Source organism: Labrys sp. 22185 (assembly GCF_052045555.1).
Taxonomy (GTDB): domain Bacteria; phylum Pseudomonadota; class Alphaproteobacteria; order Rhizobiales; family Labraceae; genus Labrys; species Labrys neptuniae.
In genome coordinates this window covers 106,482-162,845 of the sequence record NZ_JBQEPH010000001.1, presented here as the reverse complement: position 1 = coordinate 162,845, position 56,364 = coordinate 106,482, and the positions used below count along the sequence as shown (strand labels likewise).

Here is a 56,364-nt window from a genome sequence, read left to right as displayed (position 1 = left end):
GCGGACAAGGTCGGCATCCACGCACCGGAAGGCCGACGCGATCCGGTGCGGGAGGAATACGAATATTTCCTCGGCCGAGAAATCATCAAGATCGCCACCTGCGCCTCCGAATTGCCCGGCGCCCTGGATTTCTTCGATCATGCCCGCGAACGGGACTGCTTCATCACCTGCGGCCATTCCAACGCCTGCTGGGATGAACTCGAGGCGGCTTTCACGCATGGCATGCGCCATGTCGACCATTTCTGGTGTGCCATGAGCTCGGTCGCCTCCCTGCGCAAGCGCTTCGGCACGCCGATGCAGGCCGGCATGGAGCAGTATGTCCTCGCCAACCCGGCGATGAGCACCGAGGTGATCGCCGACGGCATCCACCTCTCGGACGATCTCCTGCGCTTCGCCTTCCGCCTGATCGGGCCTCGGCGCTGCTGTCTCGTCACCGATGCGAACCGCGCCATGGACATGCCGCCGGGCCAATACCGCTTCGGATCGCAAGCGGACGGCTGCTGGGTCTGGAGCGACGGCCATTCCGTCCGGGGCGATGATGGCAGCCTGGCGAGCTCGATGCATGGCATGGACCGGATGGTGAAGACCATGGCGAAGGCCATCGGCCAGGATCTGCCGGCCATCATCCGCATGGCCTCGCTGACGCCGGCCGAGCTTACCGGCATTGCCGGCGAGGTCGGCAGCCTGACGCCGGGCAAGCGTGCCGACATCGTGGTTCTCGATGAGAATTTCGAGGTCGAGCGCGTCTTCATCGGTGGCGAGCCCCTGCCCGTCGCCGGTGCGAGGCCCGATCAGGCGGCCTGAGCACCAACCGCCCTCGCTCTGCAGCAGGCCGCGGGCGGAGTCACGGCGTTGCCGATGATGGCGGGTTCTGCGCGCTGGTGAAGATGAAATCCTCGGGCGGCAGCGAGCCATAGACGAAGGGCTCCTGCCGGTTTGCGGTGCGTGACATCACATCGCTGGTCACGAAGCGGAACACCTTGTTGATCTCCAGCCCCGGTTCCACCACCCGCCTGGCAAAGGCTTCGGCAAAGGCGCTGTGCTGACTGTCGCAATCCTGGGCCAACGCAGCCTCCTTGGCCGAACAGACCAGCAGCATCGCTCCCGACGTCCCCCATCAACCTCCAGAGCGCACCAGCCGCACCGCGCATGCGATGGCGAGTACGATCAGCACCAGCGTGAAGCCGACCACGGCCGGCCACCCCCCGACGGTCCAGAACCAGCCGCCGCTCGAGCCCACGATGCTGGCGCCGAGATAATAAGCGAGCATGTAGAGCGAGGCGGCATGGCCTTTGCTCGCACCGCCCAGCCGGCCGACCCAGCCGCTCGCCACCGCATGGCAGGCGAACTGGCCCGCCGTCAGCACGGCGATGCCAGCGATGATGCCGGCGAGGCTCGAGGAGAGCGTGAGGCCGATACCGGCAGCCATGGTCAGGAGACCGGCGATCAGCACCGGCGCCCGCCCCAACCGGTCGGCCGCCATGCCGCCGAGCGAGGAAGAGACGGTGCCGAACAGATAGACGGTGAAGATCAGGCCTGTCTGCGTCGGGCTGAGGTCGAAGGGCGGCGCCATCAGTCGGAAGCCGGCATAATTGTAGACGGTCACGAAACTGCCGAAGCCGCAAAAGGCGATGGCGAACAAGAGCGGCTTCGCCAGCACAACGCCGGGCCTCTCCCGGCCGAAATGCGAAGCCCATGCCCTGAGGTGATAGCGAAGATCGAAACCCTTGCGCGGCGTGAAATGCCGCGAGGGCGGCAGGAGCAGGACGAAGCCGAGGGCCAGGACGAGGCCACCGAGACCGACGATCGCCAGGGCAAGGCGCCAGGTCAGGAATTCAGCGAGGATGCCGGTCAGCACCCGGCCCGCCATACCGCCGAGCGCCGTGCCGGCGATATAGAGCCCCATGGCAAAACCCAGGCCATTGGGCTCGATCTCCTCGGCCAGATAGGCGATGGCGATGGCCGGTACACCGCCAATGGCCAACCCTTCGACGGCACGCAAGGCGAGGATGGCATGCCATCCCGGTGTGACAGCCACGGCAAGATTGAGCAGGCTGGCAAGACCGATTGAAGCGAACATCAGTTCGCGCCGACCGAATCGCTCCGAAACAGCGGCGGCCGCAAAGATGGCAAAGGCGAGCGCGCCGGTGGTCAGCGAGAGAGCGAGCGAACTCTGCGCCGCACCGACATGGAATTCCTCGGCCAGCAACGGCAGCAAGGGCTGCACGCAATAGATCAGCGAGAACGTACCGAAACCGGCGAGGAAGAGAGCGAGACTGATCTTACGGTAGGCAGCCGACCCGCGAGCGACATGGGGCACGGGGGGCGCATAGGCGGCGGGAGCGGACATCACCAAGGGGTCGTATCCCAGCGTCAGCTTGTCAAGCACCGATCCCGGGCCATTCCGGGAGGAGCGATCGATACCTGCCGGCACCGGTGCTATCCAGGGTTGCTGCCCGGCGGCGACCGACCGGAGATGGGCCAAACGGCCCGGCAAAATCGGCAGATTAGCGCGGAGGGTGGGTTGTTCCCTCGCCTCAAAGCAGCCATGGTAGCGGCGAATAATTCGCGACTGCGTCGCCTGTGTCGAGGCGGCCGGCTGATTCGGAGTTTTCTTCCCTGTGCCCCTGTCTTCCCGCACGTCTTTTTCCGCCGCCTTGTTGGCGATCGCCCTCTCGACGACCCTGATGGCGCCGGCACTGGCAGCCAAGGCGCTCGAACGTCCATTCAGGCCGACTTCCGCTTCAGGCAGCCTGTTGGCTGGCAGGCTGGCTGCCAATGTGCGTGACGACGACAATGCGGCCTCCTTCTATGCCAAGGCGCTGAGCAGCGGTCTGTTCAAGGACGAACAGGCTCGGCAGGAGCTGACCAACCGCACCTTCATCGCCTTGCTGACCTCGGGCGAAATGGACAAGGCCGTCACCTTCGCCCGGCGCGTGGTGGCGATCGACAAGAAGAACCCGATCGCCCATCTCGTGCTCGGCATCCGGGCGTTGAAGGGGCGGGACTATACCAAGGCCCGTGACGAACTCGCCTTCACGCTCGACAAGCCTATCCTGCAGCTGGCGACGCCCCTGATCTCGACCTGGACCTATGCAGGCGCCGGCCAGACCAAGAAGGGCGTGGTGGCCAGCGACGACATTTCGTCCAATGATGGCTTTTCTACCTTCAAGAATTTCTCCACCGGCATGATGCTCGACATGGCCGGCATGCGCGATGAGGCGATCGCCCGGCTCAAGGACGCCCATGAGCGCGATGCCAATGCCGTCTCCATCGTCGACGCCTATGCCCGCGCACTGGCGCGCGCCGGCAAGAAGGACGACGCGCTCAAGGTGCTGGAAGCCTATTCGGCCAAGGTGCCTCGCCAGCCGATCGTCGCGGCACTGATCGCCGACATCAAGGCGGGCAAGCGCATCGGGCCGGCCGTGACCTCGGCCCAGCAGGGTGCGGCCGATATCCTGGTCTCGGTCGCAGCCGGCATCGCCAAGCAGGGCGGTGCCGACTATGCCGTGGTGTTCTATCGTCTGGCGCTCTATCTGGAGCCCGCCAATGCCACGGCCCTGATCGGCCTCGCCGAACTTTATAGCGACCTCAAGCAGCCCCAGACCGCCGAGACCCTGTTCAAGAGCGTGCCCGCCTCCTCGCCGCTCAAGCGCAACGCCGAAATCGAGCTTGCCACCACGCTGGACGAGCTCGACAAGACCGATGAGGGCGTGGCGCATCTGAAGAAGATCATTTCGGCCAATCCGCAGGATCTGGACGCCATCATCTCGCTCGGCGGCATCTTCAACCAGCGCAAGCGCTGGGAAGAGGCGTCCGTGGCGTTCTCACAGGCGGTCGACGTGATCGGCAAGCCTACCCGCAATGACTGGGCCACCTTCTATTACCGCGGTATCGCCTATGAGCGGATCAAGCAGTGGCCCAAGGCCGAGGCCGACTTCAAGAAGGCGCTGGAACTCTTCCCCGACCAGCCCTCGGTGCTGAACTATCTGGGCTATTCCTGGATCGACCAGGGCATGCATCTCCAGGAAGGCATGGAGATGATCAAGAAGGCCGTCGATCAGCGTCCGGACGACGGCTATATCGTCGACAGCCTGGGCTGGGCCAATTACAAGCTTGGCCAATATGACGAGGCGGTCGAGCAGCTTGAGCGCGCGGTCTCTCTCAAGCCGAGCGACCCCACCATCAACGACCATCTCGGCGATGCCTATTGGAAGATCGGGCGCAAGCTGGAGGCGACCTTCCAGTGGCGCCATGCCCTCGATGCCAAGCCCGAGCCGGACGAGAAGGCCAAAATCGAGCAGAAGCTGAAGGACGGCATGCGGGACACGGCCTCGGCCGACGCCAGCAAGGCCGGTGACGTGGCCAAGTCTCCGGATGCGCCCAAGCCCGCGGACGAGGCAAAGCCCGCCGACGCACCGAAGACGCCGGATGCACAGCCCGAAAAGCCGGCCGATGCCGACAAGCCAACGGAAGCCCCCAAGCCGGCTGACCAAACCAAGCCGGCTGACCAAACCAAGCCTGCTGATGCTCCCCAGCCCGCAGGCGAAACAAAGCCGGCTGATACCTCCAAGCCGACTGATACCTCCAAGCCGGTGGAGGCTCCCAAGCCCGTCGATCCGGCTAAGCCTGCTGATGCGCCCAAACCCGCCGATGCTCCCAAACCTGCCGACGCTCCCAAGCCGGCGGAACCCGTGAAGCCCACCTCGCCGTCCAACAGCAATGGCGGCTGACGTCACGGCGGCCGGCGGGGCGGGAGCCTCGCCTGTGTGGCTGAACGAGAAAGCCCGTGCCAAGGTCAATCTGACCTTGGCCGTGCTGGGGCGACGCACGGACGGCTTTCATCTGCTCGACAGCCTGGTCGCCTTTGCCGATATCGCCGACGAGCTCAGTCTCGAGCCGGGGCCCGGCCTCTCCCTGGAAGTCTATGGTTCTCGCGCGAAGGAGGCCGGCGCGGTCGCCGACAATCTCGTACTCAAGGCAGCCAAGGCGCTCGCCGAGAGGCATGATGGCCTCACACTCGGGCATTTCCGGCTCGACAAGCGCCTGCCGGCGGCAGCCGGCATCGGCGGCGGCTCCTCGGATGCCGCAGCTGCCCTGCGCCTCATCGCCCGCGCCAATGAGCTGCCGTTAACGGACGAAAAAGTCCTGGCCGCTGCCCGCGCCACGGGCTCCGACGTGCCGGTCTGCCTGCAAGTGGTGGGTCGATGGATGCGCGACGCAGGAGAAACGCTGTCAGCTCCGGTTCCCCTGCCCCCTCTGCCCGCCGTCCTGCTCAATCCGGGTGTTGCCACGCCGACAGCGGATGTCTTCCGAGCCCTCGCCCTTCCCGCGGGGACGGCCATTTCCCCCGACCTTTCCCTGGCCGCGGCCATCGAAGGCGAGAAAAGCCCGACGGCACTGATCCGCCATCTCGATCGGGGACGCAACGATCTCGAACCGGCGGCGCTTGTGCTGCGCCCAGCCATCGGCGAGGCGCTCGCCGTCTTGCGCGGCCAGCCCACCTGCCGCCTCGCACGCATGTCGGGCTCGGGCGCCACCGTGTTCGGCCTGTTCGAAACGGCCGAGGCGGCAGTTGCAGCAAGACATGCGATTGCAGAGCGCCGGCCTGGCTGGTGGGTGGTGGACACCGTCATCGGCTGAGGGCGGCGGCGGCCCTTGGAGCGCGGACATCTTGTCCGCATTTTCGCGGCGTTTCCAAGAGCGGACAAGACGTCCGCCCTCCCCGCCACGCGCTTCGACATTGCATCCTGCCCCTTGATCGGGCAAAGGTCCGGCCAACGGAATTTCTGCAGGCGGTGACGATGAACATTCTTCTGATCGGATCGGGCGGGCGCGAACATGCCCTGGCCTGGGCGATATCGGCGAGCCCGCTTTGCGAGAGGCTCTATGCCGCGCCCGGCAATCCCGGCATGGAAGAGTGTGCCATCTGCGCCGCCCTCGACCCGACCAACCATCAGGCGGTGATCGCCTTCTGCCGCGAGAACGAGATCGACTTCGTGGTGGTGGGTCCCGAGGCACCGCTGGTCGCCGGCCTGGTCGACGATCTCGCCGCTGCCGGCATCAAGGCCTTCGGCCCCAGCAAGGCCGCCGCCCAGCTCGAAGGCTCCAAGGGCTACACCAAGGATCTGTGCCAGGAATTTTCCATCCCGACCGCCGCCTATCGGCGCTTTACCGATGCTGTTGCTGCGCGCGCCTATGTCCAGGAACAGGGCGCGCCGATCGTGATCAAGGCCGATGGCCTGGCCGCCGGCAAGGGCGTGGTGGTGGCGATGACGCTGGACGATGCCCTTGCTGCCGTCGACGCCATCTTCGCCGGCAGCGTCGGCGAGGCCGGCCACGAAGTGGTGGTGGAACAGTTCCTGGAGGGCGAAGAGGCGAGCTTCTTCGCCCTGTGCGACGGCACCACTGCCCTTCCCCTCATCTCCGCGCAGGACCACAAGCGCGTCTTCGATGGCGACAAGGGCCCGAATACCGGCGGCATGGGCGCCTATTCGCCGGCCCCCATCATGACGCCGGAGATGGAAGAGCGTGTGATGGAAACCATCATTCGCCCTACCGTGCGGGCCATGGCCGCCCGCGGCACGCCGTTCAAGGGCGTGCTCTTCGCCGGCCTGATGATCACCAAGGATGGCCCTGAGCTGATCGAGTACAATGTCCGCTTCGGCGATCCGGAAACGCAGGTGCTGATGCCGCGGCTGCGCTCGGACCTGTTGCCGGCCCTGATCGCCTCGGCCGACGGCGTGCTCTCCACCATCTCGCTGCGCTGGAAGAACGATGCGGCGCTCTGCGTAGTGATGGCGACCAAGGGCTATCCCGGTAGTTTCCAGCGCGGCTCGGAAATCCGGGATCTCGCCAAGGCGGCTTCGCTCGACGACGTATTGGTCTTTCATGCCGGCACCAAACGCTCGGGCGACCATATCCTCGCCAATGGCGGGCGCGTGCTCGGCATCACCGCCAGCGGCAAGACCGTCGCGGAGGCACAGAAGCGGGCCTATGAGGCCGTCGATCTCGTTGACTGGCCCGAAGGCTTCAGCCGCCGCGACATCGGCTGGCGTGCCATCGGCAAGGCCTGAGCCGTGACGCCGGCGGTCACGCGTTCGAGCAAGACCGTGGCCTTGGCCCTTGGCGGCGGCGGGGCACGCGGCCTCGCCCATATCCCGATGCTGGAAGTCTTCGACGAGCTCGGCATCCGGCCGGTCGCCATGGCCGGCACCTCGATGGGAGCGATCTATGCCGCTGCCTATGCCGCCGGCCTCTCGGCTGCCGAGCTCCATGCCTATACGCTGGCCATGCTCGCCGATCGGCGCGGCATGCGCAACAAGCTGATGGCAGCACGCAGCGGGCGGCTGGCAGACCTGTTTTCCGGCCTCGGCAATCCGGTGATGATCGATGCCGAGGTCTTTTGCGACGCCTTCCTGCCCGAGGCCGTGCCCCAGGCCTTTGCCGACCTTGCCATCCCGCTCACCATCGTGGCCACCGACTATTATGGCCGCCGTGAGCGGGCCTTCACGGCCGGCCCGCTGCGCCAGGCCGTCGCTGCCTCCATGGCGATCCCCGGCGCCTTCAGGCCGGTGCGCATCGACGGCCAAGTGCTGGTCGATGGCGCCACCGTCAACCCGCTGCCGCTCGACCACCTCACCGGCAAGGCCGACATTCTCGTCGGCATCGACGTCTCGGGCGCCGCGACCATCGCCGCCGAAACCGACATGCCCGGCACCTTCGAGGCGATGTTCGGGGCCCTGCAGATCATGCAGGCGGCGATCGTCGATGCCAAGGCGGCCCATTATCGTCCCGACATCCTGATCCGTCCCAATGTCGGCAGCATCCGTGCCCTCGATTTCGCCCGCTCCAGCGTGGTCTTCCGCCTCGCCAGGCCAGCGAAGGAGGAACTGAAACGGAAATTGGGCGAGCTGCTGGAGCGGGGATAAGTCAGGTTCCTTCTCCCCTTGCAGGTGTCGCCAACTCCGAAGGAGTTGGCTAGAGGTCCCGGCAGGGGGATGAGGGGTGCAGCGATTTCCCGACCAGGTTGCGTATCTCCCCTCATCCGTCCCTTCGGGACACCTTCTCCCGCAAGGGGAGAAGGCGGTGGCGCTCTTTCCGGCCCCTTTCGACGCCCCCGCTCCCTTGTCTCTTCCCAGCCCGGCCCTGAGGGCTTATGTGAAGGGCACCACCGTCCCGTACCGCTTACCCCCTTCGACCGGAAAGGCCCCGCCTTGGCTTCCTCGCCCCGTCTCATCCATGGCTTTCGCGAGATTGCCAGCGCCTATGACCTGATCTTCTGCGATATCTGGGGCGTCATCCACAACGGCCACAGGGTGTTCGACGGTGTTGCCGACGCCCTCATCGCCTATCGCAGGCAGGGCGGCGTTGCGGTGCTGGTCTCCAACGCGCCGCGGCCGGCCCAGTCGGTGATGCCGCAGCTCGACCGGCTCGGCCTGCCGCGCGAATGCTGGGACGCCATCGTCACGTCGGGGGACGTGACACGGGCACAGATCGCCGCCGTGGCGGCAAAAAAGGTCTTCCATCTCGGCCCCGATCGCGACCGGCCGCTCTATGACGGCCTCGGCATCCGCTTCGCCGATACGCCCGAGGAGGCCGAAGTGGTCGTCTGCACCGGCCTGTTCGACGACACCACGGAGACGCCGGAGACCTACAGGGACATGCTGGCCGGCTTCAAGGCGCGCGACGTACCGATGATCTGCGCCAATCCCGATCTCATCGTCGATCGCGGCGGCACCATCATCTATTGCGCCGGGGCTCTGGCAGAAGCCTATCGCGCCATCGGCGGCGAGGTGGCCATCTGCGGCAAGCCCTACAAGCCGATCTACGACGCGGCCTTCGAGACAGCCGCCTCGCTCCGCGGCAAGCCGACATCCTCCGAGCGGACCCTGGCCATCGGCGATTCGGTGCGAACCGATCTCGCCGGCGCGGCCGCCATCGGGTGCGGCGCGCTGTTCATCTCCGGCGGTATCCATGCCCTCGAGGCCGGCCATGAGGGCGACGGCGTCGACCCCGAGGCGCTTTCTGCCTTCCTTGCCGACAAGGGCGTCATTCCCGACGCGGTCATGCCGCGGCTGATCTGGTAGACATCATGGCCTTCGAGCAGTTTCTCGATCCCGTCACCCTGCCCGCCCATCTTGCCGGCGCCGCCATCGCGATCGGCAATTTCGACGGCGTGCATCGCGGTCACCTGGCGGTGATCGATGCGGCCGAGGCTCTCGCCAGGGGCTCGCAGCCGGGACCGCATCATCGGTCGCGCCCGGCCGTCGCCCTCAGCTTCGAGCCGCATCCGCGCAGCCTGTTCCGGCCGGACGAGCCCCTGTTCCGGCTGACGCCGCCTGCCTTGAAGGCCCGCCTCCTGCAAAAGGCCGGCCTCGACGCGCTGGTCACCCTCACCTTCGACCGGGCGCTTGCCGGCATGACGGCGGAGGAATTCCTGGAGGAACTCGTGGTGCGGCGACTCGGCGCTCACGCCGTCGCCGTCGGCTATGATTTTCATTTCGGCAAGGACCGCCGCGGCACACCCGAATTTCTGGTGCAGCATGGCCGTGCGCTTGGCCTCGACATCGCCATCGTGGCACCGACGCGCGAGAGCGGCGAGGCCGTGTCCTCCTCGGCCATTCGCCGCGCCCTGGCGGCGGGCGACATCACGCGCGCCAATCGCCTGCTCGGCCATGAATGGTCAGTGCTGGGCACCGTCGTCCACGGCGAGAAGCGCGGCCGCGAGCTCGGCTTTCCCACGGCGAACATGGCGCTCGATCCGCAATGCGGCCTCGCCCTCGGCATCTACGCCGTGCGTGCGGTGATCGACGGCATCGTGCATGCCGGTGTCGCCAGTTTCGGCCGCCGCCCGACCTTCGACAATGGCCCGCCTTTGCTGGAAACCTTCGTGTTCGACTATGCCGGCGATCTCTATGGCAAGGAAATCGAGGTCGCCTTTGTCGGCTATATCCGCGGCGAGCAGAAATTCGGCTCGATAGAGGCTCTGGTCGCGCGTATGAACGAGGATAGCCGTATCGCCCGGCAGATGACGGCACAGGCCGCGCCATGAAACTCGGCTTCATCGGGACGGGTGCGCTGACATCGGCGATCGTGACCGGCCTCAAATCGGTGGCCGGCAACGACGTGCCGGTTGTGCTGTCGCCGCGCAACGAGGCTATTGCCGCCGACCTCGCATCGCGCTTTGCCGATGTTCGGATCGCGGCCGACAATCAGGCCGTTCTCGATGCCTGCGACACGATCATGCTCGCCGTCCGGCCGCAGATCGCCCATGACGTGCTGCCGGGCCTGCGGTTTCGCCCGGACCATCGCATCATCAGCCTGATCGCCACCCTGTCTCTCGAAGAGATCGTCGCCTTGGTCTCTCCCGCCGAGCGCGTCACCAAGGCACTGCCGATGCCGATGGTCGCCCAAAGGCAGGGGCCGACGATCATCTATCCGCCCGATCCCGACGTCGTGGCCTTCTTCGGCCGGTTCGGCAAGGCCTTTGCGGTGAAGGATGTTACCGAGTTCGATGCGCTGAGCGTCGCCACCGCGACATTCGCCACCTATTTCAAATATCTCGACACCCTCCACGGCTGGCTGCAGGGCCATGGCGTTGTCGATCCGACGGCGCGCGGCTATGTCACTGCTCTGTTCAGGGCCCTGGCGCAGGCGCCGGAGGCGGCGCCCGACGCCGATTTCATGCATCTGGCACAGGAATATGCGACACGTGGCGGCATCAACGAACAGGTCCTGCGCGAGCTGACCGATCGCAAGCTCTTCGAGGCTTTCGCCGAGAGCCTCGACGGCGTGCACCGACGCATTACGGCGTCCTGAGCAGGCGATCGAACGGAGCCCGGCAGACCGCGGGAAGATCGGCAATGCTGAAGAATTTCGGCGACGAGATCTGGATTGCGGATGGCCCGACCACCTCGGTGGCCGGCTTTCACTACCCCACCCGCATGGCCATCATCCGGCTATCCGGCGGCGATCTCCTCGTCTGGTCCCCGATCGCCTTGTCGCAGGATCTGCGGGCGCAGGTCGACGCACTGGGCGCGGTGCGCTGCCTGGTGCCGCCCAATTCGCTTCATCACCTCTTTCTGGGCGATTGGCAGCGCGCCTATCCCGGCGCCAGCGTCTATGCGCCGCCCGGCCTCAGGGCCAAGCGCAAGGAGATCCGCTTTGACCTCGATCTCGGCGAGGCGCCCATCCCGGCCTGGGCCGATGACCTCGACCATGTCCTCGTGCCGGGCAATCTGATCACCACCGAGGCGGTGTTCTTCCATCGCCCGAGCCGGACGACGCTGTTCACCGATCTCATCCAGCATTTCGACGCCGCCTGGTTCGAGGGCTGGCGGGCAGTGGTGGCGAAACTCGACCTCATGGTCGCCCCCGAGCCATCGGTGCCCCGCAAGTTCCGCATGGCCTTCGTGAACCGGCCAGCCGCGCGCGAGGCGATCAGGCACATCCTGGCGTGGCCGACCGAGAAGGTGCTGATGGCGCATGGCGAGCCCGTAACAGGGGACGGCCAGGCTTTCCTCGCCAGGGCCTTCGCCTGGCTGATCAAATGATGCACCGCTCAGGGATTGCGGGTACGGCCCGCTACGACGGCCGGTGACCGCGCGACGATGACGATCCCCGCTAGGGAAACCACCAGGCCCACCGCCATGGCCCAGGACAGCGGCTCACCGAACATCAGCCAGGCCCAGATCATCGTCACTGGGGGGCTGAGATACAGCACCGAGGTGACGCGGGTGGGTGAGGATTTGCGCAGGGCGATATAATAGAGGCTCCAGGCGCCGAAGGTCGCCACGAAGACCAGCCAGAGGATGCCGCCGATAAAACCCCTGTCGAGAACGGGCAGGACGCCGCCCTCATGCCAGGCGAACAGGGCGAAGATCGCCGAAGCGGACAGGCACTGGATGCACAGGCTCTGATGCACGGGCATGGCGCCGGCGGGGCTGCGCTTCTGCAGCAAGGTCGCCAGGGCCAGCGACAGCGTGCCGAGTACGGGCAGGCCATAGGCCCAGAGCGGGACATGACCCATGTCGAGAGACCAGCCCGAGGCGATCAGGACGCCTGCCAGGCCGAGGAATGAACCGAGCCACTGGCGCGCGCTCAAGGCCTGCCCCAGCACCGGCCAGGACAGGATGGCCACGGCCAGGGGCAGCATGTCGGCAATCAAGGCGACGAGGCCGGTCGGCACGCCGAAGACGATCGCCAAAGCGAAGCCGGCAAGGTAGCCGGACATCGCCAGCGCGCCGAACCATATCTGCGGCAGGACATCCTTCCAGCGCAGCGATGGTCCAATGGTGAGCGCGAAGGGCAGCAGGACCAGGCCGGAGACCAGGCTGCGCCACAGCAGGATCAGGAAGATCGGGGCATGATCGATCGCAAACCGGATGCCGACGAACCCGGCGCTCCATGAGATCACCAATGCGGCTTCGAGCATGAGCAGCGCGGCGATCGCCACAATCTTGCTTTCCCGGGGAGAGGGCGTGCTGAGGGTTTCACTCATGGGATTGACAACCGGTCTCAGAACCGCTCCAGGATCGAGGCGGCAATCCTGCGTGCGGTCTTCAGGCGACCGTCATGCCCATCCAGCCCGGCACGCGACATGGCGCCTTCGAGCAAGAAGGAAAGATGTTCGGCGGTTTCGACGATCGCCGTAGCCGCCTCCGGCCGCATCTCGCCGAGATAGGCCCTGAACAGGCGCTCGACTTCCTCCTTTTGCGAGGCGACCGACGCACGGCCCGGATCACCCACCGGAAGTTCCGCCGCTGCGTTAAGCAGCCCACAACCGCGAAAGCCCCAGTCATAGGCGGCCTCGGCATGATCCAGATAGGAATCGAAGATCGCCAGCACCCGCTCCTGCGGCGTTGCCGCGCTCTTGAGCCGCTCCTGATAGATCGCCTGCCATTCGGTGCGCCTGCCCTGGATATAGGCATTCACCAGATCGGCCTTGGACGAGAAATTATTGTAAAGGCTCATCTTGGCCACCCCGGCCCGCGCCGTGATGGCGTCGATACCGGTGGCGCCGACCCCTTCACTGTAGAACAGTTCCGCCGCTGCCTTCAGCAGACGCTCCCTGGCTGGCATGCGGCCCGTCATGATCCTCGCTCCGTGATTAGGTAGACCGATCTACCTAATCACCTCACCTGTCAAGCTCCTTCTCTGCAACGCGGCAGCTGATGAGCCTATCTCTCGGATTTACAGACGGCTTCGATGTGATGGCCATCCAGATCGATTACGAATGCGGCAAAATAGGTCGGGCCATAATGGGCGCGAAGGCCGGGTGCGCCATTGTCGGCACCGCCGCGCGCGAGAGCCGTCTCGTGAAACTGTGAAACCGCCTGCCGGCTGGGTGCGGCAAAGGCCAGATGGAAACCGGCGCCGGGAGACCGCGCCTGTTCGCGCCTCAACTTGATCGTGAACTTGTCGCCGCCGCCGGGCAACCCGTAGCCTACCGCCTGATCCGGGTCGTCAGGCTGCAGATCCTCCCACACGCGCACATAGCCGAGAGTCCCCAGCACTGCGTCGTAGAATGCGGCGGAGCGCCGGATCTCCGCGACGCCGAAGGAAATGTGATGCAACATGCCGAGCCCCTCTTTGGAACAGCCGATCGGTGCCGGCGAGAATCAGCTGGCGATCGTAGTCCATCCCCTCGCCGGACGCTCGCCAGCGACGATCAGACGGCATCCGCCTGCGCCACCGACTGGCCGCTCGCCTCGACCCTCTCCTCGGCGGGGCCGGTCTGCCGCGCCAGATTGAGGGCGGTGTTGATCAGCCCGATATGGCTGAAGGCCTGCGGAAAATTGCCGAGCATGCGTTCCGCGATCGGATCATATTCCTCGGACAGCAGTCCCACATCGTTGCAAAGGCCCACCAGCCGCTCATAGAGACGCCGCGCGTCGTCCTCGCGGCCCTGTAGCACATAGACATCCGCCAGCCAGAAGGTGCAGACCAGGAAGGCTCCCTCGCCCGGCGGCAGGCCGTCATCGACATGGTCCGTGTTGTAGCGCAGCAGAAAGCCGTCGCGCATCAGCATGGTCTCGACCGCCCTGACCGTGCCGATCACCCGGGGATCGTCCGCCGGCAGGAAGCCGACAAGCGGGATCTGCAGCAGGCTGGCGTCGATCGTCTTCGAGCCATAGGACTGCACGAAGCTATCGAGGTCGGGATCGAAGGCCTTGCGGCAGACATCGTCATGGATCTCGTCGGCCACGCGCTGGCAGCGCTCGGCAAAGGCGGGCCTGTCTCCGGACTTGATCGCCATGTTGGCGGCCCGGTGGAAGGCCACCCAAGCCATCACCTTGGAATGGGTGAAATGCTGCGCGCCGCCGCGCACCTCCCAGATCCCCTCGTCGGGACGGCGCCAGGCGGTTTCGAGGAAGTTCATGATGACTTCGCTGAGCGCCCGCGTGCGGGGATGGCGCTGCAGGCCGCCGGCAGCGGCCTGCATCATGGCATCGGCAACCTCGCCATAGACATCGAGCTGGAATTGCTCGGCAGCGGCATTGCCGATCCGCACCGGCCGCGATCCCTCATAGCCGCTGAGCCAATGGGGCTCCCATTCCAGGAGATTGCGCTCACCCGACAGGCCATACATGATCTGCATCTGCTCGGGAGCCCCGGCGATGGCCCGCATCAGCCATTCGCGCCAGGCGGACGCCTCCTCGTAATAGCCGAGCTTCATGAAGGCCTGCAGCGTCATGGTGGCATCACGCAGCCAGCAATAGCGGTAATCCCAGTTGCGCGGACCGCCGATCTGTTCGGGCAGCGAGGTGGTGGCGGCGGCCACGATGCCGCCCGTCGGCATATAGGTGAGCGCCTTCAGGGTGATCAGCGAGCGTTTGACGACATCGGTCCAGGGGCCGACGGATGGACAGCGCGCGGCAAAGTCGCGCCAATAGCTTTCCGTATTCGCCAGCGCGGCCTGGACATCGGGTTGGGTCGGCCGTGGCGTCGTGGAAGGGCCATAGGTCAGCACGAACGGCACCTGCTCGCCGGCGCTGACCTTGAACGAACCTGCGGTGTGCAGGTCCTCGCCCTCCAGAGGTACAGGCGTCGAGAGAATCAGCCGATCCGGTCCTGCCACCGCCGTGATGGTGCCGTCATCGGCCCTCGTGACCCAGGGCACGGTGCGGCCATAGTCGAAGCGCACCACGAAATCGGTGCTGAAGGCGACGGTGCCCTTCCGGCCCACCACCAGCCGGATGAGGTCGTTGGTGCCGTCGCGCAGCGGCATGAAATCGATCAGGGTGGCGACACCCTCATCCGTTTCGTAGGTCGTCTCCAGGATGAGGGTGTCGGGCCGATAGCGACGGCTGATCCGCGCCTTCCTGTCGGTGGCGGCAATGCGCCAGCGCCCGTTCTCCGGCGTGCCGAGCAGGGCCGCGAAACTGGCGGGCGAATCGAAACGGGGAAAGCACAGCCAATCGATGGACCCGTCGCGTGACACCAGGGCCGCCGTTTCACAGTCGCCGATGAGGGCATAATCTTCAATCCGAGACGTCAAGGGATCTCTCCTTTCGACAGCCGGGACGCGGCATGCCCATGACGGAGCACCTGCAGCGCCTTTTCGCGGAATTGGCTCATAGGCGGCATTTCGACCGGAGCCCCGGTGATTCACCCCTATCTTCTCCTCCGGAATGCGGCGATTTAGTGCCGAAACCGGAGGTTGCAGCCCGAGAGCGGCGAAGATCTCTCCCTGGAGGAACGATCGACCTGCCTCTCATCTGGTCCATCGTACTTTCGATTGCTATGGTCCGCACTCAAATCCGGCACCGCAACCGCGCTGCCAACAGCAGAAGGCCTCCAGCACATTGTCGGCGCTCACCCGTCTCCTTCCCACCTGGATGGTCCTGCTCCAGCGCTACTGGCCGCAATTGATGGCAATCTGGCTGATCGGCATGCTGGCCGAGGACGTGCTGACCGAGATCGCCGTGCGCATCGGCTTCCTCAATCGCCTGGCTGGCCTCTCGACGCTCACTCTGGTGGTTCTGGTCAAGCTGGTGGTGATCGTCGCCTTGTTCGAACTCGTCCGGCCTGGATTGCCTTCCCTGCAGGCGGCGGCAAGGGCGGCCGAATCACCAGAGAGCCAACCTCGGGAGAGTGGGCCCACCGGCTTCACCATGGCGCTGTCCCTGGCCCTGGTGCCGTTCTTCGCCTTCTATGCCGCCTGGGGCTTTCTCGGCGATACCGTACGCGAATATTCCAAGCTTGCCCTCGATCTGACTCCCTTTGGCGAGAATGCCCGCATTCTCGAAGTCAGCGGAGGCGGGCTGCTGCTGTTGCTGGTCGCCATTGCCTGGCTGGTGAGGCTGGGTGCCAAATATATGCACAAGCGCTCCAAGCGCGTGCTCTGGCCTTTCCTGATCGTGGTGTGCGAGGCCAATTGGGCCTTTATCGCGCTCTATGTGCTGCAGAACTGGCATGACAAGATCATGGCCTGGATTGCCGGCCTGCCGGAGTTCCTGAACCCCTCGCTGTTGCCGGCCGCTCGCGCGGCAAGCATCGCCCCGCCGGTCGAGGCTGCGTCCGCCTCCTGGTGGGACATGCTGTCGGCCCTGTTCTCCTACGCGCTCTATCCCGCCGTCTGGCTGACCCTGGCGGCGCTGGTCTACGGCTATGACATCGGACGGGCGGGGGCGTCCGTACAGGGCCGCTGGAGCAGGGCGATCGCACGCTGGGACGGATTACCCAAATTCCTGCGCGACTTTCTCGCCCATTTCGTGGCCGGTACGGCCAGGCGTTATCGCGCGCTGGCGGAGGGCCTCGGCCTGACTTTCGGCACGGGTCTCAGCCTGATCGTCGTCGTTCTCGTCGCCTTCCGTCTCCTGGACTGGGGTTCGGCCTGGGCCTGGTACGGCGCCGCCCGCCTGATAGGTCCTCATGAGATCGGCCTGTGGCAGATCATCGCCCACGGCCTCTCCATCCTGCTGGGCAGTCCGAGCGCACCCGGCAGCGGCGCCCTGATCATGCCCCTGAAGATCACGTTGCTCGCCGCTGGACTGGAAACGGGCTTTTCCCAGGGCCGGCAATGGCGCAGCGCGCGCCGGCCGATCAGCGCGGTTCCAGTTGGAAGCTGAGGGCGTCCGGCAGGGCCGAACGGAAGGAAAGCCGCACGGAAAGGTCCGAAGCGGCCTCGGACGGAAGCAGGAACTTCTCCTCGACCAGCGTCGGCTGGCCATCGAGGCCGATGGAACGGGCGGCCTCGAAACATCCCGCCACGGGCGTTGACTTCGGCTCCAGTGCACGGCTGATGTCGCGGGACAACACGAAGGACAACGGGCTCCAGCGCTGCCCCTGCCCATCGAGCAGGGTCAGGCTGCAGCCCAGCCAGATGGCCTGCCGCTGTGCCTCATCGACGACCCTCCCCTCGGGCACCGCCTTGAGGCGGACGATGAGAAGCTTGCGGTCCTTCGACAAGGGCAGGCGCGTACCCTCGCCGCCATCGACGAACTGGGCCGAAACGAGCGACCAGTCGGCACGTGCATAAGGGGCAGCCTCGCCAGGCTTGACCGTGGCGATGCGCAGTTCGTGCGAGGCGACATAGTCCAGGATGTCGACCCGGGCACCGAAGGCAAAGACGGCCAGCAGGAGCACGGGTATCGCGATCAGGCTGCGCCAGTACCAGCGCGTGGCGGGCCGGCTTTCCGGGAGTGCCTGTTCAGAGGGGGTCACGGCCGATCTCCAGGACGGTGCGACGGATGGCAGAACCTTCGTTGAGGGAGATGGCGAGCTGGGCTGTAAGCCGCGGAAAGGCCTCCCGCGAAACCACCAATTCTGCGCCTGCGAGTTCGTCGGCCGGCAGCTCGAATATGAAGAGGCCCTGCTGCTGCAGGCCCGGCTGCAACTCCTTGCCGGACAGCAATTGGGACATGCCGTCCACCCGCGGGCTCTGCATATAGGTCCGTCCGCTGGCCCCACGAAGCGAAACGCCCGCCAGCATGAGTGTGCGATTGGTGGCGGACGCATCCGCCGTTACCACGGCCCAGACGCCGCCGGTGCTGCGTTCGACCTTCTTGCCATAGCGCTGGAAGACCAGCAGTTCCGAGAGGATGAGCTTGTCGACTTTCAGGTTGAACCCGGCGGTTTGAGCAGGTGCTCCCTGTCTGCCCGTCGTCTCGATCGGCCCGGTGAGAACGGCATAGCCAGGTGTCGTCCAACGCAGCAGCGCCAGCAGGACGATGCCCGTCAGCACGATCATCACGGTGATGGCGGCATTCTTCATCCGGGAGCCCCAGCGGCATCGAGAGGCACGCTCACGCGCGCAACATCATGCGGATTGAACCAGCCCGGCGCTCCATAGAGATTGTCCTTGGGCTTGAAGGTCACACCGGCGACGGTGAGCTCCAGCGTCTTGGGCAATGCAGCATCGGCCGGCAGGGTCCAGACGGCCTGCAGACGCTCCGGCAGGCGGGGCTGGAGCGCCATCAGCCGCTCCCTGTCCCGGACGAGGTAGAAATCAGGCCCCTCGGCGCCAGCGACATTGGTGAGCTTCAGGATACCGGTTACGGCATTGGAGGTGCCTTCGGTGCGGTTGGCAAGCGTGAGTTCGAGCACCACCGCGCGGCGGCCGGCCTTGACCGGGCGGCCATCCGGCAGCACCGAGGCCGGGGCGGCCGCGTTCGGCGTGACGAGCCAGCGCCCCGCCTCGATCGTCTGTCCTGCCGCCCTGTTCGGCACTTGGTCGGGATTGCGCAGCTGATAGAGCGAGGCGCCCAGCGAAATCGCGGCGGCTGCAAACCCGCCGATGCCGGTCAGCACCTTCGTCTTGAGGCTCTGGCGCGAAAATCCTGCGCGCAGCTTCGACAATGTCCCATTCGCATCGGCCATGAAACCGACTTAGTCGCTGAACGCCGCCCGGGCAAGATGCCGCAGGCGGGGACGACATCGCACCCACGCGCAACTTCTGCATCATGCCCGTGTCGCGATCGTCACATTCACCGGGTTCTGCCGCTGCGGTATTCATTGCATGATGCCTGACATCGCGAGTCGCGGGAGGGGCCATGGCCGACGCGGATGCCATTGTCGTCGGGGCGGGCCTGGCCGGGCTGGTCGCGGCCACCGAGCTCACTGCCGCCGGCAAGCGGGTCATCCTGCTCGACCAGGAGCCTCGCCAGAATCTGGGCGGCCAGGCCTTCTGGTCGCTCGGCGGGCTCTTTTTGGTCGACAGCCCCGAGCAGCGACGCCTCGGTATCAGGGATAGTTTCGAACTCGCCTTGCAGGATTGGCTCGGCACGGCCGGCTTCGACCGCGAGGAGGATTACTGGCCGCGACGCTGGGCGGAGGCCTATCTCGCCTTCGCCGCCGGCGAGAAACGCGCCTGGCTGCGCGCCATGGGGCATCGGATCTTCCCCGTCGTCGGCTGGGCCGAGCGGGGTGGCGGCAGCGCCGGCGGCCCGGGCAATTCGGTGCCGCGCTTCCACATCACCTGGGGCACCGGCCCGGGCGTGGTCGAGCCATTCGAACGGCTCGCCTTGGCAGCCGAGGCGGAAGGCCGGCTCGCGCTGCGGTTCCGCCACCGCGTCGACGGCCTGATCCACGCCGGCGGGGCGATCACCGGTGTGGAAGGCAGCCTGCTCGCGCCCAGCGATGCGCCGCGCGGGGTCGCCACCTCGCGCGAGGTCGTGGGTCACTTTTCCCTGGCCGCGCCGATGACGATCGTCGCCAGCGGCGGCATCGGCGGCGACCTCGAGCTGGTGCGCCGCCATTGGCCGCAGCGGCTCGGCCAACCGCCGGAGACGATGGTCACCGGCGTCCCCGCCTATGTCGACGGGCGCATGCTGGCCATTGCGGCACAGGCAGGAGCGCGACTGATCAATCGTGACCGCATGTGGCACTATGTCGAAGGCGTCAGGAACTGGGATCCGATCTGGCCCGGGCACGGCATCCGCATCCTGCCCGGCCCCTCCCCGCTCTGGCTCGATGCCCGGGGCAATCGCCTGCCCGGCCCGCTCTATCCGGGCTTCGACACGCTGGGAACGCTGGCCCATCTGCGCGCCACCGGCTTCGACCATAGCTGGTTCATCCTGACCCAGAGCATCATCCGCAAGGAATTTGCACTCTCGGGCTCGGAGCAGAATCCCGACCTCACCGGCCGCGACTGGAAATTGACGCTGCGACGCGCCATCGGCCGGCGGGCGACCGGGCCGGTGGAAGCCTTCAAGCAGCATGGCGCCGACTTCGTGGTGGCAGAGGATCTGGAACGTCTCGTCGCCGGCATGAATGCCCTGACGCAGGGGCCCCTGCTCGACCCTGCCGCGATACGGCACTTGATCGAGGCACGCGACCGCGACCTTGCCAATGGCTTCGGCAAGGACGGCCAGATCATGGCCATCCGCAATGCCCGCCATTATCTCGGCGACCGGCTGATCCGCACGGCGCGGCCCCACGCTTTGCTCGATCCTGCCCATGGACCGCTGATCGCGGTCAAGCTCAACATCCTCACGCGCAAGACGCTGGGCGGCCTGGAAACCGACCTCGAGGGCCGGGTCTTCGGCGGGGACCTTGCTCCCCTGCCCGGCCTCTACGCCATAGGCGAGGCCGCCGGCTTCGGCGGTGGCGGCATGCATGGCTATCGGGCGCTGGAAGGTTCCTTTCTCGGCGGCTGCCTGTTCAGCGGGCGGCAGGCGGGTCGTGCGGTGGCCGCAGCGCTGTAGCCGCGGCCAGGCTTCGCGCGAAGACGATATCGACAAGCGTTCCAGGCGGCGGCAGTATGCCGGCATGAGCGTCCGCCTGCCTCAGAATTTCTCCCCTGCCACCGCCCGCACGGCCCTCGACGTCCTCGGCGCCGAGATCCGCGTGGAGAAGGCCGCTTCGCTGGAACGGGCGGGCGAGGCCGCCGGCCAGGCCATGGCCGCCCTGCATGCGGCGGCGCCAGAGGACCCCGGCCGCTCCCGCCTGCTCGCCGATGCCGTCGACGCGGTCTATGGCTATTTCATCCAGCGGGAGTTGATGGGCATGGCCTCCCATGGCGGTGTCATCCGCGAGCTCAAGATACCGCCCGAAGTGCTGGTCAGGCTGGGCGTCAGGCGCTGACACGGTCCATCGAGGACCGGGCGCCTTACAATTCCCCGATGCTGCCATCCGCCATGCGCCGCGCATAGACGGCGAGGACCAGGCGTTCGGAATGGATGAGATAGTCGCCGAGCATGGCGGCCGCCCTGTCGAACTGCCCCGCTTCGGCCAACTCTAGAATGGCGAGGTTCCTGTCGACGAAGGGAGCGTGCAGGAATTCGGCATCCTGCAACATGCCGAAGGCGAGCCGCAGCTCCGCCAGAACCTGGGCGAAGAGCAGGTTCAGCCTTTCGCTGTCGGCCAGTTCCACCACAGCCATATGAAAGGCCATGTTGGCCGTGCCCACCCCGGGCCAATCCTCCACCGCCCGGCAGCGCAGAGCTTCCTCGAAGGCATCGCGCATGCGCTTCTTGGCAGGGTGGCGCGGATAGGCCTGGGCGAGGGCCTGACATTCGATCAGGCGCCGGACGCGATAGATGTCGATGATGGAGGCGATGCTCGGCACCGCCACGAACACACCGCGATTGGGAACGTGCTTGAGCAGGCCGTCCTTGGTCAGCACCCGGAAGACCTCGCGCAGCGTGTTGCGGGAAATGGCCAGATCGTCGCTGAGCGCCTGCTCCGACAGGCGTTGTCCGGGGCCGAATTCGCCCTGTGTGATCTTGCGTCGCAATTGCTCGGCGACACGCTCGCCGAGCGTCAGGGCGGATGAGGCCGGACGGGGATCAGCCGGTTGCGTCATGGGGCGCTGCCTCGCGCCATTGTCCGATCTTCACTCAACGTTGCCATTCCATCTGTCCATGACGACGAGCCGGATTGTAGGGCAATCCTCGGGATTCACAACGAAGCCCCTGCGATCTCGACAGTGACAAACGGCCTGGGCTGAAAGGAAGGCGTGCTGCCGGGCAAGCCACGTCCGCGCCTGAAGGCCGAAACCCCGCTGCCGCCCCAAGCAGGACACGGCCAAAGGCCATCCCTTGCGGCCCGCTTTCCGATTGTTCGGGAAGCATCACGATATTGTTGAACAATAATTTATATACGTTCAATCAAAACTCTTGATCAAGGCATCAATTTCGATGATATTGCCGGCGGATCGGGAAATATCACCCTACAAGAACCGATCACTTATCCAGACCATCCAATGTCCCCGGGGAGCGAACACCGTGCCTAGTGACATCAGCCTATGGCCCCTCATCGGCGTGGCCATCATCGTCGCGGGCTTCGTCCTGCGCTTCAATCCCATGCTCGTCGTGATCGTTGCCGCCATCGGCACGGCTCTCGCTGCGAGTTTCCCGCCGCAGCAGGTTCTCTCCGCCATCGGCACCGGCTTCCTGAAAACGCGCAATCTGGCGGTGATCCTACTGCTGCCGCTCGCCGTGGTCGGCCTGCTCGAACGCCATGGCCTGCGCCAGCATGCCCAGGCCTGGATCAGCAGGATCCGCTCGGCGACGTCGGGCCGCCTGCTCATCGTCTATCTCGCAGCCCGGCAGCTGACGGCAGCGGTGGGCCTGACCAGCCTCGGCGGGCATCCCCAGATGGTGCGCCCGCTGATCGCACCCATGGCGGAAGGCGCGGCCGAGGTCCGGCATGGCTCGCTCACCGAGCGGGCCCGCCACAAGCTCAGGGCCTTTGCCGCTGCCACCGACAATGTCGGCCTGTTCTTCGGCGAGGACATCTTCGTCGCCTTCGGCGCGATCGTACTGATGACGACATTCCTCAGGGAGGCCGGCGTCGAGGTCGAGCCGCTTCATGTCGCCTTGTGGGGCATCCCGACGGCGCTGACGGCCTTCGCCATCCATGCCTTCCGGCTGTCTCGCCTCGATGCGGCCATTGCGCGCGATCTGGCCGAGGCTCCGTCCGACGCCGGCCTGCGGCCTGAAGCGCAGTCGGAGGGCTGACATGATCCTCTCCCTTTCCCACCTGTTCTATCTCGTCGGAGCGATCCTGGCCGTCACGGCCGTGATGACCCTGGCCGACCGCAACCATCCCAAGCGCTTCAGCAGCGCCCTGTTCTGGGGCCTTTATGCACTGGCCTTTCTGATCGGGGACTTCCTGCCGCCGGCCGTGGTCGGCGTGGGCGTCGTCGTGCTGGCGCTGATTGCCGGGCTCGGTGGGGTCGGTGCCGGCCGTCACCACATTCCCAGCGCCGCCGCAGCGGTGGCCAGTGCAAAGCGGCTCGGCAACAAGCTGTTCGTGCCGGCGCTTGCCATTCCGCTGCTGACCGTGGCCATCACGCTTTCGGGCCATTACGTCATCATCGGCGGCACGCCGCTGTTCGATCCCAAGAATACCACCCTGCTCGCCCTCGGCATCGCCTGCATCGTCGCGCTCGTCCTCGCCTGCTGGCTGACGCGCGAAACACCAGTCCAGGGCCTGCGCGAATCCCGCCGTCTCACCGATGCGCTCGGCTGGGCCCTGGTCCTGCCGCAGATGCTGGGCATGCTCGGCCTGGTCTTTTCCGATGCCGGTGTCGGCAAGGCGGTCGCCCACCTCACCACCAGCTATGTCAACATGGACCTGCGCCTGGTGGCGGTCGCTCTCTATGTCGTCGGCATGGCGCTGTTCACCGTGATCATGGGCAATGGCTTTGCCGCCTTTCCGGTGATGACGGGTGGGGTTGCTGTGCCGGTCCTGATCGGCGTCTATCACGGCAATCCCGCGGTGATCGCGGCCGTTGGCATGCTGTCGGGCTATTGCGGTACGCTGATGACGCCCATGGCGGCCAATTTCAACATCGTGCCGGCCGCATTGCTGGAGATCGACAAGAATGCCGTCATCCGCGCCCAGATTCCGACGGCGCTGGCGCTGCTCGCCGCCAATGTCGTACTGCTCTATGTCCTGATGCCTCTCTAGAGCAAAGCGCGCTCAGGCGTGAACGCTCATTTGCTCCGACTCTTTGGTTCGACGCGTCTTTGCGATTTGAAGTGCTTCATTCAAATCACAAAACGCTCTAGGACATCATTCGCGGAAAGCAGCCATGAGTTCCAAAAAGCCGCCGGACCAGACGCCGCCAAACCTGCTGATCACCGGCTTCGAAGCGTTCGAAGACGATGAGACCAACGCCTCCTGGGAGGTTGCCAGGGCACTGGATGGCTGGATCTGCGAGGGTGCCCTGGTCCGCGCGGTGCAACTGCCCTGCGTGTTCGGGGCCGCCATCGAGCGCTTGGACGAGGCCTTGAGACAATGGCGGCCTCGCCTCGTCATCAGCCTCGGACAGGCGAGCGGGCGCGCCGAGATCACACCCGAGCGCGTGGCGATCAATCTCGATGATGCGCGCATTGCCGACAATGAAGGACGCCAGCCGATCGATATCCCGGTGATATCGGGCGCGCCGGCTGCCTATTTCTCCTCGTTGCCGGTCAAGGCGATCGTGCGCGATCTCAGGTCGGCGGGGCTGCCGGCCTCGCTCTCCAACACCGCCGGCACCTTCGTGTGCAACCATGTCTTCTTCGCCCTGATGCATCGGCTGGCGACGCTGCGCCCGCTTGCCGGCGCAAGGGGCGGCTTCGTGCATATGCCCTGCCTGCCCGAGCATGCCGCCCGCCGACCCGGGCTGCCGAGCCTGGCGCTGGCGACGCAGGTCGAGGCCATCCGGCACCTCACGCACACCGCCCTCACCGTCCAGGAGGACGTGCGAGAGAGCGGCGGGCAAATCCATTGAGCCGCCAGGCAGCCGGGCGGCAAGAGCTTATCGGGAGCTTCGTGCCATGAACGTCGACCTCCACCACATCGATCTCAACAGCGATCTCGGCGAAAGCTTCGGCGCCTGGCGCATGGGCGACGACGAGGCGATGCTCGCCATCGTCTCCAGCGCCAATGTGGCCTGCGGCTTTCACGCCGGCGATCCCACCGGCATCCTCGCCACGCTGCGGGCCGCCACAGCCAAGGGCGTGACGGTCGGTGCGCATATCGCTTATCCCGATCTCGGCGGCTTCGGGCGGCGCAACATGGATGTGGCCAGCGAGGACCTGATCGCCGACACCATCTACCAGATCGGCGCGCTCAAGGGCCTAGCCACCGCCGCCGGTACCCGCGTGTCCTACGTCAAGCCGCATGGCGCCCTCTACAACACCATCGCCAAGGACCGGCGGCAGGCAGAGGCCATCATCGAAGGGATCCGGCAGATCGATCCCGGGCTCACTTTGGTGGCTCTGGCCGGCTCTCCCCTCATCGGCTGGGCGCGCGCGGCCGGCCTTGCCGTGGTCGCCGAGGCCTTTGCGGACAGGGGCTATATGCCCGACGGCTCGCTGGTGTCCCGCCGCGAGCCCGGCGCGGTGCTGCACGATCCGCAGCAGGTGGCGGCCCGCATGCTGCGCCTGGTGACCGACGGCACGGTTCCCGCCATCGACGGCAGTGCGGTCCGCATCGAGGCGGATTCGATCTGCGTCCATGGCGACAGCCCCGGCGCCGTCGCCATGGCCCGCGAAATCCGCGCCTTGCTGGAGCAATCAGGTGTGGCCGTCCGCTCCTTCATGGCTTCGACAGACGGAGAGCCTTGATGCGCTTCCTGCCGGTCAATCTCGACGCCATCATGGTGGAGCTCCCGGACCTGCCGCAGACCCTGGCTTTGCAGGCGTCCCTGCGCGCCGAGCCCATCACCGGCATCGAGGACATCGTGCCCGCGGCGAGGACCCTGCTGGTGCGCTTTCGTCCGGCAGCCATCGCACAACGGGAGCTGATCAGTGCCATCAGCCAGCGTCGCCTCGATGCCAAGGTCGAGCAGAGCGGTACCCTGATCGAGATCCCGGTTCGTTATGATGGGGAGGATCTCGCCGAAGTCGCCGATCTCCTCGAAATTCCGGTCGAGGAAGTGATCCGGCGCCATACCGGCAGCGACTATACCGTGGCCTTTACCGGCTTCGCGCCGGGCTTTGCCTATCTCAGCGGCGGCCATCCGAGCTTCGACCTGCCCCGGCGCGCCACGCCGCGTCCACGCCTGGCCGCAGGTTCCGTGGGTCTTGCCGGGCATTTCAGCGCCGTCTACCCGCAGGCCAGCCCCGGTGGCTGGCAGATCATCGGCGTGACGGACCTGCCGATGTGGGACCTTGCGCGCGAGCGCCCCGCTCTGCTGCAGCCCGGCGACCGCGTACGTTTCGTCGAAGCCAGCGGCAGGAAGGATCAGACGCGGAAACGCGACGCCAACGCTTCCCTCCCCCGGCTGGCACAAGGCCAGGATGAGGGCATCCCTTCTTCCATCCCGCTCCTCGACGTCATCAAGCCAAGTCCGCAGATGCTGTTCCAGGATCTGGGCCGCCCCGGTCAGGCGCGGCAGGGTGTCAGCGTTTCCGGCGCGATGGACCGCGCAGCCCTGCGCAGCGCCAACCGGCTGGTCGGCAACCCCAGCCCATTGCCAGGCATCGAGATCGCCTATGGCGGTTGCGAACTCCTCTGCCTCGGCGAGACTGTGGTCGCTGTCACCGGCGCCGAGGGACCGCTCACCCTGACGACCGCCGGAGGGTCCGTTTACCCCGTGCCGCGCTACGCCGCCATCGCACTCACTGCTGGCGACAGGCTGCATTTCGGGGAGCCCCAGGCTGGCATGCGCTCCTACCTCGCCGTCCGAGGCGGCTTCGCCGTTGCCCCGGTACTGGGCAGCGTCGCCACCGATACGCTCGCCCAGATCGGGCCGCCGGCCATTGCGGTCGGCGATCGCCTGTCCGGGCTGGTGCCATCACCCGGCGCCGTGACGGGGCTGCCGGACATCCCACCTGCGCTGCCCAGGCTGGGTGAACCCGTCATCCTCGACGTCGTCATGGGGCCGCGCAGCGACTGGCTCTCCGAAGCAGCGCTCGAGGACTTTGCCAACCAGTCCTGGTCGGTGACGCCCCAGTCCAATCGCATCGGTATCCGCCTCGCCGGCGAACGGGCGCTGAAGCGCGCACCGGCGAGCGAAGGCAAGGAATTGCCGAGCGAGGGCACCATCCAGGGCTCGATCCAGGTGCCCCCATCAGGCCAGCCGGTGCTGTTCCTCGCCGACCATCCGCTGACCGGCGGCTATCCCGTCATCGCCGCCGTCACCCCGTACCATCTCGATCGCGCCGGCCAGATTCCCATCGGAGCACAGATCCGTTTCCGGCCGATCACCCAGTTCCCAGGGGGACTATAATGCCCATCAAGAAGGTCCTGATCGCCAACCGGGGCGAGATTGCCGTGCGCGTGATACGGGCCTGCGCCGACTATGGCGTCGCCTCCGTCGCCGTCTACGCCGATGCCGACATCGACGCCCTGCATGCCCGCATGGCGGACGAGGCCTATGGCCTGGGTGGCGACAAGCCGGCCGAAACCTATCTCGACATCGACAAGCTCATCGCTATCGCCCGCCGCAGCGGCGCCGATGCCGTGCATCCGGGCTATGGCTTCCTCTCCGAACGCGCCAGTTTTGCGCAGGCCGTCATCGATGCCGGCCTGACCTGGATCGGCCCGCCTCCATCGGCCATCGAGCAATTGGGCGACAAGGTGCAGGCCCGCAAGCTCGCCTTGGCGGTCGGCGCGCCGCTGGTTGCCGGCACCGCCGATCCGGTCGGTGGCCCCGACGAGGTCCTCGCCTTTGCCGAAGAGCATGGCCTGCCGATCGCCATCAAGGCCGCCTTCGGCGGTGGCGGCCGCGGGCTGAAGGTCGCCTGGCACATGGACGAGGTCGCCGAGCTCTTTGACTCGGCCGTGCGCGAAGCGGTGACCGCCTTCGGGCGCGGCGAGTGCTTCGTCGAGCAATATCTCGATCGCCCCCGCCATATCGAGGCGCAGGTGATCGCCGACAGCCATGGTCATGTCGTGGTGGTCGGCACGCGCGACTGCTCGCTGCAGCGCCGCAACCAGAAGCTGGTGGAAGAGGCCCCGGCGCCCTTCCTCAGCGAGGAGCAGAGCGCCCGCATCCACCAGGCGGCGCGCGATATCTGCGCCAAGGCTGGCTATGTCAGCGCCGGCACCGTGGAATTCCTGCTGAGTGCCTCGGGCGCGATCTCCTTCCTGGAGGTCAATACCCGCCTGCAGGTGGAGCACCCGGTAACGGAGGAGACCGCCGGCATCGATCTGGTAGTCGAGCAGTTGCGCGTCGCCGATGGCCATCCCCTCAGCATCACCGAGACACCGGCGCCGCGAGGCCACGCCCTGGAGTTCCGCATCAATGCCGAGGATGTCGGGCGCGGCTTCCTGCCGGCCCCGGGCCTCATCACCGCCTTCGAGCCGCCTTCCGGCCCGGGCATCCGCCTGGATCCCGGCGTCGCCGCCGGCTCGACCATCCCCGGCAGTTTCGATTCGCTGATGGCCAAGCTCATCGTCACCGGTGCGACACGGGGCGAGGCCGTTGCGCGGGCCCGGCGCGCCCTCGCCGAATTCCGCATCGAGGGGGTCGCCTCGGTGCTGCCTTTCCATCGCACGGTGATCGGCCACACCGACTTTACCGGCGAGCAGGATTTCAAGGTCCACACCCGCTGGATCGAGACCGACTTTGCCGCCACCCTCGCCGCCGCCACACGGCCCGAACCGCTGCCGGCAGCGACACTGCTCCGCACCGCCGTGGAGATCGACGGCCGGCGTGTCACCCTCGGCCTGCCCCCCGCCCTGCTGGGCGGCCTCCAGGCCGTGCCATCAGCGGCGCCGGCGACAGCGGCACCAGCCGAGTCCTCGCCCGATGCGGTGATGGCGCCGATGGCCGGGACACTACGCTCCTGGCAGGTGGAAGACGGCGCCGAAGTCGCGGAGGGCGATGTCGTCGCCGTGATGGAGGCGATGAAGATGGAAATGCAAATCAAGGCCCACCGGGCCGGAAGTCTGACGCAGAAGGCTGAGGCGGGTGCCACAGTGACGGCAGGCACGGTGTTGGCACGCATTGGGTAGATCGCGGCACCACGCCCGAAAGAACAAGCGCGATGAGCCTTCTCCCCTTGTGGGAGAAAGTGCCCTCGAAGGGGCGGATGAGGGGGTCTTGCAACAGTGCCCGGAGGGTGGCACGACCCCTCATCCGACCTCGCTACGCGAGGCCACCTTCTCCCACAAGGGGAGAAGGCTGGTTGCGCCGATCTGGAAAGAGCCCGCCGTGATCCCCTGGAAGCATCTCGACACCGCAACGATCCCCCATGGCGGCGGCGAGTTGCGCCTCAAGCAGCGTGGCAGCGAATTCTCGATCATGCTCGGCAGCAACGAGCTGATGAACAGCCGGCTGAGCGGCTCGGAAGAGGCGCTGGCGACGATGGCCGCCGAACGCCTGGCGGCGCGCAGGCATCCTCGCATCCTGATCGGCGGCCTCGGCATGGGCTTCACTCTGCGCGCCGCGCTGGCAAGTTTCCCGGACGATGCCGAGATCGTGGTCGCCGAACTGGTGCCGGCCGTCGTGACCTGGGCCCAGGGACCGATGGCCGAGATCTTCAAGGGTAGCCTCGATGATCGGCGCGTCAGCATCGAACTCGGCGATGTCGACGGCGTGATCCGCGCCGGGCACCGCTTCGATGCGATCCTGCTCGACGTCGACAACGGCCCCGAAGGGCTGACCCATGCCGGCAATGACCGCCTCTACAGCCTGGAAGGCCTTGCGGCGGCCCGGGGAGCGCTGACGGCGGGCGGCCTGCTGGCCGTATGGTCTCAAGGCCCCTCTTCGGCCTTCGACAGGCGGCTGCGCCAGGCAGGCTTTGCGGTGGACGAGGCCCGGGTCCGGGCCAACAAGGGGCGAAGCGGCGCCCGGCATGTGATCTGGTTTGCGAAGAAGAGCTGACCGTGATCCAGCCGACGGCCGGCCTCTCCACGATCGCCGCTCTTGCCTCCTACGCCCTTGCAGCGCGCCGTTCGGCTGCATAACTCTTGAAGATCTTCCTTGCCCGCCCGGCGGGTATTGCGCATCCTGCCTTGCTGCGGGCGCTCTTCACCAAGATGAATGCCATGACACTTCGTTCGATCATGCGCTCGGTCGTGGCCGTGCGTGCCAAGATTCCACAGGACGCCTTCACCGCAACCGCGCTCGGCACCGAGCGGGAGGGCAGCGGCGTGGTCATCCGCGATGACGGGCTGGTGCTCACCATCGGCTATCTCGTCACAGAAGCCGACGAGATCTGGCTGACCACCCAGGATGGGCGCGTGGTTCCCGCCCATGTCATGGCCTATGACCAGGCGACAGGCTTCGGCCTGGTACAGGCGCTCGGCCGGCTCGGCCTACCGGCGCTGGGGCTCGGCAGCTCCGGCAAGGCGGCTGTCGGCGACGAGGCGGTGTTCGTCGACGGTACGGGGCGTCATGTCGACGCCCGTATCGTGGCCAAGCAGGAATTCGCCGGCTATTGGGAATATCTGCTCGACGAGGCGATCTTCATCGCGCCCGCCCATCCGGGCTGGGGTGGCGCGGCCCTGGTCGGCGAAGACGGCAGGCTGCTCGGCATCGGATCCCTGCTCCTGCAGATGGAACGCAGCGGCGAGGATTTCGACATCAACATGGTCGTGCCCATCGACCTCCTGCCGCCCATTCTCGACGATCTCCTGACGCGGGGCCAGGTCGACCAGCCACCGCGCCCCTGGCTCGGTGCCTTCTCGGCCGAAAGCAATGGCAAGGTCGTGGTCGCCAGCGTGGCCAAGGGGTCCCCGGCCGCCAAGGCGGGGCTGAAGGCAGGCGACATCATCTCCGACATCCGCAACGAGGAGGTCCGGGGCCTCGCCGATTTCTATCGCAAGGTGTGGAGCGGCGGCCCGGCCGGCGTCGAGGTGCCGATGCGGGTTCTGCGCGACGGCCGCGAGAGCTGGCTGCGCGTGAAATCGGCCGATCGCAACGCCTTCCTGCGCAAGCCGCCTTTGCAGTGAGACCTTCTCTTCCCGGGATCGCAGGCATCCTTGCCTGCTCTTGGACACGCTGAATTTGATGCAAAAGTGCAGGCAATCGCGACATGCAGGCATGTCGCTGAGATGCCTGCGATCCCAGAGCCGTCACATATCAGCCCGCGGCTTCCAGCTTGTCCTGCGTCCTGGTCTCGAAATCGCCGGCGTCATGGCGCTCGCGCAACTGGCTCGACGGCTCGCCCGAGGTGCGGTTGACCATGCGCCCGCGCTGCACCGCCGGCCGCTGGAAGATCGCCTCGGCCCAGCGCTGCACATTCTTGTAGTCCTCGACCTGCAGGAACTCGGCCGCGCCATACTGCCAGCCCCGGGCCAGACCGCCATACCAGGGCCAGACGGCCATGTCGGCGATGGTGTAGTCGCTGCCGGCCAGATATTCGACCTCGCCCAGGCGGCGGTCGAGCACGTCGAGCTGGCGCTTCACCTCCATGGCGAAACGGTCTATGGCATATTCGATCTTGGTCGGTGCATAGGCGTAGAAATGGCCGAAGCCACCGCCGAGATAGGGCGCGCTGCCCATCTGCCAGAACAGCCAGGACATGCATTCGGCGCGGGTGGCCGGGTCCTTCGGCAGGAACTCGCCGAACTTCTCGGCGAGATAGAACAGGATCGAGCCGGATTCGAACACGCGGATCGGTTCGGGGCCGCTGCGATCGAGCAAGGCCGGGATCTTGGAGTTCGGGTTGACATCGACGAAGCCCGAGCCGAACTGGTCGCCCTTGCCGATCTCGATCAGCCAGGCATCGTATTCGGCGCCCTTGTGGCCGCGGGCCAGCAATTCCTCCAGCAGGATGGTGACCTTGACGCCGTTCGGCGTGCCCAGCGAATAGAGCTGGAGGGGATGGCGGCCGACCGGCAATTCCTTGTCATGGGTGGGGCCGGCGATCGGCCGGTTGATATTGGCGAACGCACCGCCATTCGCCTTGTTCCAGGTCCAGATCTTCGGGGGCGTGTAGTCGGACGAACCGGTCATTCTCGAACTCCAGGTCAGAGCCTATCAGTGAAAGGGCCAGCGAGTGCAGGGGCTGCCTTCATGGCAGATAGGGTGAGGCGGAAGCTCATGCTAGGGCAAGACAGGTGGCTCTGCCCCAGAAAATCCCGGCTTCGCCTCCCCTCACCGCTTTATCCCGCGCGCAGAGCCTGCTATTCACGCCCGCATGACATATATGCTGCGCATAGCCCGAATTATCGTCCCGGCTTCCGCGTGCGGGCTCGGCTGAGCTCCGCGGAAGGTCCGGGTTTGCGCCGCTTTTCCCTTTCCTCCGTATCGACGGATCCCTGTTCATGACCGATGTTGCGTCCCCCTCCAGCGAGACCGCCGAGAGCTCGAAGGCGAGCTCTGGGGCTTTCGACTATTCCAAGACCCTGTTTCTGCCGCAGACGGCCTTCCCCATGCGCGGCGGCCTGCCGCAGAAGGAGCCGGAGATCCTGGCCCGCTGGCAGAGCCAGAATCTGCGCCAGCGCCTGCGCGACACATCGGCCGGCCGGCCGAAATTCGTGCTGCATGACGGCCCGCCCTATGCCAATGGCAACATCCATATCGGCCATGCGCTCAACAAGATCCTCAAGGACCTGGTAGCGCGCTCGCAGCAGATGCTCGGCTTCGATTCCAACTATGTGCCGGGCTGGGACTGCCACGGCCTGCCGATCGAATGGAAGATCGAGGAGCAGTACCGCGCCAAGGGCAAGAACAAGGACGAGGTGCCGCTGGTCGAGTTCCGGCGCGAATGCCGGGCCTTTGCCGAGCATTGGGTCGGCGTGCAGCGCGAGGAGTTCAAGCGCCTGGGGGTCGAGGGCGATTGGGAACACCCCTATCTCACCATGGCCTATGCGGCCGAGGCGCAGATCGCCCGCGAGATCATGAAATTCGCCATGAGCGACCAGCTCTATCGCGGCTCAAAGCCGGTGATGTGGTCGGTGGTGGAGAAGACCTCCCTGGCCGAGGCCGAGATCGAGTATGAGGACCATACCTCCGACATGATCTGGGCGAAGTTCCCGGTGCGCTCGGGTGCCACCCGTGACGAGTTGGCCCAGGCTGCGGTGGTGATCTGGACCACCACGCCCTGGACCATCCCCGGCAACCGCGCCGTCGCCTATTCGAGCCGCGTCGCCTATGGGCTCTACCGCGTCACATCAGCGCCCGAAAACAACTGGGCCAAGGTCGGCGACAGCTTCATCCTGGCGGACAAGCTCGCCGAGGAGGTCTTCAAGTCGGCCAAGGTGGAAGCCTTCGAGCGCCTCGGCGGCGTCGAGGCCGGCGAGCTTGCCGCCCTGACCGTGGCCCATCCGCTAGCGGGCTTCGATCCCTTCTATGGCTTTGCCGTGCCCCTGCTCGAGGGCGAGCACGTCACCGACGAGGCCGGCACCGGCTTCGTGCATACGGCCCCCAGCCACGGCCGCGAGGACTTCGACGTCTGGACGGCACATCAGCGCGAGCTGACTGCCCGCGGCATCAACACGCACATCCCCTATCCCGTCGATGGCGACAGCTTCTACACGGCGGACGCCCCCGGCTTCGCCGGCAAGCGCGTCATCACCGAAAAGGGCGACAAGGGCGACGCCAATGACGCGGTGATCAAGGCACTGGTCGCCGATGGCAAGCTGGTGGCCCGTGGCCGTATCAAGCATCAGTATCCCCATTCCTGGCGCTCGAAGAAGCCGGTGATCTTCCGCAACACGCCGCAATGGTTCATCGCGATGGACAAGCCCATCGACGAGGTGGCTCCGGGCACCGTACCGGCGGCGACGCCGGCCCGCACGGAGGGCGGCGTCCTGCGCAACGATGTCGGGCCGACGCTCGGCGACGGTTCGTCGCTGCGCGAGCTCGCCCTCAACGCCATCCGGCAGACGCAATGGGTGCCGGCGGCCGGCGAGAACCGCATCACCGGCATGATCGCCAACCGCCCGGACTGGGTGGTTTCGCGCCAGCGCGCCTGGGGCGTGCCGATCGCCGTGTTCATGCGCGACAAGCCGGGTGGCGGCGTCGAGATCCTCAAGGACGAGGCCGTCAACCAGGCCATATCAGCGGCCTTCGAAACCGAAGGCGCCGACGCCTGGTACCAGGAGGGCGCCTCCGAGCGCTTCCTCGGCGCTCGCGCCGGTGAAGGTTGGGTCAAGGTCAACGACATCCTCGACGTCTGGTTCGATTCCGGCTCCACCCACGCCTTCACGCTGGAGGACCCACGCCACTTCCCGGGCCTTGCGGGCATCAAGCGCAAGGTCGATGGCGGCGATGATAGCGTGATGTATCTGGAAGGTTCGGACCAGCACCGCGGCTGGTTCCATTCCTCGCTCCTGGAAAGCTGCGGCACGCGCGGGCGGGCACCCTACGACATCGTGGTCACCCACGGCTTCACGCTCGACGAGCAGGGCCGCAAGATGTCGAAGTCCATCGGCAACACCGTAGCTCCGCAGGACGTGATCAAGCGTTCCGGCGCCGATATTCTGCGCCTGTGGGTCGCCACCACCGACTATGCCGACGACCAGCGCATCGGGCCCGAGATCCTGAAGACGGTGGAGGACACCTACCGCAAGCTGCGCAACACCATCCGCTGGATGCTGGGCACGCTCGCCCATTTCGAGGCCGGCGATAGCGTTGCCGCCGCCGAGATGCCGGAACTCGAGCGGCTGATGCTGCACCGGCTGGCCGAGCTCGACGGCGAGGTGCGCGCCGCTTATGAAAGCTATGACTACAAGCGCGTGGTCGCCTTGCTGGCGACCTTCATGACGGCGGACCTCTCCGCCTTCTATTTCGACGTGCGCAAGGACGCGCTCTATTGCGATCCGAAATCGTCCCTGCGCCGCCGGGCCGCGCTGAGCGTGGTCGACACGCTCTTCACCTGCCTGACGACCTGGCTGGCGCCAGTGCTGTGCTTCACCATGGAGGAAGCCTGGACCTCGCGCTTCGGCCAGGAGAACTCGGTGCATCTGCAGCCTTTCGCGGCAGCCGATCCTGCCTGGCTCGACCCGGCGCTCGCCGAGAAATGGGAGCTCGTGCGCGAGGCGCGACGCGTGGTGACCGGCGCGCTGGAGCATGAACGCGCCGCCAAGCGCATCGGCTCCTCGCTGGAAGCCGCGCCGGTCGTCCACGTCGCCGACGAGGCAACGCTGGCGGTTCTGCGCAGCGTCGATTTCGAGGATGTCTGCATCGTCTCGGGGCTGACGCTCGTGGCCGGCGAAGGCCCTGCCGAGGCCTATCGCCTCGACGGCGTTGCCGGCATTGCCGTGGTTCCCGGCCGGGCCGATGGTATCAAATGCGCGCGTTCCTGGCGCTATTTCGATCCGAAGACCGCCGATCCCGCCTTCCCCGACATCACCCCGCGCGACGCGGCGGCGATGCGCGAATGGCAGGCGGCGGAGGCCTGAGCGATGAAGTCGATTTTTTTTGGGCGCTACACCCTCATCGGGGTGATGGTGGCGGTTCTCGCCATCATCATCGATCAGGGCTTCAAATATTGGGCGCTCCACATTTTCCAGATCGGTGAGCTGATCATGTATCAGGAGGCCGTCGACTGGACGCCCTTCCTGAAGTTCACCCTGGTCTGGAATCGTGGCGTATCGTTCGGCCTGTTCCAGCAGGAGAGCGAGATCGGCCTGATCCTGCTCGTCGCCTTTCGCCTCATCGCCACCGTGCTTCTTCTGGCATGGCTTGCCCGTATCCACACGAAATCATCGGCGATCGGCATCGGCCTGATCATAGGCGGCGCCATCGGCAATGCCGTCGACGGATTGCTGGCGATAGAGGGACCGTTGGCCCCCAATTGGCTGCAGCGGGAAGGCGTTGCCGACTTCTTCCTGCTCCATGCCGGCGATTTTTCCTGGTATGTCTTCAACCTGGCCGATGTCGCCATCGTTGCGGGCGTGGCCCTGCTGTTGTATGACATGGTGGTGAACAAAGAGCCGCAGACGCACGGGTCTTCCTGACTTTTTCAGGTACTGGTTGCCCGGAGGAATGGTGGTTTCTTGGTTTTGACGCATTTTCCGGGCAGTAGAGCGAAGGTCTCTCCCGGAATTTGCACCGAAATCTAGCAGTGATTGGGATACAGGATGCGGACAAAGATTTGGCTTGGCCTGGCTGCGGCGACGGCACTGGTTGCCCTGGCGCCGACGGGTGCGGCGAATGCGCAGTCCCTCGGTCAGAACTTCTTCCAGAAGATGCTCGGCACCGGTGACGATGCACCGGCAATCAATTATTCCGACCGTGCGCCGCTGGCAAAGCCGGGCAAGCTCGACCTGCCACCGCCCGGCACGGCTGCGACTTCGGACAATGACCCGAACTGGCCGGTGGATCCCGACTACAAGAAGCGCAAGGCCGCCGGCGTGATGCCGCGCAGCAAGGCCGAGCATGGCGATGGCCGGCTCTCGCCTGACGAGATGGCGGCAGGCCGCGTGCCGGGTGCCGGTCGGGTCGACGCGCCGGAGCCGTTCGATGCGGCCAAGGCCAGTTCGGTTCCGCTCAAGCCCAGTGAGCTGCAGAAGCGCCTCAACCTCGGCGAGGACAACACGCCACTCGCGGCCGGCGTCGAACCGCCACGCCGTTCCTTGACCGAGCCGCCGGTTGGCTATCGCAAGCCACTCGCCTCGGCGCCGCTTGCCGGCAACGAACCCCTGCCTTCCGAAGGCAACAAGAGCGAATCCTGGTTCGACCGGGTCTTCAAGACCCCGCGGGTCAAGTAGGAAGTTCAGGGACGCAGAATACCAATGGGGCCGGTCGCAAGATCGGCCCTTTCGTTTGTGCATTTCCGTTTCGGGCTTACCGTCGCCCGAACAGGGCCTCGATGTCGCCGAGCTTCAGCGTCACATAGGTCGGCCGGCCGTGGTTGCACTGGCCTGAATTGGGGGTGACTTCCATCTCGCGCAGGAGCGCATCCATCTCCGCCGGCAACAGGCGCCGCCCGGCCCGTACGGAGCCGTGGCAGGCCATGGTGGCAGCGACATGGTCGAGGCGCCGCTCCAGCACGATCTCCGAGCCCCATTCGGCAAAGCCATCGGCGAGGTCCCGGATCAGCGCGGCCGGATTGGTGCTGCCAAGCGCAGCCGGCGTGGCGCGCACCAGAAGGGCACCCGGCCCGAACGGCTCCACGACCAGGCCGAGAGCCGCCAGATCGTCGCTCGCCGCAGTCAGGCGCTCGACATCGGCGGGATCGAGATCGACGACTTCCGGGATGAGCAGCAATTGCGACCTGGCACCGGCGGCCGCGCGCTCACGCTTCAGCCGCTCATAGACCAGGCGTTCATGGGCCGCGTGCTGGTCGACGATGACGACGCCTTCCCGGGTCTGGGCCACGATATAGGTCTCGTGCAGCTGCGCGCGGGCCGCGCCGAGCGGCCGGTCGAGACTGTCGGGCGCGGGAGGCACCACCGTGGCACGCGCATCCGCGGAAGGCATCACCAGCGCGTCGAATCCGGCCTGGGCCGGCGCCGCGAAACCGCTTCCTGCAGCCAAGCCGCCATTGCCGATGCCACCGTCTCCCATGCCGGCAGGATGGGGCGCCGCGGGCGAGGCCCGCCAGTCCCAGTCGAGATCGGCCGGGCGGTTGAGGCTGCGGGCAAGCAGGCCGAGGGCGACATCGGCATTGCCGCTTGAGCTGCGGCCGGACTCCCGCTCCAGCGCGGAGCGGATCGCCGAGACGATCAGGCCGCGGACCAGGCCGCCATCGCGGAAGCGGACCTCGGCCTTGGCCGGATGGACATTCACATCGACATTCTGCGAGGCGATGTCGAGGAAGAGGGCCAGAATCGGAAAGCGGTCTTTGGGCAGATGATCGGCATAGGCACCGCGCACGGCACCCAGCAGCAGCTTGTCGCGCACCGGCCGCCCATTGACGAACAGATATTGGTGCTGCCCGGTGCCGCGATTGAAGGTCGGCAGACCGATATGGCCATGCAGGCGGACATCCCCGCGCGTCACGTCGATGGCAATCGCATTGTCGATGAAGTCGGCACCCAGCAAAGTGCCGAGGCGCGTCTCCTCGTCACCGGCCGGCCAGGTCGAGGGAGAATGGTCTTCGCCGGCCAGAGTGAAGGCGATGGCGGGGTTGGCCATGGCAAGGCGCTTGACGACATCGCCGATCGCCGCCGCTTCGGTACGCTGGGTCTTGAGGAATTTCAGGCGGGCCGGGGTGGCATAGAAAAGGTCGCGCACCTCGATGCGCGTGCCCTCCCCGATCGCTGCCGGACGGATTGCCTGGTGCTCGCCGGCTTCAATGGCGATCACGGCCCCGGTGGCCGAGCCACGCTCGCGCGTGGTGATGCTGAGGCGCGACACCGAGGCGATGGATGGCAAGGCTTCGCCGCGAAAGCCCAGCGTGTTGATGGCGAGCAGGTCCTCGGTCGGCAGCTTGGACGTCGCGTGGCGCTGCACGGCCAAAGCGAGGTCCTCGGGTGACATGCCCGAACCGTCGTCGACGATGCGGATCAGGCGCTGCCCGCCGCCCTCGGTGACGATCTCGATGCGGCGAGCGCCGGCATCGATGGCGTTCTCCACCAATTCCTTCACGGCACTCGCCGGCCGCTCCACCACCTCGCCGGCGGCGATGCGGTCGATCAGAATCTGGGGAAGGGCACGGATGGCCATGGGGCGAATCGTCCATCGGCGCCAGCTCTCCACCTGAGAGAAATCGGGCGCAAAATCAAAGGCTTGGCGCATTCGTCCTCACGGGTGGAGAACGAATGCGTCACGTGCCGGGAACAATACACCATGGGGCCGGCCATCGGAACGGCCGGCAGGCAAGCCTCAGGCTCCAAGGCGTTTTGCGACCTGGTGGAAGCACTGCAAATCGCAAAGGCACTTTAGCAGATCCGTTGGAACGGCTGGAAGCGAAGCGCACGAGCGAAAAGCGTTCGGTCATGAACGCCTGTTCGCCCTATTGCACATCGACATTGACGACGACGTCGAGCACCTTGCCGTCGGGAAAAGCCTTACGATAGGCAAATTGATCGGGACCGCGATAACCGGGTGCGGAGGTATAGAGCACCTGCCAGACCGGCACGCGCCGTGAATTGCAGGCGGCGCTGGAATTGCCGGCCTCATAGGGAGAAAAGTCGCGGGCCCTGCGGATGCTCACCTGGCCATAGCCCGCCTGCTTGGTGATACGAGCCGCAACGCCCGGCACTTCCCGGCAGGCCGGCGTGATGTAGGAAAACTGGTCGATCTTGCTGACCCGCCCAGACGGCACCGCAACGGCAGCACCGCTGGCACCGGGCCCGCGCGAGGTTCCAAGACCGGTGCTGACGCAGCCTGCCCCCAGAAGACCAACAAGGACGACAGCCGAAACACTCCAAAGCTTCATGACATCCTCCCGCTTGAGCGACCCCCGCCGCTTCTCGACGAGCGACAGGGTGATGCAGTCGGCCCCTTCGTGCAATAGTCAGTGTGACGTAAGCAGAACGATTTAACCTTGTCCGGCGAGAAGAAAACGCTCGACCAGGCTCGCTCTTCTCGTCGTTTCTTGCCGTTCTTCGCCGTGTTCTTTGTGACGCAGCGCCTTTACCCGGTCATCGCCGATATGATTTGGGCCGGCATCGGGAGTTATCCGGCGATCCTAGGACAGCCCCTCCGGGCGCCCGACAGCTACGACGAAAGGCTTGCCACCCCCGAACATCCGCTCGGCCACGCGCTTGGTATCGTCCAGCGTCACCGCTTCGACCAGGCCGTTGCGGCGATCGATGAAATCGATGCCAAGCCGCTCGATCTGGATCATGGTCAGCTGGTTGGCGATCTTTGTCGATGAGTCGAAGCGCAGTGCATAGGAGCCGGTGAGGTATTTCTTGGCGCTCTCCAATTCTGCGGCGTCAGGCCCGTTGCGGGCGAGTTCGGCCATCTCCGCCTCGATGATGGCGAGACTTTCGGCCGCCCTGTCGTTTCGGGTGGCGACGCCGCCGCCGACGAAGGCGGCTCGGGCCAATGCGCCGAGCTGGGTGGAGACCGAATAGGCCAGGCCCCTCTCCTCGCGCACTTTCTGGAAAAGGCGTGAGGAGAAGCTGCCGCCGCCATAGATATGGTTGAGCAGGAAGGCGGCCATGAAGTCGGGATCGTCGCGCTTCACGCCGGGGGTGGCGAATTGCAGCACGGTCTGCGGCACGTCGAGGTCGATCACCTTGCGGGTGCCCAGGTCCGCGAGCTGGGCCTCCGGCACCGGCTGCAGCAGGGCCGTGGTCGGCAGCGAGCCGAACACCTTGTCCAGCATCTCCTCCGCATCATGGGCATCGATGGCGCCGACGATAGAGACCGTCAGCCCATCCTTGGCGAGCAGGCGGCGGTGCTGGGCCGCGATTTCGTCCCGGTTGACGGCACCGATGCTCTCCAGCGTACCGCGCGTCGGGCGGCCATAGGGGTGGTCGGGGAAAAGCCCGGCGAAAAAAGCCAGCGAAGCCATGGCGTTGGGATCGCTCGCCTCACGACGCAAGCTGGCCAGCAGGCTCTGGCGCACGCGCTCCACCGCGGCTTCCTCGAAACGCGGCTCGCTGACGGCATAGTGCAGAAGATCGAAGGCGAAGGCCTTGCGGTCGGACAGCGTGCGCAGCGAGCCGTTGATCTGGTCGCGCGCGGCATGGAAGGAGAGCTCGACCGCATTCTCCTCCATCAGGCGCTGGAAGGCCTCGTCGTCGTGAGGCCCTGCCCCCTCGTCGAACAGCGCCGACATGATGTGGGCGAGGCCTGGCCGGTCGGCCGGATCCTGCGCGGCACCGCCCTTGAAGGCGAAGTCGACGGCGATGACGGGTACGGCATAGTCCTCGACCAGCCAGGCTTCGATGCCAAGAGGCGAGACGATCTTCTGGATCATAAAAACTCTCGTTCACAAAAAACGATCGTCACAACCGGCAAAGCCGGCGATGACGGCAGGAGACTGATGCGCCGTTGCAAGCCTCCCAGCAGGAAAAGCGCGGCGCAGCAATCCAGACAATCATGGACGGCGCCGCCAGTCTGCCTGGCAGCATCCGTCATGACGTGCGAAACCTATCAAGCCTGCCCTTCGAGCAAGCCGACCACCGACTTGCCCTCCAGCAGGACGGCACGGCCCATCTCCGGCAGTCGTCCGGACGGCACGGCGGCGATGCGCTGCGGCCAGAGCTGCAGGTCCTCCACCTTGCCGCCGACGGACAGGGTGGCGCCGTAATAGCGTGCCAGGGTCGACTGGTTGTCCTGGGCATAGATCGCGTCGGCGACGAGGCGCGTCTTGGCACGCTCCAATTCCGCCTCGCTTACGCCCTCTGCGACGATGCGCCTGATCTCCTCGTCGACGGCCGCTTCCAGCGCCTCGAAACTGACGCCAGGCATCGGGATGGCCCAGACACCGAAACGCGTCTCGTCCACGGCGGAGCCGCCATAAAAGGCGCCGGCGGCCGAAGCCAGTTTCTTGTCGACCACCAGGGCCCGATAAAGCCGCGAGGTCTGCCCGCCACCGAGGATCTGAGAGAGGAGATCGAGCGCCTCGCCCTCGCCTTTGCGGGCCTGGATATAGGAAGGCGCCCGCCAATGGCGCTGATAGATCGGCTGCTCCACCCGCTTGTCGGCCAGCCGAACGCGGCGGTCTGCGCGCTGCCTGGGCTCCTGCGGCCGCAGACGCGGCGGCGGGTCGGCACGCCGGGCCACAGGACCGTAATGGGTTTCGGCCAGCTCGCGCACCTCTTCGGCCGTGACGTCACCAGCCACGATCAAGCTGGCGTTGTTCGGCGTGTAGAAACGGCTGTGGAAATCGATGGCGTCCTGCCGGCTCAGGCCTTCGATCTCGTTCTCCCAGCCGATGATCGGCGTGCCATAGGGATGGTGGGTGAACAGGGTCGAGGCGATCTCCTCGGCAAGCTGCGAATTGGGATCGTTGTCGACCCGCATCTTGCGCTCCTCGAGCACGACGTTGCGCTCGGGATTGACGACCTCGTCGGTAAGAGCCAGCCCGGTCATGCGATCGGCCTCGAAGGCCATCATGGTGCCGAGATGCTCCTTGGCCACTCGCTGGAAATAGGCGGTGTAGTCATAGGAGGTGAAGGCGTTCTCCTGGCCGCCCAGCTCGGCAACCTGCTTGGAAAAGCCCCCCGGATTCTTCTCCGTGCCCTTGAACATGAGATGCTCGAGGAAATGCGCGATGCCCGACTTGCCCTTCGGTTCGTCCGCCCCGCCCACCTTGTACCACACCATGTGGGTGACCACCGGCGCACGGCGGTCGGGAATGACCACTACATGCAAGCCGTTGGGAAGCGTGAAATCCGTGATCGCCGGGCCCTGGGCATGGGAAGCACCGCCGAGACCGGGGATAAGCGCAAGCGTCATGAAAGGTCCGATCGGGAGGGAAAGCGAAAGATCCACCCAATATGGGTAGGAAACGCGGGAAGTGAAGTATCAATTACCCCCTGGAGCATGAGCCTAGCAAGGCATAGGTCCGAAGAAAACAATCCCTACCGGCTCCCTTCCTCCTTCCGGTCGACCAATTCCTTCAAGCCGCGGTCGATCTCGCGCCAGTCCTGATCGCTCAAGGCTCCTTCCATGGCATAGAGGGCATTCAGGCTGACGCCGCGCCCGAACCGGAACTTCAGGCGTCGATAGGCGGCGACGGCTCCCAGTTGCCTGAGATCCTCCGGACTGCAGATGTCGACTTCGGCCAGCATGCGCTCGGTGGCCGGGCCGAGATTGCGCATATCCCGGATGCGCCCGCTCACGCGACCATCTCGATGCCGACCGGCACGCCGCTGCGCAGGGAATTGGCCACCATGCAGATCGTCTTCGCCCGCTCGATCACCGGCTGCGGATCGGATCCGTCCAGCATCCGGCAGCGTACCTCGAGCCTTGCAGCCGTCGCCAGCAGCGGCTTGCCCTCAAGCTCCAGCGCGACGCTGATCGCGATGGTATCGACGGTCACACCCATTTCTTCGGCGGCGTAGCGCAGGTCGTTGCAAAAACAGCCGCCGAGCGACAAAGCGAGGAGCTGGGCGCCGTTGAAGCCGAGCCCCATGCCGCCGGCCTTGCCCTCGGGACGGTCCACCACGATGGTATGTCCGCCGGCCCAGCCCATGGCAGCCTGCGTCTCACCGACATTGCGCAGTTCGACCGTTACCGTCGCCATGGCTGCCCCCTTGGATACTGCCGACTATGACAGCAAGGGGCCGAGGGCGAAAGCGATGCCACGCAGAGCGTGAAGCCGCGGCTCGATCAAAGCGCCCCAGCGCCGGACGTCAGGGCTCGTAGTGGAAGAAGCTGAGCCTGGTACCGGCATAGTCGCGCTGGTCGGCCAGAGCGAAGGCGGTCGGCGCTTCGAGGGGGGCGTCCGTCGCCTCCTCGACCACGCAGAGCGCTCCCTTGGTCAGCCAGCCGCCGCCAGCAAGGCTGACGAGCGCCTGCGATGCCAGGCCCTTGCCGTAGGGAGGGTCGAGGAAAGCCAGCGAGAAGGGCTCGCTTGGCCCGATCATGCCCAGCTTGGTCGCATCCCGGCGGAACAAGCGGGTGCGTCCGCCCAGGGACATCGCCTCGACATTGGAGCGGATCAGCCCACGCGCCTCCGCGCCCTCGTCGACGAAGGTGGCAAAGCGGGCTCCGCGCGACAGGGCCTCGAAACCGAGCGCGCCGGTGCCGGCGAACAGATCGATCACGCGGGCGTCGCGCACGGGATCGTCATAGCCATGCGCGAGGATATTGAACAAGGTCTCACGCAGGCGGTCCGAAGTCGGCCGGATCGCGTCCGACTTCGGTGTGGCCAGTTGCTTGCCGCGAAATTGCCCGCCGATGATGCGCATCGCTCAGCCGTCAACGCCCCCGGCGCGGCGCACCGCCCGGCTTGCCGCCGGGGCGAGGACGCGAGGGCCGTTCACCGCCATCATTGCGATCGCGGAAGGACGGACGCGGCTTGAACGGGCGGTCGCCACCCTCCTCGCCACGCGGGCGGAACGGCTTGCGCGGACGCTCGCCACCCTCGTCGCGGTCACGGAAGGACGGACGCGGCTTGAAAGGACGATCACCACCCTCTTCGTCACGCGGGCGGAACGACTTGCGCGGACGCTCGTCACCTTCGTCGCGATCACGGAACGACGGACGCGGCTTGAACGGACGATCGCCGCCCTCTTCGCTGCGTGCGCGGAACGGCTTGCGCGGACGCTCGCCACCCTCGTCGCGGTCACGGAAGGACGGACGTGGCTTGAAAGGACGGTCGCCGCCCTCTTCGCTGCGTGCGCGGAACGGCTTGCGCGGACGCTCGCCAGCTTCGTCGCGGTCGCGGAAGGACGGACGCGGCTTGAACGGGCGGTCACCGCCCTCCTCGCCACGCGGGCGGAACGGCTTGCGCGGACGATCGCCATCTCCGTCGCGATCGCGGAAGGCAGCCCGCGGCTTGAAGGGGCGGTCACCGCCCTCTTCATCGCGCGGACGGAATGGCTTACGCCGAGCCGGCTTTTCGTCGGCCACGTCAGCGACCCGCTGGACCAGCACACGCCGGCCATGGCGATCCTCGACCAGGCTGCCGCGCATCACGCGTTCCTTGCCATCCTCCTCCGACTTGACCCGCAGCCCGCGCGCCGGACCGCCCTTTGCAGGCTTGGCTGCAGCCTTGGCCGGTTTCTCGCCGGTGGCCTCGTGGATCGGGGCTTCGAACTCGCACCCCGCCTCGGCAACCAGCTCGGGGCCGAGCTGGTCCATCAGAACCCGGGTCTTCACTTCCTCGACGGCGCCTTCGGCCAGGTCGCCGAGCTGGAACGGCCCGTAGGACACGCGGATCAGGCGGTTGACCTCCAGGCCGATGGAACCCAGCACATTCTTGACTTCGCGGTTCTTGCCTTCACGCAGGCCGAGGGTCAGCCAGGAATTGGAGCCCTGCTCCTTGTCGAGGCGGGCTTCGATGCGACCATAGTCGACGCCGTCGACCGTCAGCCCCTCGAACAATTTGTCGAGCTGGACCTGGTCGGTCTCGCCGAAAGCCCGCACGCGATAGCGCCTGAGCCAGCCGGTCTTGGGCAGTTCGAGCTGGCGCGCCAGACCGCCGTCATTGGTGAGCAGCAGCAGGCCTTCGGTGTTGATGTCGAGCCGCCCCACCGACATCACGCGCGGCAAGGACGGGTCGAGGTTCTCGAACACGGTCGGGCGTCCTTCCGGATCCTTTTCCGTGGTCACCAGGCCGCGGGGCTTGTGGTAGAGCCACAGCCGCGTGCGCTCCCGCCGGGGCAGGAGCTTACCATCGACGGTGATCTTGTCGTCGGCCAGCACGTTGAGCGCGGCGCTGGTCAGTACCTCGCCATTGACGGCAACGCGGCCTTCCTCGATCCAGGTCTCGGCATCACGGCGCGATCCCAACCCGGCCCGCGCGATCACCTTGGCCACACGCTCGCCGGCAAAGGCGCCAGACTTGGCTTCGGCCTCGGGCTTGGCGACGGTCTCCGCCCTGGCCTCGGTGCGACGCGGGGCACGCTTGGGCACGCGCTCCTCCTGGCGATCGTCGAAACGCGGCTCGAAGGCCTTGCGGCCGCCCTCGCGCGGCTCGAAGGAGGTGTCGAAACGGCGCGGCGCAAAGGAGCGCCCACCTTCATCGCCCTCGCGGCGAGGTTTGCGGCTGAACGAACGCTCACCGCCCTCCCCGCGCTCCGCATCCCGGCGCGGCCGGAAACCGCCTTCGGCGCCCTCGTCGCGCGACCGGAATGGCCGGCGAGCTTCCCCGCGCTCCTCGAAGCGGCGGGGCTTGAACGGACGTTCCTCGCCGCCTTCACGCTCGCGGAACGGACGGCGGGCGGGACGGGCCTCGGAATCCTCGCCTTCGCGCGGCTTGAAACGCGCCGGACGACGATCGCCGTCCTGGCGCTCGGCGAAGGAACGGGCCGGACGCTTCGGGCGAGCCTCGCCGCCCTCGTCACGATCCCGGAAGGAACGGCGCGGAGGTGCGTCACCATCGACGCCGCGCCGACGAGGTCCAGCGCCAGTGGAGGTCTTCTTGGGGCCAAATGGCTTCTTGCCCCCGCTTGGGGGCTTGCGGCCGCCGCCGCCAGATCGTTTATCGTCGGACATCGATTGTTGCTGGAATGGCCCCCGCTACCCATCGTATCGGAGGATATTCCAAAACTCCTTGAAAAGAGGGGCGTCTTTCCGATCCGCAGGGATCGTGAAACGCTTTAGCAGAAAAGGCGGCATGTCACGAGATGAAGCGCTCGATCATGGAACTGGCGCTGGAGGAAGCCCATGCTGCCGCAGGTCGCGGGGAGGTACCCGTCGGCGCGGTTGTCGTCAAGGACGGAGTGGTGCTTTCGCGCGAAGGAAACCGCACCCTGGCGCTGAAAGACCCCACCGCCCATGCGGAGATGCTCGCCATCCGTGCCGCCGCCCAGGTGCTGGGCAGCGAGCGCCTCGTCGGTGCGGACCTTTACGTCACGCTCGAACCCTGCCCGATGTGCGCCGCAGCGATTTCCTTCGCCCGCATCCGGCGTCTCTATTTCGGCTGCGACGACCCCAAGGGCGGCGCGGTGGAGAATGGCGTGCAGTTCTACGCTTCACCGACCTGCCACCATCGCCCAGAAGTCTATTCAGGCATCCATGCCACCGCGTCGCGTGCCTTGCTGCAGGATTTCTTCCGGCAGCGGCGTTAGCGACAATCTCTTCGAAGTGTCAGCCTCTCGGCTGACACTCCCAATCCCGCTCAAAATGAAGACCTCAGCCAAACCGGAGCGCTTTTGCAATCCAGCGCCGTCGCCTTCAGGACCCCAGATGTCCGGGTTCCTTGGGCACCCCTTTCAGCGAGAGATGTTCCGGCGGCTCGGCCGGCGAGCCGTCGCTGGCATAGTGAAAGATCCGATATTCGTCGTCCGGCAGGCGCTCGACCTTCATATATTTGGCCTGGCCGAAGGGCATGGTGCCGTTCACATAGAAGACCGACGGATCATATTCCCTGGTTGCGACGGTCTTGCCCATCGCCTGCGCCGTCAATTGCATGAGCTGGAACTGGGTGGGACGGTCGAGCTGGCGGAAGGCATTGGCGATCGCTGAATCCGGCCTGTTGGTCATCAGCATCACCGGCACCACCGCCGTGCGCAGATGGCGGATCAGGTGTCCCCACAGCCCATCCTCGCCCATCAGCTCGTTATGGTCGGAGGTGACGAAGATATAGACCGGGTCCTTCTCGGCCAGCATCGTGGCAATGATGTCACTGGTGCTGCGGTCCCAGCACTGCAGGCCGGTATCGTAGCGTGCGCGCCGCGCTTCGTCCGCGCTGCCGTCGGGTGGCGTGAACACCTGGAACTCGCCCGCATACTTCTTGCAATTGTCGAGATAAGGCTCGTGGTCGGCCCGCTGGTGGACATAGATGAAGCGCCGCTCCGCCGGCGGCACATCCTTGACGTCGTCGGCAAGCGACTCCTCGGCCGACTTCTCGGCCGTCTCGTCATAGGTCTCCACCGTCTTGGACTGCCGGGCATACCGGGCTCCGCCGGCGATCTGCATGGTGTGGATGGCCTGCGCCGAATAGTAATAGCTTGCAAAATCGCCATCCTTGGCGATGTCGAAAATGTTCACCGGCTGCCGTTCCGCCAGATTGGGAAAGTAGACGAGCCTGAGGGCCGAGGGAACGCTGGCCAGCGTCGCCACGCCGCCGGAAAAGCCTATCTTGGCGAACATCCGCCAGCCTGCCGGCGGCTCTCTGAACAGGTGATCGAGGCGCGGCGTGGTCTGCCGGGCCGCGCCAAACAGCGACATCCGCACCGGATTGATGGATTCACCCATCACGAACACGACGGTCGCCCGGCCCTCCGGCACCTCGGCCTTGCCGAAGACATGATCGGCCAGGCCATTCAGGGAAGCCGGCGGCGCGGGCGCCCGGCTCGCACGATAGGCCAGGACGCCAGCATTGGCGCTGGAAATGAAGGAGGCGGAATAGGCATTGGCCTGCACCACGCTCGGCAGTTTGTGCAGCTCCCAACGTGCCGCGACGCCACCAAGGGCCGCAACGAGCAAGAGAGAAAAGGCCCAGGATCGACCGCTCCGCAGCGGGCGGATCAGCGTGAACACCGCGAGCAGGACAGCCGTCGCCAGCGCCAGGAGCAAAGGCAGCAGGAATTCACTCTGGACCTGCAAACCGGTCGAAACCGAATCGGCCGTGTCGCTGAAAAACAGCCTTACCTGCTCGGGCGTGAGCGGCGCTCCGAAATATACGAGCGAACTGAGCCAGATGGCCTGGTTCAAGAACACCAGGACGATGATGAGTATTCTGAACCAGGTTCCGGCCGAGAGGGCGAAGAGCACTGAAAATGACAATAATGTTACAAAATATTCCCTCGTCCTGAACGGAGAAATATCCCACCCAAAACAAGAAAATATTACATCAGGAATACTCAAGATCGCCGCAACAATGGCAATCTCTAGTACCTTCTTAGCAAAAATTCGTGAGAATGAAGTCATGTAAACCGCATAAATGGAAATTATGTTCTTAGAATCAAGGCGCCAGCCGAGAGCATCTGTATCGGTCCGATCGAAGATTTAATCCAAATTGCTTAAAAACAGAACAATAATGACAAAAATAGGAACTGTCTCGCGCGATGGCCAGACGGCGGCAGCGGGCCGCCGCCTTGGCGCTACGCCTGCCGGCCTTCAGTTCGTCAAACTCTGGAGGTCATCGCGGGCGGACTTTGAATCACGCATTGGCTCAGACTGATCGCGCTTCTCGTGGTGTTCACCTATGTCGTGCACATCGTCACGCGGCGCCGCTGAGCCACCGCTTCTACTCCGGCGAGGTTCAGGTTTCCGTCGCCAGAATCTCGGCAAGCCATTCGATCAAGGCCTTTCCAGCGACATGTCCGGGATCGCGGCTGGGGTCATAGATCGTCACCTGCAGACCGAGAGCACGGCGTTTCAGGGCGGTGGTGAGCAGCACCGCCGCCTCGTCCCAGTCGAGGCCGTCCGCCTGCGGAGAGTCGACCGCCGGCATCAGCCTGCTGTCGACGGCATCCACATCGAAATGGATCCAGAACCCTTCCCGGTCGGCATCGATGCCGTTCAGGGCTGCGTCGACGCAGACTTCAATCCCCTCGGCGCGAAGCTGTTCCAGGGGCCTGTAGACCATACCGGACTCGGCGATATCGGGAATGGGAGCGGAAGGCGCGCCCTCGTGATGGCGGTTGGCCAGGGCTGCTACCCGGCGTGTCGTCACATAGGGCCAGCGCCCTTCCAGATCCGTCAGAGCTGAAGGCCCCCAGCCGGTGACCAGCGCCAGATCCATGCCGGCACCGCCGCCCGTCGCCGATTGTTCGGGCAGGTGGAAATCCGTATGGCCATCGACATAGAGGAGACCGGCCTCACGCTGCCGCGCCAGGCCGAGCATCGAGCCGATCAGGATGCTGCAATCGCCGCCGAGGACGAGGGGAAAACACCCGGCCTCGACCGCCTCCTCCACGGCGTCGGCCAGCCGGATGGAATAGTCGGCAATGGCATCGATGTTGCGGATGTTGATCCTGCGTTCATCGTCGCGCCGATAGGCCGGCGGCTCTACCGTGACGACGCGCTCCACCGCCAATCGGTCGTGCAGACCGAGCTGGCGCAACGTCGCCGGAGCATGGCGCGTTCCCGGTTCCACATCGTCGCCCAGCGGCATCAGCCCGAGATTGCTGGGAGCCTCGATGATCACTAGGCGCCTCGCCGTCGTCTTCCCCATGCCGGATCCCGCGGTTGTGTGTTTGGCCGTCTTCTCTCCAGACACCCTTCCCTGCTTTTCGAGTCCGGGCAAGAGCCCTCGGCGGCAGCGGATCGGCATGCCGAATGCAGATGCCCGCGTGCCGGTAAAGAGAAGCATTTGCTCTTGCCTCGGCAGACCCCATAGAGTTGCGGCACTTCTTTTCAGCCGTTCGGACCCGGCCCATGCGCATTCTGTTGGCGGAAGACAATCGCGACCTCTCCGAATGGGTCAGCCGGTTGCTGCGCCAGAGCAAATATACGGTGGATTGCGTCTATCGCGGCGACGAGGCCGACGTGGCGTTGCAGTCACAGGAATACGCGCTCGTGATTCTCGACCTCGGCCTGCCCGAGATCGACGGCATCGAGGTCCTCAGGCGCCTCAGGGGGCGGGGAAACCGGACTCCCGTGCTGATCCTCACCGCCAATGATGCACTTTCCAGCCGTGTGCGCGGCCTCGACAGCGGGGCAGACGACTATCTCGTCAAGCCCTTCGAAGTCGAGGAACTCGAGGCCAGGATACGCGCGCAATTGCGGCGGGGCCGCAGCACGCTGGAGCAGGTCGTCAGCTTCGGCCCTCTCTCCTTCGACACCCAGTCGCGCAGCTTCAGCCTCGCCGGCACCAGCCTCCCGGTGACGCCACGCGAGCATGTGGTGCTGGAGACGCTGCTCCTGAGTGCCGGGCGCCCCGTCCCCAAGGAGCGGCTGGTGGAGAACGTCTTCGGCTTCGACGACGAAGGCGGCCCCAGCGCGATCGAGGTCTATGTCCATCGCGTTCGCCGCAAGCTCGAAGGCAGCGACGTCGGCATCGTCACCCTGCGCGGGCTCGGCTACATGCTGCGGCAGACCCATGCCGGTTAGCTGGCATTCGCGCAGCCTGCGCCGGGAACTGCTCGGCTGGCTGCTGCTGCCGCTGGCAGCGGTGGTGGCGTTCAATGTCTGGACCACCTATCGCAACGCGCGCCAGACCGCCGACCTAGTCACCGATCGCATGCTGCTCGCCTCCGCGCGGATGATCGCGGAGAACGTCCGCGAAAGCGATGGCATCTTTCAGGCGCCCATCCCCCCGGCAGCCCTGGAAATGTTCGCGAGCGAGGACCGCGACCGCGTGATCTACCGCGTGAACGGGCCGCGCGGCGAATTGCTGGCCGGCTATCCGGAGACGTTGCCTCCGCCACGGCAACCCAGCGGCTTCCAGCACGTCTACTTCACCGGCACCCATCGCGGCGAGGCCGTCTACGCCGTCGCCCTTTCCCAGCCGGTGGTCTCCACCAGGGGCGGCGAAGCGCTGGTCGTCGTCGGCCAGACGCTGCGCGGCCATGACAGGCTGGTCAAGAGCCTATGGCTCAAAACCCTGCGCGACGAGGTCCTGCTGGTCGCCGTTGCCGGGTTGCTCGCCTTGTTCGGCCTGCACCGGGGCTTGGCGCCGCTCCTGCGCCTGCGCGACGAGGTGCGCCGCCGCGACCCGCACGCGCTGGAACCGCTCGACATGACCCCTGTCCAGACCGAGCTGAGACCCCTGGTCCTGGCCCTCAACGAGGCCCTGGCGCAGGTCGAACGCCAGGTCGCCGCCCAACGGCGCTTCATCGCCAACGCCGCCCATCAATTGCGAACCCCGCTGACGTTGCTGAAGGCGCAGATCGGCGTCGGCAAGCGCGGTTCCGACGTGGCGGCGGCGCATGAGGCCCTGACGGGCATCGGCACGACCGTGGAGGGCATGACGCGTCTGTCCAACCAGCTCCTCAGCCTGGCACGCGCCGAACAGGGAAGCACGCTGCTTCATCGCGAAAAGGTCGATTTCAACGCCATCTGCCGCGAAGCCGTGGAAAATCTCGCGATCATGGCCATGGAGCGCGACATCGACCTCGGCTTCGACGGCGCTCCCGCCGCGCTGCCTGTCAGCGGCCATGCCACGCTGCTGCGCGAGCTTGCGACCAATCTGATCGAAAATGCCCTGCGCTACACGCCCAAGGGCGGCACGGTCACGGTGCGGCTGCGTGCAGCGGGCGGGGCGCGAGTCGCCTTGCGGGTGGAGGATAATGGCCCCGGCATCCCGGCGGAAGAGCGCGAGAAGGTGTTCGAGCGCTTCTACCGGAGGCTGACCAGCGGTGTCGAAGGCACCGGATTGGGGCTGGCGGTGGTGAAGGAGATCGTCTCCTCCCATGAGGGCACCGTCACCCTGCAGGACCGGGTACCCTCGCCGGGCCTGGCCGTGCTGGTCCTGCTGCCCGCCTTCGATGGGTGATGCCGGCATTGTCCGGCTGCCGGAAGACCGGCAAGGAAAAAGCGGGCGGGGATCAGCTCCCCGCCCGCTTTTCGAAACATCACGCCATAAGGAATGCCGTGTTCCGAATCAGTGATCGGACAGAGGCTTGGGCCGCCACTTGGCCAGACTCTGCTCGACACGGCCCATCAGCGCACCGGCCGCCAGCACCACCAGCATGATGATGATGATCGCGGCCGCCACACCCGGCCCGTCGAACGAGCCCTTGGCGATGGCGATCAGCTGGCCGATGCCGAGGCGGGCGCCGACGAATTCACCGACGATGGCGCCGGTGATGGCGAAGGAATAGCTGACATGCAGGCTGGCGAAGATCCAGCTCATGGCGGAGGGAATGATCACGGCCCGCGTGAGCTGCCAGGGCCTGGCCCCGAGGATCTGGGCGTTGGCGATCAGCGAGCGATCGGCCTCGCGCACGCCCTGGAAGGCGTTCTGGAAGACCAGGAAGAACACCATCACGAAGGACAGCGCCACTTTCGAGCCGATACCCAGGCCGAAGATGATGATGAAGACGGGCGCCAGGACCACGCGCGGGATCGAGTTGAAGACCTTGATGTAGATCGAAAAGATATCGGCCAGGAACGCGTTGCGCCCGAGCGCCACGCCCACGAGCACGCCGGCGATGGAGCCGAACACGAAGCCGATGGTGGCCTCCTCGACGGTCACCCACAAATGATACCAGAGCGGCGTACCATTGGCCCCTTCGGTGATCCACTGCCACAGGCGCACCACCACGGTGCTCGGCATGCCCAAAGCGAGGTCGGTCATCCATTCCAGGCGAACCGCGACTTCCCACAGGCCCAGCAGGGCGACGAGAAGCACCAGGCGCCAGAACAGGACCCAGGCGCGGCGGGAGCGCGCCGCCTTGGCGACGGCTGCCTCGATTTCCGCGTCTGAGGTGCCGGGGCGGAATTCGGGAGCCTTGGGAGAAAGTACTGCATCGCTCATCGTCCATCTCCTCTCAGGCAGCTTCGGAAGCGCGGCGGTTGGAGGTCTGGACCTCCTCGCGCAGGTCGTTCCAGATCAGGCGGGAATAGTCGATGAAGCGCTGGTCGTAGCGGATCTCCTCGACGATGCGCGGGCGCGGCAGGTCGACCGTGTAGACGGACTTGACCGTGGCCGGGCCGGCGGTGAGTACATAGATCTTGTCGGCCAGCGCGATGGCCTCGTCGAGATCATGGGTCACGAACACGACGGAGGCCTTGGATTCGCCCCACAATTTCAGCAGCACATCGTGCATGACGACGCGGGTCTGCACGTCGAGCGCCGAGAAGGGCTCGTCCATCAGGAGAATCTTGGGCTGGTTGATGAAGGTCTGCGCCAAAGCGACGCGCTTGCGCATGCCGCCGGAGAGCTGGTGGGGATAGTGGTTCTCGAAACGGGGCAGGCCGACGCGCGCGAGCCATTCCCGTGCCTTGGCATAGGCCTCGCGCTTCGACACGCCGCGAAACATCGGCCCCGCCGCGACGTTGTCGATGACGTTGCGCCAGGGGAAGACCGCATCGGCCTGGAAGACGAAGCCGACACTGGGGTCGATACCATTGACCGCTCCACCCATCACGCGGACCTCGCCGGCGCTCGGCCGGGCGAGGCCCGTGACGAGGTTGAGCGTGGTCGACTTGCCGCAGCCCGTAGGCCCGACCACGGCGACGAACTCGCCGCGCTCGACCGTCATGGAGAAATCGCGGATCGCCGTCATCGACTTGCCGGTCGGGGTGACGAAGCGGCGCGTGACGTTGATGAGTTCGATGGCGGGCGAGGAGGCCGACGCCATGGGCACAGCTTGACTCATGCTTTCCTCCTTGGGGGAAAAGCCGCGGGATAGGACGAAGTGTTTCGTGATCTGGCCGGAACGGCACGAAGGCTTGGCATATCTTGGCGGGAACGCAGCAACCTGCATGCCGGAGCCAGGGAACAGCTGCCCATGTACGGCTGCTGCTCCCGGAAAAGGCCGTCCGCCTACTTTACGTTCTTCACGAACTCGGTGGTGAAGGTCTTGGAGAGGTCGATCTGCTTGCCCTGCAATTCCTTCTTGAAGCTCTGCAGGACTGCCAGCACCGTCTTCGGGCCGTCCTCCGGCATTACGCCATCGGCCGTGAACATGCCTTTGCCCGCTTCCAGGCCCTTGATGTAGCCGTCCTTGTCGTCGCCGTAGAATTCCTTCGGCATCTTCTCGGTGATTTCGGCGGCCGTGTGGGTGTTGATGAAGCGCAAGGTCTTCACGAAGGCGTTGGCGAGTTTCTGGACCTCATCCTTGTTTTTCTCGACCCAGGCCGTGGGCATATAAAGCGAGGCGGCAGGATAGGTGCCGCCCAGGGCCTCTTCCGAGCCCTTGACCGTACGCATGTCGATCAGCACGCGGGCGGCGCCGGACTTCAGCATGCGGCCGATGGTCGGTTCGGTGGTCATGCCGGCCTGGATCTGGTCCTGCTGCATGGCGGCGATGAAGGTGGCACCGGCGCCCACGGGCAGCGTGGTGAACTCGTTCGCCTTCACGCCCGCCTTCTCGGCGAGATAGAGCGTGAGGAAGTTGGTAGAGGAGCCAAGTCCGGTGACCCCGACATCCTTGCCCTTGAAATCGGCGGCCGACTTCATGTCCGGATATTTGCTCGAAGCCAGGATGACCTCGCCCGGCGCCTGGCTGAACTGCACGACCGATTGCACGAACTTGCCCTTGCCCTGCAGGTCGACGCAGTGGTCGTAGAAGCCGACCACGCCCTGCACGGTGCCGGCCAGCATCTCCGTCTCGGCATCGACACCAGCGGTATCGTTGAGAAGCTCGACGTCGAGCCCTTCATCTTTGAAATAGCCCAGGCTCTCGGCAAGCTTGGCCGGCAGGTAGATCTGCTTTTCATAACCACCGACCACGATGACGATCTTCTCGGCGGCCTGTGCGGCGGGCGCCAGCCCGATGATGGCGGCAAAGGCGGCGGCGGCAAGCAAGGTGCGTCTGCTCGGCATGGTCTCTCCTGTTACGTTTCCTGTCCCTCCTCCTTCTCGCAAGCGGATATGCGGGAGGGCTCGGTCCTAGGCATAAAGCAGCCAGCTTTCAGCCAGCTTACAATCGGTGCAACAATGACAATCCTGCATTCCATTCTTGCCCCAACCGGTTTTGCTGCCTAAACAGCGGCAAGAATTTTGAAGGTTTGCAGCGATGTCCGGCGATAAGAAGCAGAAATTGAAGGCAAGGCAGGCACGCGGTTTCGTCGACCGCAATGCCGGCGAGATCGCGGCGACGCGCGCCATGGTTTCGGTGATCCAGGAAGTCTATGAGCGCTATGGCTTCGACCCGGTCGAAACGCCTTTCGTCGAATATACCGACGCCCTCGGCAAGTTCCTGCCCGACCAGGACCGCCCGAACGAGGGCGTGTTCTCCTTCCAGGACGACGACGAGCAGTGGCTGTCGCTGCGCTATGATCTGACGGCGCCGCTGGCCCGCTATGTCGCCGAGAATTTCGACGCCCTGCCCAAGCCCTATCGCAGCTACCGGGCCGGCTATGTCTTCCGCAACGAGAAGCCTGGTCCCGGCCGCTTCCGCCAGTTCATGCAGTTCGACGCCGATACCGTGGGCTCGGCCTCGGTCGCGGCCGATGCCGAGATCTGCATGATGGCCGCCGACACCATGGAAAAGCTCGGCATTCCCCGCGGCTCCTATGTGGTGCGGGTCAACAACCGCAAGGTGCTCGACGGCATCATGGAGGCGATCGGCCTCGCCGGTGACGAGAATGCCGGCCGCCGCCTCACGGTGCTTCGCGCCATCGACAAGTTCGATCGGCTCGGCCTGGAGGGCGTGAGGGCGCTGCTGGGCACCGGCCGCAAGGACGAGTCCGGCGATTTCACCAAGGGTGCCGGGCTCGACGACAGCCAGGCGCAGACCATCCTCAACTATGTGGCGGGACAAAGCGGCTCCAACGCCGACACGCTGGCGCGCATCCGCCCGCTGGTTTCGGGCTCGACTGCCGGCAGCGATGGCGTCGAGGAACTCGCCCGCATCGCCGAACTGGTCGAGAAGTCCGGCTATGGCACTGACCGCATCCTGATCGACACCTCGATCGTGCGTGGGCTCGAATATTACACCGGCCCCGTCTATGAGGTGGAGCTCACCTTCGAGGTCAAGGATGAGCAGGGCCGGCCGGTGCGCTTCGGCTCGGTCGCCGGCGGCGGACGCTATGACGGCCTCGTCGCCCGCTTCCGCGGCGAGCCCGTGCCGGCAACCGGATTTTCCATCGGCGTCTCGCGCCTGCTCTCGGCCCTGACCGCCCTCGGCCGCGTCGACACCGCCGGCGTCGCCGGCCCCGTCGTGGTCTGCGTGATGGATCAGGCGCGCCTGCCCGACTACCAGGCCATGGCCAGCGAATTGCGCCAGGCCGGCATCCGCGCCGAGGTCTATCTCGGCGGTTCCGGCATGAAGGCCCAGCTCAAATATGCGGACCGCCGCAAGGCACCGGTCGCGGTGATCCAGGGCTCGGACGAGGCCGAGAAGGGCGAGGTCCAGCTCAAGGACCTCGCGCTCGGTGCCGAAATGGCCAAGGCCATTGCCGACAACAGCGAATGGCGCGAGGCAAGGGTCGCCCAGCGCCAGGTGCCGCGGGCCGAGCTGGTCAAGGTCTTGAAGGAGATGCTGGGGTAATTTGGAGCGCGG

Annotated in this window: 51 protein-coding genes (1 of these 51 cut by a window edge); 27 read left to right on the top strand and 24 right to left on the bottom strand. The window is 65.8% G+C overall.

What is annotated here, in order from left to right; genetic code table 11:
- Positions 1-804, top strand: partial view of an N-acetylglucosamine-6-phosphate deacetylase gene (locus tag ACTJKX_RS00755; RefSeq protein WP_440724056.1) — the 3' portion only. 411 nt of this gene lie to the left of the window's left edge; only the last 804 of its 1,215 coding nucleotides appear in the window; its start codon lies beyond the left edge, outside the window; the stop codon is at positions 802-804.
- Between the two features lie 40 nt (positions 805-844).
- Here the strand turns inward: ACTJKX_RS00755 and ACTJKX_RS00750 are convergent, their stop codons facing one another.
- Together ACTJKX_RS00750 and ACTJKX_RS00745 are read right to left on the bottom strand one after the other, a co-directional pair.
- A complete protein-coding gene (locus ACTJKX_RS00750; RefSeq protein ID WP_440724055.1) occupies positions 845-1,099 on the bottom strand; it encodes a caspase family protein in 255 nt (84 codons plus the stop codon).
- Between the two features lie 18 nt (positions 1,100-1,117).
- Positions 1,118-2,350: an MFS transporter gene (locus ACTJKX_RS00745; protein ID WP_440724494.1), complete on the bottom strand. Its 1,233-nt coding sequence runs from the start codon at positions 2,348-2,350 to the stop codon at positions 1,118-1,120.
- Positions 2,351-2,621: 271 nt separating this feature from the next.
- On the opposite strand from ACTJKX_RS00745, the gene ACTJKX_RS00740 reads away from it, so the two are divergent.
- From ACTJKX_RS00740 to ACTJKX_RS00705, 8 genes are all read left to right on the top strand, one after another.
- Positions 2,622-4,733, top strand: a complete 2,112-nt coding sequence (locus ACTJKX_RS00740) for a tetratricopeptide repeat protein (protein WP_440724054.1) — start codon at positions 2,622-2,624, stop codon at positions 4,731-4,733.
- On the top strand, positions 4,723-5,643 hold the full coding sequence (locus tag ACTJKX_RS00735) for a 4-(cytidine 5'-diphospho)-2-C-methyl-D-erythritol kinase (protein ID WP_440724053.1): 921 nt from the start codon (positions 4,723-4,725) through the stop codon (positions 5,641-5,643). Before ACTJKX_RS00740 ends, ACTJKX_RS00735 begins: the two co-directional genes overlap by 11 nt.
- Before the next feature lie 161 nt (positions 5,644-5,804).
- Positions 5,805-7,076 (top strand): phosphoribosylamine--glycine ligase, encoded by a 1,272-nt coding sequence (gene purD / locus ACTJKX_RS00730; RefSeq protein WP_440724052.1) that lies wholly within the window; start codon positions 5,805-5,807, stop codon positions 7,074-7,076.
- Between the two features lie 3 nt (positions 7,077-7,079).
- Entirely contained in the window at positions 7,080-7,931 is an 852-nt protein-coding gene (locus ACTJKX_RS00725) for a patatin-like phospholipase family protein (protein WP_440724051.1), read from the top strand.
- Positions 7,932-8,216: 285 nt separating this feature from the next.
- Positions 8,217-9,089, top strand: a complete 873-nt coding sequence (locus tag ACTJKX_RS00720; protein WP_311933826.1) for a TIGR01459 family HAD-type hydrolase — start codon at positions 8,217-8,219, stop codon at positions 9,087-9,089.
- 5 nt (positions 9,090-9,094) lie between these two features.
- The gene (locus ACTJKX_RS00715; protein WP_440724050.1) at positions 9,095-10,054 is read left to right on the top strand and encodes a bifunctional riboflavin kinase/FAD synthetase; all 960 of its coding nucleotides are present in this window, start codon (positions 9,095-9,097) and stop codon (positions 10,052-10,054) included.
- Positions 10,051-10,821 (top strand): pyrroline-5-carboxylate reductase, encoded by a 771-nt coding sequence (locus ACTJKX_RS00710; RefSeq protein WP_440724049.1) that lies wholly within the window; start codon positions 10,051-10,053, stop codon positions 10,819-10,821. The genes ACTJKX_RS00715 and ACTJKX_RS00710 overlap by 4 nt, the downstream gene beginning before the upstream one ends.
- A gap of 44 nt (positions 10,822-10,865) precedes the next feature.
- Positions 10,866-11,555 (top strand): DUF4336 domain-containing protein, encoded by a 690-nt coding sequence (locus ACTJKX_RS00705; protein ID WP_311933830.1) that lies wholly within the window; start codon positions 10,866-10,868, stop codon positions 11,553-11,555.
- Between the two features lie 8 nt (positions 11,556-11,563).
- On the opposite strand, the gene ACTJKX_RS00700 is transcribed toward ACTJKX_RS00705, so the two are convergent.
- From ACTJKX_RS00700 to ACTJKX_RS00685, 4 genes are all read right to left on the bottom strand, one after another.
- On the bottom strand, positions 11,564-12,502 hold the full coding sequence (locus tag ACTJKX_RS00700) for a DMT family transporter (RefSeq protein WP_394310457.1): 939 nt from the start codon (positions 12,500-12,502) through the stop codon (positions 11,564-11,566).
- Positions 12,503-12,519: 17 nt separating this feature from the next.
- Complete coding sequence (locus tag ACTJKX_RS00695; RefSeq protein WP_440724048.1) at positions 12,520-13,095, bottom strand: TetR/AcrR family transcriptional regulator; 576 nt, start codon at positions 13,093-13,095, stop codon at positions 12,520-12,522.
- Positions 13,096-13,181: 86 nt separating this feature from the next.
- Complete coding sequence (locus tag ACTJKX_RS00690) at positions 13,182-13,580, bottom strand: VOC family protein (RefSeq protein ID WP_440724047.1); 399 nt, start codon at positions 13,578-13,580, stop codon at positions 13,182-13,184.
- Positions 13,581-13,672: 92 nt separating this feature from the next.
- Positions 13,673-15,502, bottom strand: coding sequence for a glycoside hydrolase family 15 protein (locus ACTJKX_RS00685; RefSeq protein WP_440724046.1), 1,830 nt, complete (start codon positions 15,500-15,502; stop codon positions 13,673-13,675).
- Positions 15,503-15,809: 307 nt separating this feature from the next.
- On the opposite strand from ACTJKX_RS00685, the gene ACTJKX_RS00680 reads away from it, so the two are divergent.
- Entirely contained in the window at positions 15,810-17,075 is a 1,266-nt protein-coding gene (locus tag ACTJKX_RS00680) for a hypothetical protein (protein ID WP_440724045.1), read from the top strand.
- Here the strand turns inward: ACTJKX_RS00680 and ACTJKX_RS00675 are convergent.
- The 3 genes from ACTJKX_RS00675 to ACTJKX_RS00665 are packed head-to-tail and all read right to left on the bottom strand — an operon-like array spanning position 17,050 to position 18,825.
- Complete coding sequence (locus tag ACTJKX_RS00675) at positions 17,050-17,670, bottom strand: hypothetical protein (RefSeq protein WP_367624243.1); 621 nt, start codon at positions 17,668-17,670, stop codon at positions 17,050-17,052. The two genes, ACTJKX_RS00680 and ACTJKX_RS00675, sit on opposite strands and share 26 nt — an antisense overlap.
- The gene (locus ACTJKX_RS00670; RefSeq protein WP_440724044.1) at positions 17,657-18,220 is read right to left on the bottom strand and encodes a hypothetical protein; all 564 of its coding nucleotides are present in this window, start codon (positions 18,218-18,220) and stop codon (positions 17,657-17,659) included. Before ACTJKX_RS00670 ends, ACTJKX_RS00675 begins: the two co-directional genes overlap by 14 nt.
- Positions 18,217-18,825, bottom strand: coding sequence for a hypothetical protein (locus ACTJKX_RS00665; RefSeq protein WP_367624245.1), 609 nt, complete (start codon positions 18,823-18,825; stop codon positions 18,217-18,219). Before ACTJKX_RS00665 ends, ACTJKX_RS00670 begins: the two co-directional genes overlap by 4 nt.
- Before the next feature lie 173 nt (positions 18,826-18,998).
- Here ACTJKX_RS00665 and ACTJKX_RS00660 point away from each other — a divergent pair, with 173 nt between their 5' ends.
- Together ACTJKX_RS00660 and ACTJKX_RS00655 are read left to right on the top strand one after the other, a co-directional pair.
- Positions 18,999-20,651, top strand: coding sequence for an FAD-binding dehydrogenase (locus ACTJKX_RS00660; RefSeq protein ID WP_440724043.1), 1,653 nt, complete (start codon positions 18,999-19,001; stop codon positions 20,649-20,651).
- 64 nt (positions 20,652-20,715) lie between these two features.
- Complete coding sequence (locus ACTJKX_RS00655; protein WP_311933851.1) at positions 20,716-21,030, top strand: DUF6665 family protein; 315 nt, start codon at positions 20,716-20,718, stop codon at positions 21,028-21,030.
- Positions 21,031-21,055: 25 nt separating this feature from the next.
- Here ACTJKX_RS00655 and ACTJKX_RS00650 read toward each other — a convergent pair whose 3' ends face one another.
- Entirely contained in the window at positions 21,056-21,751 is a 696-nt protein-coding gene (locus ACTJKX_RS00650; protein WP_311933854.1) for a GntR family transcriptional regulator, read from the bottom strand.
- A 421-nt stretch (positions 21,752-22,172) separates the two neighbouring features.
- On the opposite strand from ACTJKX_RS00650, the gene ACTJKX_RS00645 reads away from it, so the two are divergent.
- The 8 genes from ACTJKX_RS00645 (at position 22,173) to ACTJKX_RS00610 (ending at position 30,786) form a co-directional block, all read left to right on the top strand.
- Complete coding sequence (locus ACTJKX_RS00645) at positions 22,173-22,907, top strand: DUF969 domain-containing protein (RefSeq protein ID WP_440724042.1); 735 nt, start codon at positions 22,173-22,175, stop codon at positions 22,905-22,907.
- A 1-nt stretch (position 22,908) separates the two neighbouring features.
- The gene (locus ACTJKX_RS00640; protein ID WP_440724041.1) at positions 22,909-23,862 is read left to right on the top strand and encodes a DUF979 domain-containing protein; all 954 of its coding nucleotides are present in this window, start codon (positions 22,909-22,911) and stop codon (positions 23,860-23,862) included.
- 124 nt (positions 23,863-23,986) lie between these two features.
- Positions 23,987-24,670, top strand: coding sequence for a pyroglutamyl-peptidase I (pcp, locus tag ACTJKX_RS00635; RefSeq protein ID WP_440724040.1), 684 nt, complete (start codon positions 23,987-23,989; stop codon positions 24,668-24,670).
- A gap of 46 nt (positions 24,671-24,716) precedes the next feature.
- Positions 24,717-25,508, top strand: coding sequence for a LamB/YcsF family protein (locus ACTJKX_RS00630; protein ID WP_440724039.1), 792 nt, complete (start codon positions 24,717-24,719; stop codon positions 25,506-25,508).
- The gene (locus ACTJKX_RS00625; RefSeq protein WP_440724038.1) at positions 25,508-27,115 is read left to right on the top strand and encodes a 5-oxoprolinase/urea amidolyase family protein; all 1,608 of its coding nucleotides are present in this window, start codon (positions 25,508-25,510) and stop codon (positions 27,113-27,115) included. Before ACTJKX_RS00630 ends, ACTJKX_RS00625 begins: the two co-directional genes overlap by 1 nt.
- 5 nt (positions 27,116-27,120) lie before the next feature.
- Complete coding sequence (locus ACTJKX_RS00620; protein ID WP_440724493.1) at positions 27,121-28,845, top strand: acetyl/propionyl/methylcrotonyl-CoA carboxylase subunit alpha; 1,725 nt, start codon at positions 27,121-27,123, stop codon at positions 28,843-28,845.
- 199 nt (positions 28,846-29,044) lie between these two features.
- Positions 29,045-29,716 carry a hypothetical protein gene (locus tag ACTJKX_RS00615; protein WP_440724492.1) on the top strand — a complete coding sequence of 224 codons (672 nt, stop codon included), beginning with the start codon at positions 29,045-29,047 and terminating at the stop codon, positions 29,714-29,716.
- Positions 29,717-29,880: 164 nt separating this feature from the next.
- Positions 29,881-30,786: a S1C family serine protease gene (locus ACTJKX_RS00610; RefSeq protein WP_394310479.1), complete on the top strand. Its 906-nt coding sequence runs from the start codon at positions 29,881-29,883 to the stop codon at positions 30,784-30,786.
- Between the two features lie 130 nt (positions 30,787-30,916).
- Here the strand turns inward: ACTJKX_RS00610 and yghU are convergent, their stop codons facing one another.
- Positions 30,917-31,792, bottom strand: a complete 876-nt coding sequence (gene yghU / locus ACTJKX_RS00605; RefSeq protein WP_440724037.1) for a glutathione-dependent disulfide-bond oxidoreductase — start codon at positions 31,790-31,792, stop codon at positions 30,917-30,919.
- Positions 31,793-32,103: 311 nt separating this feature from the next.
- Between yghU and ileS the strand changes: the two genes are divergently transcribed.
- The 3 genes from ileS to ACTJKX_RS00590 all read left to right on the top strand — a co-directional run bounded on the left by ileS (position 32,104) and on the right by ACTJKX_RS00590 (position 36,495).
- The gene (ileS, locus tag ACTJKX_RS00600) at positions 32,104-35,184 is read left to right on the top strand and encodes an isoleucine--tRNA ligase (protein WP_440724036.1); all 3,081 of its coding nucleotides are present in this window, start codon (positions 32,104-32,106) and stop codon (positions 35,182-35,184) included.
- 3 nt (positions 35,185-35,187) lie between these two features.
- Positions 35,188-35,742 carry a signal peptidase II gene (lspA, locus tag ACTJKX_RS00595; RefSeq protein ID WP_440724035.1) on the top strand — a complete coding sequence of 185 codons (555 nt, stop codon included), beginning with the start codon at positions 35,188-35,190 and terminating at the stop codon, positions 35,740-35,742.
- Between the two features lie 123 nt (positions 35,743-35,865).
- Positions 35,866-36,495 carry a hypothetical protein gene (locus ACTJKX_RS00590; protein ID WP_311944690.1) on the top strand — a complete coding sequence of 210 codons (630 nt, stop codon included), beginning with the start codon at positions 35,866-35,868 and terminating at the stop codon, positions 36,493-36,495.
- Positions 36,496-36,571: 76 nt separating this feature from the next.
- Here ACTJKX_RS00590 and mutL read toward each other — a convergent pair whose 3' ends face one another.
- The 8 genes from mutL to ACTJKX_RS00550 form a co-directional block, all read right to left on the bottom strand.
- Entirely contained in the window at positions 36,572-38,395 is a 1,824-nt protein-coding gene (mutL, locus tag ACTJKX_RS00585) for a DNA mismatch repair endonuclease MutL (protein WP_440724034.1), read from the bottom strand.
- 289 nt (positions 38,396-38,684) lie between these two features.
- Entirely contained in the window at positions 38,685-39,110 is a 426-nt protein-coding gene (locus tag ACTJKX_RS00580) for a hypothetical protein (RefSeq protein WP_311944692.1), read from the bottom strand.
- A gap of 252 nt (positions 39,111-39,362) precedes the next feature.
- Positions 39,363-40,604 carry a M16 family metallopeptidase gene (locus tag ACTJKX_RS00575; RefSeq protein ID WP_440724033.1) on the bottom strand — a complete coding sequence of 414 codons (1,242 nt, stop codon included), beginning with the start codon at positions 40,602-40,604 and terminating at the stop codon, positions 39,363-39,365.
- Positions 40,605-40,780: 176 nt separating this feature from the next.
- Positions 40,781-42,088, bottom strand: coding sequence for a M16 family metallopeptidase (locus tag ACTJKX_RS00570; protein WP_440724032.1), 1,308 nt, complete (start codon positions 42,086-42,088; stop codon positions 40,781-40,783).
- Positions 42,089-42,213: 125 nt separating this feature from the next.
- Positions 42,214-42,474: a TfoX/Sxy family protein gene (locus ACTJKX_RS00565; protein ID WP_440724031.1), complete on the bottom strand. Its 261-nt coding sequence runs from the start codon at positions 42,472-42,474 to the stop codon at positions 42,214-42,216.
- Positions 42,471-42,878, bottom strand: coding sequence for an OsmC family protein (locus tag ACTJKX_RS00560; RefSeq protein ID WP_415080443.1), 408 nt, complete (start codon positions 42,876-42,878; stop codon positions 42,471-42,473). The genes ACTJKX_RS00565 and ACTJKX_RS00560 overlap by 4 nt, the downstream gene beginning before the upstream one ends.
- A gap of 109 nt (positions 42,879-42,987) precedes the next feature.
- Positions 42,988-43,545 (bottom strand): 16S rRNA (guanine(966)-N(2))-methyltransferase RsmD, encoded by a 558-nt coding sequence (rsmD, locus tag ACTJKX_RS00555; RefSeq protein WP_440724030.1) that lies wholly within the window; start codon positions 43,543-43,545, stop codon positions 42,988-42,990.
- A gap of 10 nt (positions 43,546-43,555) precedes the next feature.
- Positions 43,556-45,796 (bottom strand): pseudouridine synthase, encoded by a 2,241-nt coding sequence (locus ACTJKX_RS00550; RefSeq protein ID WP_440724029.1) that lies wholly within the window; start codon positions 45,794-45,796, stop codon positions 43,556-43,558.
- Between the two features lie 131 nt (positions 45,797-45,927).
- Here ACTJKX_RS00550 and ACTJKX_RS00545 point away from each other — a divergent pair, with 131 nt between their 5' ends.
- Positions 45,928-46,371, top strand: a complete 444-nt coding sequence (locus ACTJKX_RS00545) for a nucleoside deaminase (protein ID WP_311944701.1) — start codon at positions 45,928-45,930, stop codon at positions 46,369-46,371.
- Between the two features lie 106 nt (positions 46,372-46,477).
- Here ACTJKX_RS00545 and ACTJKX_RS00540 read toward each other — a convergent pair whose 3' ends face one another.
- Positions 46,478-48,031: a sulfatase-like hydrolase/transferase gene (locus tag ACTJKX_RS00540; protein WP_440724028.1), complete on the bottom strand. Its 1,554-nt coding sequence runs from the start codon at positions 48,029-48,031 to the stop codon at positions 46,478-46,480.
- Positions 48,032-48,509: 478 nt separating this feature from the next.
- Entirely contained in the window at positions 48,510-49,424 is a 915-nt protein-coding gene (locus tag ACTJKX_RS00535; protein WP_440724027.1) for an arginase family protein, read from the bottom strand.
- A gap of 203 nt (positions 49,425-49,627) precedes the next feature.
- On the opposite strand from ACTJKX_RS00535, the gene ACTJKX_RS00530 reads away from it, so the two are divergent.
- Both ACTJKX_RS00530 and ACTJKX_RS00525 read left to right on the top strand, forming a co-directional pair.
- Entirely contained in the window at positions 49,628-50,302 is a 675-nt protein-coding gene (locus ACTJKX_RS00530; protein WP_311944706.1) for a response regulator, read from the top strand.
- On the top strand, positions 50,292-51,686 hold the full coding sequence (locus ACTJKX_RS00525; RefSeq protein ID WP_394310502.1) for a sensor histidine kinase: 1,395 nt from the start codon (positions 50,292-50,294) through the stop codon (positions 51,684-51,686). Before ACTJKX_RS00530 ends, ACTJKX_RS00525 begins: the two co-directional genes overlap by 11 nt.
- 108 nt (positions 51,687-51,794) lie before the next feature.
- On the opposite strand, the gene ACTJKX_RS00520 is transcribed toward ACTJKX_RS00525, so the two are convergent.
- From ACTJKX_RS00520 to ACTJKX_RS00510, 3 genes are all read right to left on the bottom strand, one after another.
- Complete coding sequence (locus ACTJKX_RS00520; RefSeq protein WP_311944709.1) at positions 51,795-52,670, bottom strand: ABC transporter permease; 876 nt, start codon at positions 52,668-52,670, stop codon at positions 51,795-51,797.
- Positions 52,671-52,683: 13 nt separating this feature from the next.
- A complete protein-coding gene (locus ACTJKX_RS00515) occupies positions 52,684-53,514 on the bottom strand; it encodes an ABC transporter ATP-binding protein (protein ID WP_394310504.1) in 831 nt (276 codons plus the stop codon).
- Positions 53,515-53,681: 167 nt separating this feature from the next.
- The gene (locus tag ACTJKX_RS00510; RefSeq protein ID WP_394310506.1) at positions 53,682-54,683 is read right to left on the bottom strand and encodes an ABC transporter substrate-binding protein; all 1,002 of its coding nucleotides are present in this window, start codon (positions 54,681-54,683) and stop codon (positions 53,682-53,684) included.
- Between the two features lie 193 nt (positions 54,684-54,876).
- Between ACTJKX_RS00510 and hisS the strand changes: the two genes are divergently transcribed.
- Positions 54,877-56,352, top strand: coding sequence for a histidine--tRNA ligase (hisS, locus tag ACTJKX_RS00505; protein WP_440724026.1), 1,476 nt, complete (start codon positions 54,877-54,879; stop codon positions 56,350-56,352).
- Positions 56,353-56,364 lie beyond the last annotated feature (12 nt).

Coding starts and splice junctions, on each gene's coding strand:
- ACTJKX_RS00525 (WP_394310502.1), top strand. CDS start 50,292: ATGCCGGTTAGCTGGCATTCGCGCAGCCTGCGCCGGGAACTGCTCGGC.
- yghU (WP_440724037.1), bottom strand. CDS start 31,792: ATGACCGGTTCGTCCGACTACACGCCCCCGAAGATCTGGACCTGGAAC.
- ACTJKX_RS00700 (WP_394310457.1), bottom strand. CDS start 12,502: ATGAGTGAAACCCTCAGCACGCCCTCTCCCCGGGAAAGCAAGATTGTG.
- ACTJKX_RS00560 (WP_415080443.1), bottom strand. CDS start 42,878: ATGGCGACGGTAACGGTCGAACTGCGCAATGTCGGTGAGACGCAGGCT.
- ileS (WP_440724036.1), top strand. CDS start 32,104: ATGACCGATGTTGCGTCCCCCTCCAGCGAGACCGCCGAGAGCTCGAAG.
- ACTJKX_RS00625 (WP_440724038.1), top strand. CDS start 25,508: ATGCGCTTCCTGCCGGTCAATCTCGACGCCATCATGGTGGAGCTCCCG.
- ACTJKX_RS00520 (WP_311944709.1), bottom strand. CDS start 52,670: ATGAGCGATGCAGTACTTTCTCCCAAGGCTCCCGAATTCCGCCCCGGC.
- ACTJKX_RS00640 (WP_440724041.1), top strand. CDS start 22,909: ATGATCCTCTCCCTTTCCCACCTGTTCTATCTCGTCGGAGCGATCCTG.
- ACTJKX_RS00650 (WP_311933854.1), bottom strand. CDS start 21,751: ATGACGCAACCGGCTGATCCCCGTCCGGCCTCATCCGCCCTGACGCTC.
- pcp (WP_440724040.1), top strand. CDS start 23,987: ATGAGTTCCAAAAAGCCGCCGGACCAGACGCCGCCAAACCTGCTGATC.
- ACTJKX_RS00745 (WP_440724494.1), bottom strand. CDS start 2,350: ATGTCCGCTCCCGCCGCCTATGCGCCCCCCGTGCCCCATGTCGCTCGC.
- ACTJKX_RS00660 (WP_440724043.1), top strand. CDS start 18,999: ATGGCCGACGCGGATGCCATTGTCGTCGGGGCGGGCCTGGCCGGGCTG.
- ACTJKX_RS00535 (WP_440724027.1), bottom strand. CDS start 49,424: ATGGGGAAGACGACGGCGAGGCGCCTAGTGATCATCGAGGCTCCCAGC.
- ACTJKX_RS00750 (WP_440724055.1), bottom strand. CDS start 1,099: ATGCTGCTGGTCTGTTCGGCCAAGGAGGCTGCGTTGGCCCAGGATTGC.
- ACTJKX_RS00735 (WP_440724053.1), top strand. CDS start 4,723: ATGGCGGCTGACGTCACGGCGGCCGGCGGGGCGGGAGCCTCGCCTGTG.
- ACTJKX_RS00575 (WP_440724033.1), bottom strand. CDS start 40,604: ATGATCCAGAAGATCGTCTCGCCTCTTGGCATCGAAGCCTGGCTGGTC.
- ACTJKX_RS00550 (WP_440724029.1), bottom strand. CDS start 45,796: ATGTCCGACGATAAACGATCTGGCGGCGGCGGCCGCAAGCCCCCAAGC.
- ACTJKX_RS00710 (WP_440724049.1), top strand. CDS start 10,051: ATGAAACTCGGCTTCATCGGGACGGGTGCGCTGACATCGGCGATCGTG.
- ACTJKX_RS00630 (WP_440724039.1), top strand. CDS start 24,717: ATGAACGTCGACCTCCACCACATCGATCTCAACAGCGATCTCGGCGAA.
- ACTJKX_RS00580 (WP_311944692.1), bottom strand. CDS start 39,110: ATGAAGCTTTGGAGTGTTTCGGCTGTCGTCCTTGTTGGTCTTCTGGGG.
- ACTJKX_RS00715 (WP_440724050.1), top strand. CDS start 9,095: ATGGCCTTCGAGCAGTTTCTCGATCCCGTCACCCTGCCCGCCCATCTT.
- ACTJKX_RS00705 (WP_311933830.1), top strand. CDS start 10,866: ATGCTGAAGAATTTCGGCGACGAGATCTGGATTGCGGATGGCCCGACC.
- ACTJKX_RS00655 (WP_311933851.1), top strand. CDS start 20,716: ATGAGCGTCCGCCTGCCTCAGAATTTCTCCCCTGCCACCGCCCGCACG.
- ACTJKX_RS00515 (WP_394310504.1), bottom strand. CDS start 53,514: ATGAGTCAAGCTGTGCCCATGGCGTCGGCCTCCTCGCCCGCCATCGAA.
- ACTJKX_RS00665 (WP_367624245.1), bottom strand. CDS start 18,825: ATGGCCGATGCGAATGGGACATTGTCGAAGCTGCGCGCAGGATTTTCG.
- ACTJKX_RS00510 (WP_394310506.1), bottom strand. CDS start 54,683: ATGCCGAGCAGACGCACCTTGCTTGCCGCCGCCGCCTTTGCCGCCATC.
- rsmD (WP_440724030.1), bottom strand. CDS start 43,545: ATGCGCATCATCGGCGGGCAATTTCGCGGCAAGCAACTGGCCACACCG.
- ACTJKX_RS00695 (WP_440724048.1), bottom strand. CDS start 13,095: ATGACGGGCCGCATGCCAGCCAGGGAGCGTCTGCTGAAGGCAGCGGCG.
- mutL (WP_440724034.1), bottom strand. CDS start 38,395: ATGGCCATCCGTGCCCTTCCCCAGATTCTGATCGACCGCATCGCCGCC.
- purD (WP_440724052.1), top strand. CDS start 5,805: ATGAACATTCTTCTGATCGGATCGGGCGGGCGCGAACATGCCCTGGCC.
- ACTJKX_RS00610 (WP_394310479.1), top strand. CDS start 29,881: ATGACACTTCGTTCGATCATGCGCTCGGTCGTGGCCGTGCGTGCCAAG.
- ACTJKX_RS00530 (WP_311944706.1), top strand. CDS start 49,628: ATGCGCATTCTGTTGGCGGAAGACAATCGCGACCTCTCCGAATGGGTC.
- ACTJKX_RS00590 (WP_311944690.1), top strand. CDS start 35,866: ATGCGGACAAAGATTTGGCTTGGCCTGGCTGCGGCGACGGCACTGGTT.
- ACTJKX_RS00570 (WP_440724032.1), bottom strand. CDS start 42,088: ATGACGCTTGCGCTTATCCCCGGTCTCGGCGGTGCTTCCCATGCCCAG.
- ACTJKX_RS00545 (WP_311944701.1), top strand. CDS start 45,928: ATGAAGCGCTCGATCATGGAACTGGCGCTGGAGGAAGCCCATGCTGCC.
- lspA (WP_440724035.1), top strand. CDS start 35,188: ATGAAGTCGATTTTTTTTGGGCGCTACACCCTCATCGGGGTGATGGTG.
- hisS (WP_440724026.1), top strand. CDS start 54,877: ATGTCCGGCGATAAGAAGCAGAAATTGAAGGCAAGGCAGGCACGCGGT.
- ACTJKX_RS00670 (WP_440724044.1), bottom strand. CDS start 18,220: ATGAAGAATGCCGCCATCACCGTGATGATCGTGCTGACGGGCATCGTC.
- ACTJKX_RS00690 (WP_440724047.1), bottom strand. CDS start 13,580: ATGTTGCATCACATTTCCTTCGGCGTCGCGGAGATCCGGCGCTCCGCC.